This is a genomic window from Patescibacteria group bacterium (genome assembly GCA_038065255.1).
Taxonomy (GTDB): domain Bacteria; phylum Patescibacteriota; class Patescibacteriia; order JACQRZ01; family JACQRZ01; genus JBBTRI01.
Genome location: JBBTRI010000001.1, coordinates 30,879 through 88,549, shown reverse-complemented (window position 1 = coordinate 88,549; position 57,671 = coordinate 30,879). Strand labels below are relative to the sequence as shown.

The 57,671-nt window shown below is 45.3% G+C and carries 61 protein-coding genes; 8 read left to right on the top strand and 53 right to left on the bottom strand.

All coding sequences use genetic code 11. From position 1 onward, the window contains the following. Positions 1–85 precede the first annotated feature (85 nt). From AAB400_00490 to AAB400_00455, 8 genes are all read right to left on the bottom strand, one after another. A complete protein-coding gene (locus AAB400_00490) occupies positions 86–682 on the bottom strand; it encodes a hypothetical protein (protein MEK7648380.1) in 597 nt (198 codons plus the stop codon). Positions 683–791: 109 nt separating this feature from the next. After that, positions 792–1,412, bottom strand: a complete 621-nt coding sequence (locus tag AAB400_00485; protein ID MEK7648379.1) for an alpha/beta hydrolase — start codon at positions 1,410–1,412, stop codon at positions 792–794. Positions 1,413–1,533: 121 nt separating this feature from the next. Further along, complete coding sequence (locus AAB400_00480) at positions 1,534–1,998, bottom strand: inorganic diphosphatase (GenBank protein ID MEK7648378.1); 465 nt, start codon at positions 1,996–1,998, stop codon at positions 1,534–1,536. Positions 1,999–2,139: 141 nt separating this feature from the next. Further along, positions 2,140–2,574, bottom strand: coding sequence for an NUDIX hydrolase (locus tag AAB400_00475; GenBank protein MEK7648377.1), 435 nt, complete (start codon positions 2,572–2,574; stop codon positions 2,140–2,142). Between the two features lie 32 nt (positions 2,575–2,606). Continuing rightward, complete coding sequence (locus tag AAB400_00470; GenBank protein MEK7648376.1) at positions 2,607–3,131, bottom strand: hypothetical protein; 525 nt, start codon at positions 3,129–3,131, stop codon at positions 2,607–2,609. A gap of 208 nt (positions 3,132–3,339) precedes the next feature. Further along, positions 3,340–3,798, bottom strand: a complete 459-nt coding sequence (locus AAB400_00465) for a hypothetical protein (protein ID MEK7648375.1) — start codon at positions 3,796–3,798, stop codon at positions 3,340–3,342. Positions 3,799–4,240: 442 nt separating this feature from the next. Continuing rightward, positions 4,241–4,855 carry an RsmD family RNA methyltransferase gene (locus AAB400_00460; protein ID MEK7648374.1) on the bottom strand — a complete coding sequence of 205 codons (615 nt, stop codon included), beginning with the start codon at positions 4,853–4,855 and terminating at the stop codon, positions 4,241–4,243. Positions 4,856–5,006: 151 nt separating this feature from the next. Further along, on the bottom strand, positions 5,007–5,417 hold the full coding sequence (locus tag AAB400_00455) for a nuclear transport factor 2 family protein (GenBank protein MEK7648373.1): 411 nt from the start codon (positions 5,415–5,417) through the stop codon (positions 5,007–5,009). A gap of 188 nt (positions 5,418–5,605) precedes the next feature. On the opposite strand from AAB400_00455, the gene fmt reads away from it, so the two are divergent. Further along, on the top strand, positions 5,606–6,550 hold the full coding sequence (gene fmt, locus AAB400_00450) for a methionyl-tRNA formyltransferase (GenBank protein MEK7648372.1): 945 nt from the start codon (positions 5,606–5,608) through the stop codon (positions 6,548–6,550). A 5-nt stretch (positions 6,551–6,555) separates the two neighbouring features. On the opposite strand, the gene AAB400_00445 is transcribed toward fmt, so the two are convergent. Both AAB400_00445 and AAB400_00440 read right to left on the bottom strand, forming a co-directional pair. Beyond that, the gene (locus AAB400_00445) at positions 6,556–8,874 is read right to left on the bottom strand and encodes a glycosyltransferase (protein MEK7648371.1); all 2,319 of its coding nucleotides are present in this window, start codon (positions 8,872–8,874) and stop codon (positions 6,556–6,558) included. Between the two features lie 116 nt (positions 8,875–8,990). Continuing rightward, positions 8,991–9,179: a hypothetical protein gene (locus tag AAB400_00440; protein ID MEK7648370.1), complete on the bottom strand. Its 189-nt coding sequence runs from the start codon at positions 9,177–9,179 to the stop codon at positions 8,991–8,993. A gap of 124 nt (positions 9,180–9,303) precedes the next feature. On the opposite strand from AAB400_00440, the gene truB reads away from it, so the two are divergent. After that, positions 9,304–9,966: a tRNA pseudouridine(55) synthase TruB gene (gene truB, locus AAB400_00435; protein MEK7648369.1), complete on the top strand. Its 663-nt coding sequence runs from the start codon at positions 9,304–9,306 to the stop codon at positions 9,964–9,966. On the opposite strand, the gene AAB400_00430 is transcribed toward truB, so the two are convergent. From AAB400_00430 to infA, 12 genes are read right to left on the bottom strand one after another with little or no spacing between them, the layout of a single operon-like run. Further along, on the bottom strand, positions 9,961–10,671 hold the full coding sequence (locus tag AAB400_00430) for a glycosyltransferase family 2 protein (protein MEK7648368.1): 711 nt from the start codon (positions 10,669–10,671) through the stop codon (positions 9,961–9,963). The two genes, truB and AAB400_00430, sit on opposite strands and share 6 nt — an antisense overlap. Beyond that, entirely contained in the window at positions 10,668–11,774 is a 1,107-nt protein-coding gene (locus AAB400_00425) for a glycosyltransferase family 4 protein (protein ID MEK7648367.1), read from the bottom strand. The genes AAB400_00430 and AAB400_00425 overlap by 4 nt, the downstream gene beginning before the upstream one ends. Then, positions 11,771–13,246: a flippase gene (locus AAB400_00420; GenBank protein ID MEK7648366.1), complete on the bottom strand. Its 1,476-nt coding sequence runs from the start codon at positions 13,244–13,246 to the stop codon at positions 11,771–11,773. Before AAB400_00420 ends, AAB400_00425 begins: the two co-directional genes overlap by 4 nt. A gap of 48 nt (positions 13,247–13,294) precedes the next feature. Then, positions 13,295–13,777, bottom strand: a complete 483-nt coding sequence (gene rpsI / locus AAB400_00415) for a 30S ribosomal protein S9 (GenBank protein MEK7648365.1) — start codon at positions 13,775–13,777, stop codon at positions 13,295–13,297. A 9-nt stretch (positions 13,778–13,786) separates the two neighbouring features. Further along, positions 13,787–14,170 (bottom strand): 50S ribosomal protein L13, encoded by a 384-nt coding sequence (gene rplM, locus AAB400_00410; protein ID MEK7648364.1) that lies wholly within the window; start codon positions 14,168–14,170, stop codon positions 13,787–13,789. Between the two features lie 4 nt (positions 14,171–14,174). Beyond that, entirely contained in the window at positions 14,175–14,525 is a 351-nt protein-coding gene (rplQ, locus tag AAB400_00405; GenBank protein MEK7648363.1) for a 50S ribosomal protein L17, read from the bottom strand. A gap of 9 nt (positions 14,526–14,534) precedes the next feature. After that, on the bottom strand, positions 14,535–15,374 hold the full coding sequence (rpoA, locus tag AAB400_00400) for a DNA-directed RNA polymerase subunit alpha (protein ID MEK7648362.1): 840 nt from the start codon (positions 15,372–15,374) through the stop codon (positions 14,535–14,537). Positions 15,375–15,398: 24 nt separating this feature from the next. Beyond that, positions 15,399–16,031 (bottom strand): 30S ribosomal protein S4, encoded by a 633-nt coding sequence (rpsD, locus tag AAB400_00395; protein ID MEK7648361.1) that lies wholly within the window; start codon positions 16,029–16,031, stop codon positions 15,399–15,401. Positions 16,032–16,049: 18 nt separating this feature from the next. Next, positions 16,050–16,517 carry a 30S ribosomal protein S11 gene (rpsK, locus tag AAB400_00390; protein MEK7648360.1) on the bottom strand — a complete coding sequence of 156 codons (468 nt, stop codon included), beginning with the start codon at positions 16,515–16,517 and terminating at the stop codon, positions 16,050–16,052. 8 nt (positions 16,518–16,525) lie between these two features. Further along, the gene (gene rpsM, locus AAB400_00385; protein ID MEK7648359.1) at positions 16,526–16,915 is read right to left on the bottom strand and encodes a 30S ribosomal protein S13; all 390 of its coding nucleotides are present in this window, start codon (positions 16,913–16,915) and stop codon (positions 16,526–16,528) included. A gap of 3 nt (positions 16,916–16,918) precedes the next feature. Continuing rightward, positions 16,919–17,032, bottom strand: coding sequence for a 50S ribosomal protein L36 (gene rpmJ / locus AAB400_00380; protein MEK7648358.1), 114 nt, complete (start codon positions 17,030–17,032; stop codon positions 16,919–16,921). A 7-nt stretch (positions 17,033–17,039) separates the two neighbouring features. After that, complete coding sequence (gene infA / locus AAB400_00375; GenBank protein MEK7648357.1) at positions 17,040–17,270, bottom strand: translation initiation factor IF-1; 231 nt, start codon at positions 17,268–17,270, stop codon at positions 17,040–17,042. A 177-nt stretch (positions 17,271–17,447) separates the two neighbouring features. Here infA and rsmI point away from each other — a divergent pair, with 177 nt between their 5' ends. Further along, the gene (gene rsmI, locus AAB400_00370) at positions 17,448–18,167 is read left to right on the top strand and encodes a 16S rRNA (cytidine(1402)-2'-O)-methyltransferase (protein MEK7648356.1); all 720 of its coding nucleotides are present in this window, start codon (positions 17,448–17,450) and stop codon (positions 18,165–18,167) included. On the opposite strand, the gene AAB400_00365 is transcribed toward rsmI, so the two are convergent. The 15 genes from AAB400_00365 to AAB400_00295 form a co-directional block, all read right to left on the bottom strand. Then, complete coding sequence (locus tag AAB400_00365; protein MEK7648355.1) at positions 18,106–19,860, bottom strand: alanine--tRNA ligase-related protein; 1,755 nt, start codon at positions 19,858–19,860, stop codon at positions 18,106–18,108. The genes rsmI and AAB400_00365 overlap by 62 nt on opposite strands. Continuing rightward, the gene (locus tag AAB400_00360) at positions 19,857–20,072 is read right to left on the bottom strand and encodes a type II toxin-antitoxin system HicA family toxin (GenBank protein MEK7648354.1); all 216 of its coding nucleotides are present in this window, start codon (positions 20,070–20,072) and stop codon (positions 19,857–19,859) included. The genes AAB400_00365 and AAB400_00360 overlap by 4 nt, the downstream gene beginning before the upstream one ends. Positions 20,073–20,092: 20 nt before the next feature. Next, complete coding sequence (locus AAB400_00355; protein ID MEK7648353.1) at positions 20,093–20,344, bottom strand: type II toxin-antitoxin system HicB family antitoxin; 252 nt, start codon at positions 20,342–20,344, stop codon at positions 20,093–20,095. Positions 20,345–20,382: 38 nt separating this feature from the next. Then, complete coding sequence (locus tag AAB400_00350; protein MEK7648352.1) at positions 20,383–20,817, bottom strand: HIT domain-containing protein; 435 nt, start codon at positions 20,815–20,817, stop codon at positions 20,383–20,385. 121 nt (positions 20,818–20,938) lie between these two features. Continuing rightward, a complete protein-coding gene (mnmA, locus tag AAB400_00345) occupies positions 20,939–22,054 on the bottom strand; it encodes a tRNA 2-thiouridine(34) synthase MnmA (GenBank protein ID MEK7648351.1) in 1,116 nt (371 codons plus the stop codon). A 290-nt stretch (positions 22,055–22,344) separates the two neighbouring features. Beyond that, complete coding sequence (locus AAB400_00340; protein ID MEK7648350.1) at positions 22,345–22,932, bottom strand: thymidine kinase; 588 nt, start codon at positions 22,930–22,932, stop codon at positions 22,345–22,347. Between the two features lie 22 nt (positions 22,933–22,954). Next, complete coding sequence (locus AAB400_00335) at positions 22,955–24,523, bottom strand: hypothetical protein (GenBank protein ID MEK7648349.1); 1,569 nt, start codon at positions 24,521–24,523, stop codon at positions 22,955–22,957. A 19-nt stretch (positions 24,524–24,542) separates the two neighbouring features. Further along, positions 24,543–26,120, bottom strand: coding sequence for a DUF87 domain-containing protein (locus tag AAB400_00330; GenBank protein MEK7648348.1), 1,578 nt, complete (start codon positions 26,118–26,120; stop codon positions 24,543–24,545). Continuing rightward, on the bottom strand, positions 26,117–27,514 hold the full coding sequence (locus AAB400_00325; protein MEK7648347.1) for a hypothetical protein: 1,398 nt from the start codon (positions 27,512–27,514) through the stop codon (positions 26,117–26,119). Before AAB400_00325 ends, AAB400_00330 begins: the two co-directional genes overlap by 4 nt. Positions 27,515–27,603: 89 nt before the next feature. Further along, complete coding sequence (gene secF / locus AAB400_00320) at positions 27,604–28,506, bottom strand: protein translocase subunit SecF (GenBank protein MEK7648346.1); 903 nt, start codon at positions 28,504–28,506, stop codon at positions 27,604–27,606. Further along, positions 28,503–30,590 (bottom strand): protein translocase subunit SecD, encoded by a 2,088-nt coding sequence (gene secD, locus AAB400_00315; GenBank protein ID MEK7648345.1) that lies wholly within the window; start codon positions 30,588–30,590, stop codon positions 28,503–28,505. The genes secF and secD overlap by 4 nt, the downstream gene beginning before the upstream one ends. Positions 30,591–30,708: 118 nt before the next feature. Next, on the bottom strand, positions 30,709–31,839 hold the full coding sequence (locus AAB400_00310) for a glycosyltransferase family 4 protein (protein MEK7648344.1): 1,131 nt from the start codon (positions 31,837–31,839) through the stop codon (positions 30,709–30,711). A gap of 186 nt (positions 31,840–32,025) precedes the next feature. Next, positions 32,026–33,312: a glycosyltransferase family 4 protein gene (locus tag AAB400_00305; protein MEK7648343.1), complete on the bottom strand. Its 1,287-nt coding sequence runs from the start codon at positions 33,310–33,312 to the stop codon at positions 32,026–32,028. Further along, positions 33,309–34,835, bottom strand: a complete 1,527-nt coding sequence (locus AAB400_00300) for an O-antigen ligase family protein (GenBank protein MEK7648342.1) — start codon at positions 34,833–34,835, stop codon at positions 33,309–33,311. Before AAB400_00300 ends, AAB400_00305 begins: the two co-directional genes overlap by 4 nt. Then, entirely contained in the window at positions 34,783–35,409 is a 627-nt protein-coding gene (locus tag AAB400_00295; protein MEK7648341.1) for a hypothetical protein, read from the bottom strand. Before AAB400_00295 ends, AAB400_00300 begins: the two co-directional genes overlap by 53 nt. A 1,402-nt stretch (positions 35,410–36,811) precedes the next feature. Between AAB400_00295 and AAB400_00290 the strand changes: the two genes are divergently transcribed. The 4 genes from AAB400_00290 (at position 36,812) to AAB400_00275 (ending at position 39,370) form a co-directional block, all read left to right on the top strand. Then, positions 36,812–37,918: a hypothetical protein gene (locus AAB400_00290; protein ID MEK7648340.1), complete on the top strand. Its 1,107-nt coding sequence runs from the start codon at positions 36,812–36,814 to the stop codon at positions 37,916–37,918. Positions 37,919–37,995: 77 nt separating this feature from the next. Then, positions 37,996–38,610: a hypothetical protein gene (locus tag AAB400_00285; protein ID MEK7648339.1), complete on the top strand. Its 615-nt coding sequence runs from the start codon at positions 37,996–37,998 to the stop codon at positions 38,608–38,610. A 221-nt stretch (positions 38,611–38,831) separates the two neighbouring features. Beyond that, positions 38,832–38,993: a hypothetical protein gene (locus tag AAB400_00280; protein ID MEK7648338.1), complete on the top strand. Its 162-nt coding sequence runs from the start codon at positions 38,832–38,834 to the stop codon at positions 38,991–38,993. After that, complete coding sequence (locus tag AAB400_00275) at positions 38,984–39,370, top strand: PIN domain-containing protein (protein MEK7648337.1); 387 nt, start codon at positions 38,984–38,986, stop codon at positions 39,368–39,370. The genes AAB400_00280 and AAB400_00275 overlap by 10 nt, the downstream gene beginning before the upstream one ends. Here the strand turns inward: AAB400_00275 and AAB400_00270 are convergent. The 16 genes from AAB400_00270 to AAB400_00195 all read right to left on the bottom strand — a co-directional run bounded on the left by AAB400_00270 (position 39,367) and on the right by AAB400_00195 (position 56,550). Beyond that, entirely contained in the window at positions 39,367–40,182 is an 816-nt protein-coding gene (locus tag AAB400_00270; GenBank protein ID MEK7648336.1) for a hypothetical protein, read from the bottom strand. The two genes, AAB400_00275 and AAB400_00270, sit on opposite strands and share 4 nt — an antisense overlap. 210 nt (positions 40,183–40,392) lie before the next feature. Then, complete coding sequence (locus AAB400_00265) at positions 40,393–41,367, bottom strand: gluconeogenesis factor YvcK family protein (protein MEK7648335.1); 975 nt, start codon at positions 41,365–41,367, stop codon at positions 40,393–40,395. 24 nt (positions 41,368–41,391) lie between these two features. After that, a complete protein-coding gene (locus tag AAB400_00260) occupies positions 41,392–41,799 on the bottom strand; it encodes an NUDIX hydrolase (protein MEK7648334.1) in 408 nt (135 codons plus the stop codon). 29 nt (positions 41,800–41,828) lie between these two features. After that, the gene (gene secA / locus AAB400_00255) at positions 41,829–44,567 is read right to left on the bottom strand and encodes a preprotein translocase subunit SecA (protein ID MEK7648333.1); all 2,739 of its coding nucleotides are present in this window, start codon (positions 44,565–44,567) and stop codon (positions 41,829–41,831) included. A 10-nt stretch (positions 44,568–44,577) separates the two neighbouring features. Continuing rightward, positions 44,578–45,477, bottom strand: coding sequence for an agmatinase (gene speB / locus AAB400_00250; protein MEK7648332.1), 900 nt, complete (start codon positions 45,475–45,477; stop codon positions 44,578–44,580). Positions 45,478–45,479: 2 nt separating this feature from the next. Continuing rightward, entirely contained in the window at positions 45,480–46,574 is a 1,095-nt protein-coding gene (locus tag AAB400_00245) for a deoxyhypusine synthase family protein (protein ID MEK7648331.1), read from the bottom strand. 64 nt (positions 46,575–46,638) lie between these two features. Beyond that, positions 46,639–48,063: a diaminopimelate decarboxylase gene (lysA, locus tag AAB400_00240; GenBank protein ID MEK7648330.1), complete on the bottom strand. Its 1,425-nt coding sequence runs from the start codon at positions 48,061–48,063 to the stop codon at positions 46,639–46,641. 3 nt (positions 48,064–48,066) lie between these two features. Further along, positions 48,067–48,390, bottom strand: a complete 324-nt coding sequence (locus tag AAB400_00235) for an HPF/RaiA family ribosome-associated protein (protein ID MEK7648329.1) — start codon at positions 48,388–48,390, stop codon at positions 48,067–48,069. A 20-nt stretch (positions 48,391–48,410) separates the two neighbouring features. After that, the gene (murB, locus tag AAB400_00230) at positions 48,411–49,334 is read right to left on the bottom strand and encodes a UDP-N-acetylmuramate dehydrogenase (protein MEK7648328.1); all 924 of its coding nucleotides are present in this window, start codon (positions 49,332–49,334) and stop codon (positions 48,411–48,413) included. A 3-nt stretch (positions 49,335–49,337) separates the two neighbouring features. Further along, positions 49,338–50,696 (bottom strand): UDP-N-acetylmuramate--L-alanine ligase, encoded by a 1,359-nt coding sequence (gene murC, locus AAB400_00225; protein ID MEK7648327.1) that lies wholly within the window; start codon positions 50,694–50,696, stop codon positions 49,338–49,340. Beyond that, the gene (locus AAB400_00220; GenBank protein ID MEK7648326.1) at positions 50,687–51,325 is read right to left on the bottom strand and encodes a glycosyltransferase family 2 protein; all 639 of its coding nucleotides are present in this window, start codon (positions 51,323–51,325) and stop codon (positions 50,687–50,689) included. The genes murC and AAB400_00220 overlap by 10 nt, the downstream gene beginning before the upstream one ends. 7 nt (positions 51,326–51,332) lie before the next feature. Further along, positions 51,333–52,430 carry a UDP-N-acetylglucosamine--N-acetylmuramyl-(pentapeptide) pyrophosphoryl-undecaprenol N-acetylglucosamine transferase gene (locus tag AAB400_00215; protein MEK7648325.1) on the bottom strand — a complete coding sequence of 366 codons (1,098 nt, stop codon included), beginning with the start codon at positions 52,428–52,430 and terminating at the stop codon, positions 51,333–51,335. Then, positions 52,427–53,557: a putative lipid II flippase FtsW gene (ftsW, locus tag AAB400_00210; GenBank protein ID MEK7648324.1), complete on the bottom strand. Its 1,131-nt coding sequence runs from the start codon at positions 53,555–53,557 to the stop codon at positions 52,427–52,429. The genes AAB400_00215 and ftsW overlap by 4 nt, the downstream gene beginning before the upstream one ends. 23 nt (positions 53,558–53,580) lie before the next feature. Further along, positions 53,581–55,083, bottom strand: a complete 1,503-nt coding sequence (gene murD, locus AAB400_00205) for a UDP-N-acetylmuramoyl-L-alanine--D-glutamate ligase (GenBank protein MEK7648323.1) — start codon at positions 55,081–55,083, stop codon at positions 53,581–53,583. Positions 55,084–55,092: 9 nt separating this feature from the next. Further along, positions 55,093–56,142 (bottom strand): phospho-N-acetylmuramoyl-pentapeptide-transferase, encoded by a 1,050-nt coding sequence (gene mraY / locus AAB400_00200; GenBank protein ID MEK7648322.1) that lies wholly within the window; start codon positions 56,140–56,142, stop codon positions 55,093–55,095. 3 nt (positions 56,143–56,145) lie between these two features. Then, positions 56,146–56,550: a hypothetical protein gene (locus AAB400_00195; protein MEK7648321.1), complete on the bottom strand. Its 405-nt coding sequence runs from the start codon at positions 56,548–56,550 to the stop codon at positions 56,146–56,148. Between the two features lie 213 nt (positions 56,551–56,763). Here AAB400_00195 and AAB400_00190 point away from each other — a divergent pair. After that, the coding region (locus tag AAB400_00190; GenBank protein ID MEK7648320.1) for a hypothetical protein at positions 56,764–57,671 on the top strand (908 nt) is incomplete at its 3' end.

Below are 57,671 nucleotides of genomic sequence, written 5' to 3'. Positions count from 1 at the left end.
AACAAACACAAAACGCAGCTAGAAGCACTGAGGACCGAGCTCGAGTGGAACGTCTCGAGAGCTGGGGCGAAGAGTATCATTTTAATTAATTTTTCATTCGGACACTCACAAGGCCTTCCTTGCCGTCACTCCATAGATAGCCTGTGTACTTTTCAAGTTCTGGTGGTTCGACTTTCAACGAAATTTCTGACTTGCTGAAAAGGACTATCGTTTTATATTGCTTCTCACTGATTTGTTTTTTAGCAGAACTCTTATCAATGTCGCCAGAAAGGATGATTTTTTGCAGTTTCAGACAAGAATCAATAACTGTATCACTGAATACTTCCATGTTTTTGATAACAACGACGCGTTCGTTTAGATCATCAAGCATTTCCATAGCGGATAAAAAGAGTTTTTCATTTCCACTTTCTAGAATGATTGCATGGGCGTTTGAATTAAGTTGACCTTCATCGGTGATAAAAGCAGTTTTTGATTCCTCTCCTTTAATTTGTTGCAAAAAATTATCCTTAGCCATTGGATACGCTGTAAGAAATAGTATCTTTGACCCTCGTAAAAACAAATCAGCGACCATCACTACCGAGAAATGAGAGCCGCCAGCCTTTGGTGCATAGTGAATCAGGCAAGGAAGGCCGTCCTCGCCAATGTGATAATCTTCGTTGTTTAGTAGAATTGTGTCTGCCATATAGAAAATAGATTAAAATGATATTGCACCTAACGTCCGCGTGGATGCGGTTCCATGGCCGACGGAGGGATTTTTTCGGCCAAAAATTAAATTCAGATTTGAGGAAATTTTATTCGTCGTGGCTTGCAAGTAATTCTTTTAATAATAGGGGAAACGTGGGAATGAGAAAAGAGAAATGACCATAACCTTCAACCAGTACGACCTTAGCATTGAGTTGTTCTTTATACATTTGTACGTGTACCGATTTTACAATAGAATCCGCTGTATCATAAAAAATAGTAACACCATTCTTAATCTGCTTTTTTACAGAATCGCCGATCTCAAAATCGTAAAATTCATGACTCGTTGAAGACAGATCAACACCCCCTTCGGAATATCTTGCTGGCGCAATTAATATTAATTTTTTAATCTGCTTTTTTTCTTCAATAATATATCTTGTTACAGCCGCACCTCCTGCGCTGAGTCCAACAAGTGTAGTATTCTCATCAACTCCAATTTCGTCAATCACCTTTTTCCATTCGTTGTATGGTGCTTCCCAAACTTTTGTCACTTGTGGAGTGTATGCTTCATAATTTTTCTTTTCTAACTCTTTTTTCGTCCAGCCCATCCAATTACCCTCGTTACTTGGATTGCATAATGGAATATCAATAATAGGCGTACCGTCAATCTTTTCCGAAAATTTTCCATACATCAGAATAACTTTGTTTTTGCTGACTTTGTTTTCTATCATAGTCTTTCGATTTACTTCAAGAATAAATTCCACCCAAATTCCACCCAAAAAATCACCCCGTCGGCCACGGAACCGCCTATTACCTTATTATCGGATGTTGAAAATTTTTATCCCGTCTTGGTTAAACATCTTTACAGCTTTCAATATATTTCAATGCTTGTTCCTTGTCGAGAAAATTCCCTACCCGATTTTTGTTTGGACGAATGTGGTCAAAAACATGGAGCACGAAATCCGTGAGGCTATCTTTTACTTTATCACTGACAATATTTTGACCGCTATCTTCTAAAATCATGAGGACGTTGTGATCTACTTCTTCTACATCGCCCTTAGACTTATCCCACGACTTTTCCATCTGCTCCATCAACCCGACAGGTTCACATTCCACGATTTGACCAGCTTTCAACTCCTTGTCAGTGATAATAAAGGCGTCCACGTTATCATCATCGCCGCTTGTTGTGTCAAGAATGAATCCGTAAGAGTAGGGATATTTTCTCGATACCGTTACAGTCTTTTTGTACTCCAAAGTTTTCTCGTTGTAGAGATTTTTTTGGTCTGAACCAGCTTCATTTTCAATAAAAACTTTCATAATTTTGAGAGGGATAAGAGGTGTTGATTACTTGAACCTGCTATACACTGTTAGGCGATCGTCGAGAAGCGAGGATTGGATAACAGCGACGGTAGGCGCGGACATTAGTCGACGAGCGAAGCGATGTCGATTAACGCACCCTTAGATGATGTTCTTTTTTGTCTCGTGGTTAGCAGGATCGTACTCTTTTATAAACTCCCTAACAATTGGGTAAAGAGTTTCCTTCAATGCTTCTTCTTTGGTGAAAAACCTTATCTCCACACACTCATCCGAGGGCGTAAATTTTAAATCCTTCACTTCTGTTTCATAAAGCACATTTGATTTCCACTGTTCATTGGTGCGGGGTGCTGTTACAAAATATGATGGTTGTCTATTAATGTGCGTTACATCAATACTCATCTCCTCTTTTAGTTCCCTCACCAAACAATCATAAGGTTTTTCACCAAAATCAAGGCCACCACCCGGCAATTCCCACAATCCATTATTTTCAAGTAGAAGCAGAAATCTTTTCTCATCGTCTAAAATAAGGGCCTTGATGCTTGTTCTATAAAAATTGTTAGGAATATCGCTAGTCATAATAGGCGTCATCATTAATTCAAAAGAAAAATTTATTCAAGAAATAACTTACTATATTCAAACTTCTTCAAATTATCTTCAATATCTTCATAAGACTTACCACAAATCATTCCACCGGCTATAAAAACTTCCTGAGTTACATCTACAAGGCAAAAATCTGGAATTTGAAAATCTTCCTTTTCTTTTAAGGTTGCAAATTCAAAATCAACAACTACAAGCCCTACTAACTCATCTTGAAAAACATCAAATTCTGCAATTCGACCATTATGATCATAAAAATATCTAATTTTTCTAACTTTTTTACCTTTAAGTTGTTGATTCAAAGAATTAAATTCAATTTCAGTAAGAATTATTGTTTGTTCCTCTTGATGTGAAGCATCTCCGTCATTCACAGGCTCTTTTTTGGTTAATTCAAACTTATTACCATTTTTCCTGACTCTTAATTTTGGATGTTCGCTATTTTCAGGTAAATATACATCAATAATTTCCTTGAATTTGCAACTTCTCAAATTTTCAGGAAGTTTTTTTGCCAAGTAGGTTTTTTCTAGTTCGATCATACTATTGCTGTTATTTATGATAAGAAATTAAATATTTATAATGGTTTCGCTGTTAGGCGGGACAAAGTTAATTTCATATAACTTGTTGTATCGGGTGTAAATTATTTTTTCACTTTTAGTTTTTTTAGCTCAATCATGGGGGTGAATTCATCAATCAATATTGCATAGGGGTAGGGATGAACGCCCTGTAGCCATATCGCTGCTCTGATTATTTCATGAAAATATCAATATATTTTCGATAGACAAAAGTGCGGTCGTAAGTTTCTTTGGCGTCCTTCAGTTCAAGAATATCAAGGTTCATAAATCTGTCGATAAGTTTTTGGGCTCCGACGCGAGAAAATTTTGTCCACTCCATTATTGTTTTACTTGAGACAATCGGCTGAGCATACAATTTTCGCAATACCAAAACACCGCTTTCCGATTCTCTTTTTGCCAGCGCTTGAATTTTTGCCATATCGTCTTCTCGCAGTTTTGTAATTTGTTTTGAAATAGATATTGAATCGTTGGCTGTTTCAATAATACCGTCAAGAAAAAAATCAACCCATGATTCAACCTCGCCAAAATGATAATCATGTAGTTTTTGGTAGTAAATTTTTTTGTGTTTTTTAAAATATGACGATAAAAATAACACTGGCCGCTCAAGCATTTCGCGGTGGCACAAAAGCATGGTAATTAGCAGTCGTCCTGTTCTGCCGTTGCCGTCAAGAAATGGGTGAATCGTTTCAAATTGGGCGTGGGTAAGTGCGATATGGATTAGGGGAAGAGTTAATTTTTCATTGTGTAAGAATTTTTCCAGGTTTTTGTTTTATATTTAGGCCAATTTCAATTTTCATAGATAGTTTGCTAGTTTTTTATCATATAAACTATCTTACACATTAGTTTATATGTTTTCAAGGGATGGAAACTAATTGCATGGTTTGGGTGAGGAAATTAGCGATATCTTATTGAAATTTAAAAATTTATCGCTATTTTCTGAACTGTATGACGGTGTTATTCAAAATCGCTCCGCGCTTTTGAATAACGTCAGGGATATAGGAAGTTTTTATGGAGCGTAGCGGAACCAGATATCGTTAGTTGTACGATGTTTGTAATATTTTATACCGTCCAGTTCATTTGAAATAGACTGTTTTTGTAACTAGCTTTTCACCAGAGTAATCGTCAATTTCTTCAAATTCATGTTTAAGTTGTTTAAGTTCCTTCGGATCAAAATTTCTTGGAATTCTCATTACTACCTGAGGAAAATGCTTAAAAGCTAGCTCAAGTATGTCATGCCCATTTGGAGAAAAATTATCCAATTTGAATTTTTTCAGACCTATGTAATCTGGGCCACCCCACGGCGGGTCAAGATAAACTACATCTGCTTCAATTTTTGGTGCCTCATCAAAATAATCACCATGAATAAACTCTATTTTATTGCTGACACCATATACGCGAGCATTGTTTTCAGCCATTTTAATACGATTCTCATCTAGTTCAATCATATAAACTTTTTTACAATATTGAGCAAACGCGATTGCGTTTCCACCAACACAACCAAGAGCATCAAGGACGATTTTTCCTTTCAACCTCTTGGCATGATCAATCGCGTGTTGTTCTGGAGTGATAGAAAACAATGCTTGTTCATCAACTTGGATGCCTTCGTCAAACTTAGAAAATAATTGGTACCTTTTGTCCCAGTACTTTTGAAATTTTTCTCCAAATGGGCACGTGTTAGAGTTTTTCATAGTAAAAATGAGGGATGAAAATATTACAAATTTCGTACAACGTTCGCGTGTATGCGATGTGGCGCAATGATACAATTTTTCTCATCATTACGCCATATGGTCGAGACATCAGCCGAGCCGCATACACGCTATTGTACGATGTGCGGCTTTCTTATTTGTTTACGGGCGTTCCTTGATGAAATTTTAACTTCCATCCTTTTGGAGTTTTGACCCAGATAGAGCTTCTGTTACCGACCTCTACTTCTCCATTATACTCGACTTCGCTGGTGTAAGTAACCTGAATGACATCTTGAACGACGGGGCGTAATTCAAAATTTTTAAAAGGTAACCTTGCTTTGATTTCATCACCACGCGCCCCGAGTGTATCTTCCCGTTGGTATATGCGCCCCGATCGCCCGAATTCAAAAAAATCCGGAGCAAGTACACTTTCCATATATGCTCTATCAAACCGTGTTTCAGCTATCCACATTGAATCTTCAAGCTGCCTTAGTTTTTCACGGTCTTCCTTGCTGATTTCTATTTCTCTTTCGTGATTCATAGCTAACTCTATTTTTGAATTCATACGTCATTCAGGTTATGTTGAGTAAAATGATTTTAAGAAAGCCACATTTCAGATAACTCGTTGATATATACTGTGTTTTGCAATATGATACGTAACGCAGTATGATATCCCTTAGTATAGTATGTCCAATTATTATGGCAAACCTTACACCTCACAAATCCTGCATTAAAAAACATCAAGAGCCCATTATGAACACATCTCGCATTATTTTCATGGGAACGCCTGAATATGCCGTCCCCTATCTTGAAGGGCTTATCTCAGCCGGATTCAATCCTTGCACTGTTATTTCCCAACCAGACCGTCCTAGTGGCCGCAAACAGACCATCGAACCTACACCAATAAAGAAATGTGCGCTTGCCCACGGTATTCCAGTATTGCAGCCGGAACATATTCGCGACACTCAATGGACTAATGCTATTCGCGATCTTAGCTCGGATATGATTATCGTTGTTGCATTCGGACAGATTATTCCAAAATCTATTCTCGATATCCCGCACAAAGGCTGCATCAATATCCATCCATCACTCCTTCCAAAATATCGTGGAGCCTCTCCACTGCAGACGGCTTTATTGAATGGCGATTCAGAAACCGGTGTAACGATTATGCACTTAGATGAAAAAATGGATCATGGACCGATCATAGCGCAAGAAAAAATACAGCTTGAAATGCGCGAAACGATTATCTCATTACGAAAAAAAACAACTGAAGTGGGGATACAATTACTTATAGATTCCCTCTCAAAAATAGAAAGCAATGCGGTAAAATATACCGAACAAGACCACGCACAAGCAACATATACGAAATTACTAAATCTTGATGATGGTAGTATAGATTTCTCTGCTGAATCAGCAGAGATAATTGACCGAAAAATCCGCGCACTCAATCCAGAGCCTGGCACATGGACGGTTATCCAAGGAAAAAGATTAAAAATTTTAGAAGCGCTATTGGTTTTAGGCGACAAAAATGATGAACTACTACCACCTACAACATTCTTTACTAAATCCGAGAACGGAAAGAAGTATTTATATGCACGTTGCACTCCCGGCATTCTTCAGCTCGACACAGTACAACTTGAAGGAAAGAAATCAATGAGCGGCGCTGAATTTGCCAATGGACATAGAAGTTTACTCTAGAATCACTATGTCGAAATGATTGCTCTTCTCTGAATCACATCAAAATAAAGCGAGTATGCGATGATATACCCAATACCCAAAGGGTGATTCAGATAGGGCGAAAACATATGAGTTATCAATAGCGCGACAAGTCCGCACCATAGCCCGATACTTAGCGCACGTGTTTGACCGTCTGGTGTCGAGACGATATACTGCCATCCCCTCTTAAGAAGGGTACCCAAAAACAGAAGATATACTGCAAATCCTATGAATCCAAACTTAATAAGCATATCCAAATACCCCCATTCATACGCATATGTTGTAAACGCTCCGCTTGGATTGGTTTCAAGTACGCGCGGATCTTTTGAGTAATAGGTAACGGCTTTTCCGAAACCATATCCCAAAAGCGGTTCTGCGCGAATTGTGTCGATAAGCACGGGCAACAAATTCCATCTACTTGCAGCTGCTGCTTCTTCCCCCAAATCACTCACGCGCTTAGCTAGGATATCAAATTCAAATCCTCCTTCTGTTGAAGGAATTGGTATACGCGAAACAACAACAAGCACAATAAGCGATGCGCAGGTAAGAGCGGCAAACAAGAGTGCTGTTCGAACCAACACCTTCCATGAATAATAACGAACAATGAAATACACAATAAAAGGAATTACCAAAATGACTGCAAGCCAATAGCTTCGTGAAAGACTCACGATAATCGAAGTAATGGCGCCTACGGCTAGTAGCAGTATACTTGTTCGTGAAAGAATCTTACGGGAATGAAGAAGGCTTCCGCATATCATAATGAGTATGCAAAAAAGGATGAGATCATAGATCTGGCTTTGAAGAAAGATGCGCGAAACACTGAAATCGAACTGGGTGATTTCCGCTAAGCCCGTTGTTCGCGCCCAACGGTATACTGAATAGATCACATCAAAGCCGAATCCCTTATGCCCCATGATGTAAAAGAGCGCAAGAATTGTTGCAATGCGCGTCGCACTTGCAGCAATAAACACTTTTGCAAATAATAAAAATTGTGTTCTGGACTGAACGGTATCCCAACAAATAGGAACAAGGAGAAAGAATATCCAAGCATTTGCATCTGCATAGATTGCACCAAGCGAAGTGCCGCGCGCTATTCCGGTAATGATTGCAACAATGCTCACAATGCCAATAATCCCATACCATGGGGCATAGGATGAACGTAAGAATGAAAAAGTATTTTTTCTTTTCTGTAGTATGCCAGACGCAACATATACAACCCATGCAAGGAATAGCGCGCAGAATATGCCCATACGAACACTGATAGCGCCATCCCCAATGCCAAGCGAAAACAAGTGCCCTTTTGAACCAATTGCCAGCTCTGCCACCACTAGTGCCAAACCGTATTCAAGCTTCTGAACAGAAAGTGCAAATGTCAGCAAGACCACAAACAAAAAACCAAACACATTCAATGGTTCAAAAAAATAGCCGGCAATCGAAATAAGCTCGAGCGCAATGATTGACCAGAAGAGCTTCATTCTAGAGATCGCTAAAAGGGCAACGTACAATCTCATGCAGCAAACCGCCACTATGCTTTTCCACGCAAAATACTTCCATAGATACTGCGAGCAACTTGTAAATGTATTAATTTGATTTTGTACAATATTCTGTTTTTTAAAACTCTGTCCTTTATGGTGAATAACAGTTGGTAGGGGTGTATACCAGACTTCCCAACCTCTGTCGTGAGCACGCTTACAGAGATCCACTTCTTCAAACCAGATAAAAAATCGCTCATCCAAGAGTCCAATCTCATCCAAACAGGATTTTCGTATCATGAATGCAGCACCCATTGGCTGATCGACATACTGTTCACTGTCGTAATTGAAATCTGCGGCTAGGTACTGTCGAAGTATTGGAATATTCGGCAGCACATGGTGAACTTTAAAAAAAATCAGCAATTGCGATAAAATTATTGGGAATCGCCTGATTGATTTCTGGAGAGATCCGTCCGGATTGAGTATGCGGCACCCTGCAATTCCCGCCCGCTTATGATCATCTAAAAAGGAAATGAATTGATCAAGAGTATGCTCAATAACATGGCAATCGGGATTGAGAAGAAGAATGTACTCTCCCTTCGCCTGCCGGATAGCCTGATTACACGCAACAGCAAATCCGCGATTATCCGGATTTGCAATAAGACTAATGTTTGAAAAATCCTTTTGTACCATCTCGGCGCTTCCGTCCGACGAACTATTATCAACAACAAAAACTTCAAATGGAAAAGACGGCGCATGGCACAATACCGACTCAAGGCATTCTTTGAGTAGTTCCCGCACATTCCAACTAACAATGACAATGGAGAGTTTCATAACCTCTCCATTATACTAATTAAAGCCTGTTTTGCAATGCCTATGGCCTTTCTTGTCCCTGAAATCTTCCCTGATAGTGCGCTTCTCCTTCGCATCGCTGGAAAATAAAACGTTGGTTAGTCCCTCCATTTTTTATGTTCCTTACTTTGCGCTTCGGGTATTTCACCTATCATGCCAAGCGGGGCAGAAGGCGAGATCGATGCCATCATATATTCGAGCTCTTCAAGCGTAAGAATTCCAACGTTTCCTTGCAGTGGTTGACCATCAGCTCCTTCAAGATTAAACTGTGGATATTCAAGCCCCATAGATAGTTGGGTAATAATGTATGATTAGATCGAAGCAAGTATAGCACAATTTTGATGTTTTGTCAATACCTATTAGCCTAACTATTATATTTGATTATAAAATAAAGGAATTATTATTATTATTGTGACTAACGACACTAGACAAAATGAGCTATTACTCATCAACAAGCCTTCCGGGCCAACATCGCACGACATCGTTGATAGAGTCAGAAAACAAACGGGAATTAAGCGTGTTGGACATGCGGGCACACTTGACCCGTTTGCAACAGGACTTTTGATTATTCTTGTCGGGCGAGAGCAGACAAAGCGGCAATCTGAGTTCTTGACCATGGATAAAACATACGAAGCTGTTATAAAAATTGGTGGAACAAGTACAACCGATGATTGCACCGGTGAGATAACATCTAATCCGCCGGAATCACCAATTACGCCAACATTAATTCAGAAAACACTCCAATCCTTTATCGGAACATTTGATCAGATGCCGCCGAATTTTAGCGCAAAAAAAATCAAAGGAAAAAAGGCATACGAACTCGCGAGAGAAGGAATACAACCCGACCTCAAGCCGAAACAAATAACAATCTATTCAATCGAATTTATTTCATATTCGTGGCCACTTCTGACAATTAGATGTTCAGTCTCGAGCGGCACCTATATTCGCGCATTAGCCCGCGATATCGGCAAAGCACTTGGAGGCGGAGCGTATTGCGAAAAGCTCATGCGCACCTCAATCGGCCCCTATAACCTTTCTGATGCGTCACTGCTTGATGAGCTCAATTCATTATAATTGATGCTTCTGTTTAATTGCCTCCATTCCACGTTCATATTTTTCAATAGATGCGATATGGATACCCAGTCGACGCCATGGAATTTTGTACATACACGAGGGTAGCCACTTACTTAAACCAACGCGCACCTCTCGCTTAAGATTTTCACCTGTTGAATACAATACCTCCGGAATATAAATTCCCGTATAGCCCAGCTCTAACATTGTAAGCCATACATCCCAGTCCTGAAATTTTTTTATCGCAGTATCAAATCCTGGGTGGTGCTCACGTCGCACAAGAGATGCCATATTGATATAATTCATCTTTTTTAACAACTCAACATCGTAAGGATAGCTTTTGAATAGTTTCCATTCCCACTTAAATGAAGAGTACGCAAATGAACATTCCGGATGCTCTTGCAATGCTTGAAACATTTTTTCCAAGCAATCCGGGCGCATGATAACATCGGCGTCGCACACAATAATGTATTCTCCGCGGGAAGCGGCAATACCTTCATTTCGCGTTATTTGTTTATCAACATTTTTTTCGTGTTTGATGTAGGTAACTCTGTCGAGATAGGGCTTGATCGCTTCATCCGTGGTATCAGTGGATCCATCGTTGATATAAATAACTTCGATATCCTTGTACGTTTGACTAAAAATACTCTCAAGCGTTCGAGGCAGTACCTTTCCTTCATTGAGTGCGGGAATAATAATTGAGATCATACATACGTAAGAATATTTTTTAATTTTTGTGCCTGGATCTCCCATCGAAATTCCCTTTGTACGCGCTCACGCCCTTGCTTGCCAAGCCGATTGCACAGTTCAGGGTCGCGAGTGAGAAGCAAAACGGCATCAGCTATTTCACTGCTGTTTTTTTCTGAAACCAAGAGACCTGTTTCTCCATCAATAATAGCATCGGAAATGCCACCGCTACGACTGCCTATGACGGCCTTTCCAAAACTATTTGCTTCAATGTAGGCCATACCAAACCCCTCGACATCGCCAAGTTCTTCATAGGGCGCCATAACAAATATATCGCATTCCCGGTAATACTTCTTTCTCATCTCATCAGAAACAATACCGACAAAATCTACATGCTGCTCCAGTGATAACTCGCGAACAAGCTTCATGAGATCACGGCGCATGTGCCCACCCCCCACAATACTATAGATACATGTTGGAAATGATTCAATGAGTTTTGGCAACGCCCGTATGACATACTCATGCCCTTTTCGTTTCACGAGACGCGCAACTGTCAGGAGTATCGGGAAGTGATCAGATGTTTTTGGAGTATCGTTTTTCTCTTCAAAAGTAACCGAACAAGGATATAGCAGCGAGATGCGTTTTTGTTCAATTCCATATGTTTGTACCTGCTGGAACGTGTAGGTGCTGTTTACCAGAATGACTTGCGCATGCCTAAGAAGAGATGCGGCCAATGCTTTTTTTCTTCGCGACCGCCCTGCCATCCCCAAATCCATCCCATGAAGGGATATACAGTACGGGATCCCCGTACAGAACGATGCGATACGCACTGCACTTCCTACTGGCAGTATTTGCCCTGCAATAATACATCGAATGTTTTCTTTTTTTGCAATATCAATAATAGTAAAAACAAGTTTAAGCCATTTAGGAAACCAGAATCTCGAAAGAAATGGCTTGCGGTATACAATATATGCACCGGGACGTTCTCTAACACCACTCGGAAGTTCCGGAGCAAGAATCACCCAATTAGAAGGCGGCATTTCATCAGAAAGGCCCATCCAATATTGTGCAATGCCTCCCACTGACGGATAAAAATCCATAGTAACAAGAAGTGTTTTTTTCATACATCGGTAGGTGCTGATACCCCAAGATCTCCCTTCCTCATTAATGAATTGGCAACAAGCATGACGTCTGCTTTTGTTACAATACGCAATGCAAAACAGAAGAGAATATATGTAGCACAACCGACAATGAGCACTATGGCAAAGGGAAGAGCATTTCCAATACTCAATAGCACCAGTGCCATCCCTCCGGTTGCAAGAACTATTTTGAGCGTTGAGCGGATCAGATAAGGCATTTCCGGCTTCCAGTAGGCCTGCGACCATGCAAGACTGGCAAGAAAAATAAAACAAGAAACTACTAGAGCTGTTAACGCCGCACCCACAACGCCAAACAGTGTTATAAGTGAAATATTCCCCACAATACTCAGAGTAGCGGCAATGCCGTAGAGGATCGTATTTTTTTGCTGTTGATTCGTTGCTGCAAAAAGCGCTCCAAAAGGAAAACAGAGAAATCCAAATACCATGGAAATACTTAACACCTGCATAACGCCGATGGTTGGAAGATAATGGTTATTGTAAAAAACAGATACGATATGTGGAGCCAAGATCACCATACCTGCAGCAATGGGCACCACGATGAGTATGAGGACATATAGCGTTTTTGCAAGCATTGATGAAATTCTGTGCGGTGATGAAAGCGCAAACGAGCTTAATGTCGGATACAGGCTTGCTGAGAGTGATGACGGGATAAGGTTGAGAGCAAGAATCATTTTATTTGCAGCCATAAACCAACCGACAGCCTCTTCTCCTGCAATCGACGCAAGGAGTGTTGCGTCCGTATAGGTATATATTCGTGAAAAAATAGCAGCTCCGGCAAATGGAAGCGATAATAGTACCATTTCTTTGAGTGTGTGCCAATCATACAGCGGCACAAACGATATATGGAGCTTATGCGATAGCACCCACAAGGCATACAAAAAATTTCCAACACTTCCGGCAAGAACAGCATACACAAGGTATTCGAGAGGTAGGTGTAATCCTATTGCACTCCCGCCTAGCCCAACCATTATTCCTATTGCGAGCACTCCTCCAATAGCTTCATTGGTTAAGTTATGGAATCCGCGGATAACCGACCATGTTGCAACAGAACACGTATCGATTACTGCGGCAATACCGGCGATGGAAATAAGATAGATGAGCTCAGATGGATAATTGAGCGCGTGAGAAAGTGCGATCATGCTTCCATACACCACAATTCCAAGAATAATGCGAGAAAAAAACATTTGGCGCACCATTTTCTCAACACCCCTTCCATCGCGTGCTGACTGCCGCGTCAGCATGGCAGATGTTCCGACATCAACAAATACGCCGAATAATGTGGTAAATGCCAATGCGGCGCTATATCTTCCCTGCTCGGCTGGACCAAATACATTTGCGACAATGACAAAATACACGAGGGTCATTGCTTTTTGCGCTGCAATCGAAAGCAAGAACATCGCGGTGTTTTTGGTCATTGTTTGTTTCTGAAGCGACATACCTCCATTATACCAAAAGAGCCTCTGAATGCGAGGCTCTTTTTTGCTTTATCGTTTTGAGAATTGGGGTGCGCGGCGAGCACGTTTGAGTCCGGGCTTTTTCCGCTCCTTAATACGAGGATCCCGCGTAAGGAAGCCGAGACTTCGAAGTGTTTTACGAAAATCTTCGTTCATGAGCAACAATGCTCTGGCAATACCGTGCCGTACGGCATCTGCTTGACCTCGAAATCCTCCGCCTAGAACTTTTACCGATATATCAAGTGAATCTTTTGTATTTGTTTGAATAAGGGGCGCTTGAACTGTTTGCAACATAACAAATGAAGGAAAATAGAGTTCAACGGGCTTCTGATTTACAACAAATTGTCCTGTTCCTTCCGTGATTCTCACGCGTGCAATGGCTTCCTTCCGCCTGCCCACCGCTCGATACTGAACAGATGAGGAAGCCACTGGCGCAACAGGTTCTTTTTTTACTCGAGAAACTTTCGGAGCAGCAGCTTTTTTAATCGATGATTTTGGTTTTGCTTCTACCATAGAGGTTCATTAGGATTGGATAGTGAGACGATTTATCATGCCCTTCCGCAAACGTGTGGGAGGAAGCATTTGATACACAACACGGCGCAGAACATCGGAAGGGTCTTTTTCCATCATGTGACCGAGCTGTTTAACTTTCATGCCTCCCGGATATCCGGAATAGTGATAATATTTTTTTTGCTCCAGTTTTAAACCTGTGATTTTTACCTGTTTAGCATTTGTCACAACAACAAAATCGCCGCCGTCAATATGGGGCTGATAGCTCACTTTGTGTTTGCCGCGCAGCAATGTTGCAATGCGTGTGGCTAACCGCCCAAGCACTTGGCCGCTTGCATCAAAAGTGTGCGTTTTTCTCTCTTTGAGAGTTGGTTTTTTTGTTACGCTTTTTTTCATAGATTTAGACAAGTTCGATGCGCGCAACATGGGCAGCATCCCCCTGGCGTTGGCCTATTTTTATTATGCGGGTATATCCGCCCGGGCGCTCCTTGTAGCGGGGACCGATATCCTCCAATAATTTCTTAACCGCATTTTCAACAGTTAAATACTTCATGAGATAGCGCCTGGCAGCTAATGTGCCGACTCTACTATGCGTAATCAACCGTTCAACAAACGGCCTTAGTGCTTTTGCCTTGGCCTCGGTTGTCTGAATCTTTTCATACAGAATCAGCTGCGATGCCAGGATGCGCAACAGCGCTTTGCGAGCTGACGCTTTTCGATCGAGTGTTTTTTTGGTGCTTCGGTGACGCATACTCATGAGTTAGAGACCTTTGCGGGGACGGCCTCTTTTTTTTGGTTCTTTAATTTCTTCTTCAGAACTAACAACTTCCTCATCTGCATGATTCTCGGAAAGATCAGAAAATTCAGGCTGTTCTTCGACATTCTCACCACCTTCTTCTGATGCCGCTTCTTCTTGTTTGCCAAGTAAGAATTGAAATTGTTCAACAAGTACGGAAGCAGCTTGCTTCACGGCATCTTCGGCACTGATACTGCCATCTGTTTCGATCGCAAGGACTATTTTATTATAGGTCGTCATCTGACCCACACGGACATTTTCCACACGCACTCCGACATTTCGAATGGGCGTAAAAATCGCATCAACGGTAATAGTGCCAATGTCTTCCTTTTCTTTTTCACGCGCTTCAGTCGGCAAATAACCGCGGCCCTTGCGCACGAACAAATCCATTTCAAGCTGAGCGTTTTTATTTGTTAGTGAACAGATAGCGTCGCCGGGATTCGCAATTTCTACGTCTTGCGTTGGTTCAATATCTGCGGCAGTCACTTGTTTTTCGCCTTTTGCTTTAAGCGTTAGCTTTACTGTTTCATCGGTATGCACCTTAAAACGCAATTGTTTCAGATTGAGGATAAGATCTACAACATCCTCCTTAACATACGGTAATGTTGAAAATTCGTGCGTTACACCCTTAATTTTAACGGCAACAATAGCGCCCCCTTCAAGCGATGAAAGAAGAACGCGGCGCATTGCAATACCAAGTGTAATGCCATACCCCGGATAGAGCGGTTCAATGGTAAGAATAGTCTCGTTGGGTTTACTCCCGGGAGTATATTCAAGCTTGGTTGGTAAAGGAATAAGCTCCATAAAGAAAAAATAATGAGCGAGTAATTAACGTGAATAATATTCTGTAATAAGACGGACATCGTAGAGTGGGTTCACTTCAGTAAGTGTCGGCATACCGACAACTTTTCCCTCAAGAGACTTCTTCTCCGAATGGATCCACCCTGGCACTTGCACTTTTTCGAGCACAGGCATCACCTCTTGGAACATTTTGCCCGGTTGAGATGCCTGTCTGACACCGATCGATTGTCCTGCTTTTACGCGATAAGATGGAATGGTGACTTTCTTACCATCTACGATAATGTGGCCGTGATTCACAAGTTGGCGCGCTTTTTGATGCGAGCTCGCCCATCCCAAGCGATACACAACATTATCCAAGCGCGTTTCTAACAGCTGCATAAAAATTTCTCCGGAATTGCCCAATGAACGGCTTGCGCGATTAAAATAATTGCTCATTTGCTTTTCGGTAATGCCATAGTAGAATCGTGCCTTTTGCTTTTCTCGGAGCTGAATGCCGTATGGCGTTAAGCGGGATTTTCCCTTCTTTTTGGTGCTAATCATGCCTGGGGCATAATTTCGCTTTACAATAGCGCACTTGGGGGTATAGCAACGATCACCCTTCAAGTAGAGCTTTGTTCCTGCTCGGCGACATAATCTGCATTTATCAAGTATGCGTGACATATATTCTTGTAGTGCCTACTAGACTCTTCGTACGCGAGGAGCGCGGCATCCATTATGAGGAATAGGAGTTACATCTTTGAGTGCAATAACATTGATACCGTTGGCATTCAATGCACGAACGGCCGCTTCTCTGCCAGAGCCGACACCTTTTACAAATACTGAAGCATCAGTGAGTCCATAGGGTTTTACGCGTTCCATAACCTGCTTAACAATCACGCTTGCAGCATAGGGTGTGGCCTTTTTGGGCCCTCGGAAACCACAACCGCCCGCTGAAGCCCAGCCAAGCACATTGCCATGCGCATCGGTCACAGTGACTATCGTATTATTGAATGTTGCTTTGATATGCACAGCTCCAACAGGAATAGAACGGTATACCTTCTTTTTGCTTTTCTTTTTTACACCGGAACCTTCTTTTTTTTCAACCTTTTCTATCGGCGCAGATTCAACGCCAAGATCTCCGAATAGTTGTGATGTTTGATCAGACATAGGCTCAATTATGTTTTGGTTGCGATACGTTTACCCGACATCATAGTCACTCGCTTATTGCCGCGAACGGTTCGGGAATTTGTTTTTGTCCTCTGGCCGTGAACAGGCAATTTTTTACTATGCCTGCTGCCGCGATAATCGCCGATTTCTTTGTGGTGTTTGATATTTGTCTGGACTTCTCTCCGCAAATCGCCTTCAACACGGAAATGTTTCTCGATATATTCTCGCAATTTGTTGCATTCGCTTTCGGTGAGGTCTTTGGTGCGTTTTTGTCCATCTACACCAACAGTCTGAAGCACCTTGCGTGCGGATGTCAAGCCTATGCCGTACAAATACGGCAATGCATACTCTATTTTTTTCTGCTGAGGCAGGACATAGCCTGCAATACGTAATGCCATATATTAGCCTTGGCGCTGTTTATGTTTTGGATTTTCACAAATCACCATCACACGCTTGTTTCTACGGATGGTTTTGCATTTCAAACAAATTTTTTTTACTGATGATCGGACCTTCATAGGGGGCTTAAAAGCGAAAAATAACACGTCCCTTCGTTAAGTCGTAGGGCGTCATCTGTACTTTAACTCTGTCACTCGGAAGCAACCGTATGCGATGCATGCGCATCTTACCAGACAAATGAGCCAATATTTCATGGCCATTGTCAAGGCGTACGCGGAAGCTTGCGGCAGGCAATAGTTCGATTACCTCGCCTTCAGCTTCGATAAACGCCTTGCTCTCGGCAGTTGTTTCGCTCATGAACAGTCCTGTCTAAAAATAAAGAAAAAATCGCTCTCCACTAGCCAAAAGAGTGATATGGTTTTCGCCATCTACTTACCTGCTCCACTCTACCCTCTTTTTCCAATAGTGTCAATAGTATCAAAGAATATGCTCCCTGTAAAGGTTTTACATACCCGTTTAATGCGCTATGATTATATGCATATGAAAATATATAGTATTGCAAGCCCCATCGGAAACCTTGAGGATATAACATTTCGAGCCATATCAATCCTCAAAACGGCCAATTTCATCCTCTGTGAAGACACGCGAACGACAAGTAAACTTTTGCGTCATTATGGCATACTCACTCCAACTCTTTCTTATCACCAGCATAGTAAAACCGCTGTTATTGATAAGATTATCCACATGGTGCAGAGCGGGTCGGTGCTTGCGCTATTGACAGATGCGGGCACCCCAGGAGTATCTGATCCCGGCAACGAGCTCATAGCAACCCTTATCAGCCACTGCGGACCCGGCTTGGAAATCATTCCCATTCCCGGCGCATCCGCTGTGAGCACCCTTGCATCGGTTGCAGGTATTCCCATGAATTCATTTTTGTTCATGGGATTTCCGCCACACAAAAAGAAACGGAAATCATTTTTTGAAAAAATGGCACGAAGTGAAGAACCGGTCGTGCTCTTTGAATCACCGCATCGCATTATCAAAACTCTTCTGTCGATTGAAGCCGTACTTCCCACCTCCTATACAATCGTTGGCCGAGAGCTCACAAAAATTCATGAAACAATCTACCGCGGAATAATCTCTGATGTCAGAAAAAAGCTTGAACAGGAAGGCCCTCGAGGAGAATTCACTGTTATTGTACATCAACAACAGCCCGGATGCGCCGCACACCGGCACTGCACGCCTCTTCTTTGACAATGGTTATATGTCCAATTTCTCCCGTTTGTGCCACATGGGGCCCGCCACAGAACTCCTTTGAAAACGCTTGTTCAAGTGTGGGGCCGACATAGTACACCTTCACGCGATCCGGATATTTTTCTTTAAAAAAATGCAGTGCGCCTGTCGCCCTTGCTTGGTCTATGGGTAATTCAACAAACTGTACGGATAAATCTTGGCGCACGGCATCATTCACAATACTCTCAATACGCTCTAGTTCTTGCGGTGTGAGCTTTCGTCCAAAGGTGAAATCAAAGCGAGTCCGCTCAACGGTAATATCGGACCCTTGCTGATGGACATCGGAACCTAATACATCGCGCAATGCCTTGTGTAGGAGGTGGGTAGCCGTGTGAAGACGGGTAACAATGTGCAGTTCACGCTCATCCGACGCTTTCAATTCACCGGTATCAAGAAGAAGGCCGTGCCCCCCAAACTTCTTTTCAAGCCCTGCCCGAGAAATCTCTTGGTGTTTCTTGAATGCCGCATCAAAACAATCTCGAGTAAGGTGGGCCGCCTTAGGACCGCCGATTTCTTTGATAATTTCATACGGCAAGCCATAGCTTTCATAGAGTTTAAATGCTGTAACAGCATCTATTATTTCTAGCTTGTTCAATTCTTTAAGGCCTGACTTTAATGTTTTGAGAAACTTTTCTTTTTCCTTGGAAAATTCTTCTTGTACGATTGCTTTTGCAAGTTCTCCGTACCACGGAGCATAGAGATCAACAACCTTCAACAGAACATGGAGGGCGTTAAAAAGAGCTTCGCGAGATTGATGCTCGTGCACTATAACTCTGCGCATCAAGCGGCGTAAGATATATCCACGCTCCTTATTGGACGGACGAACTCCATCGCACAAGAGAAAAACAACCGCACGGCAATGATCAGCGGCAATCCGCCGCGTTCTCTCATCAAGACTGCTCGGTATAAGCTCCATAAGCGGCGCAAATAAATCTGTCTCAAAAATAGTCTGTGTTTGTTGGGAAATCATGGCAAGACGCTCAAGGCCCATCCCGGTATCAATGCCTGGCGTTTCGAGCTGCGATAGTTGCGCTGTGCCGGAAGCAAGCTCCTCCCGAGAACCGCTGCACAAGAACTGATTGAATACGATATTCCATATTTCAATATCCTTCCCTTGGGCATTGGTGCAGTAGACTTCCGTTGTCGGCCCACAGGGACCCGAAGATCCTGTCGGACCCCAAAATACATCATCCATTCCCTCTTCCCGGATGTCTGCAACGCCAAGTTCCTGCCAAAGCGCCCGAGATTCCTCGTCTTTGGGCACATGTGCGCTTCCCTCAAAGATGGTTACATATGAAATTGTTAATCTCATCACGTTTGTTATAAACTCATGCGCAAAAACAATTGCCTCTTTTTTGAAATACCCGCCGAACGAAAAATTACCGAGCATTTCGAAAAACGTGAGATGGGACTCATCCCCCACTTCGTCGATATCTGATGTGCGGAAGCTTTTTTGAATCGAAACGGTATTCAGCGAGCCGAAATCAGCTTGCGCATCCGCTTCGCCGGTATAATACTTTTTAAACTGCTGCATGCCGGCTGTCGTCAAAAGCACCGATGGGTCATCCGGTATCAATGACGAAGAAGGCACAATTGTATGCCCACTCTCGTTAAAAAATTCTGTGAATGCTTTTCGTATTTCGTTTGAAGTCATAACACATTTAAAAATTCTTCCTGTGAAAATCCTGATTGCTTAATGATTGCCATCAATAATGGCCGTTTCAAATCGCCAGAGTGATGGGGAACTGAAGTAATTTTTCCAGTCTTTTGATGACGTAAGATTACATGACTGCCAGACTGATGGCGCACAACAAATCCAAGCCTTTCAAGCGCTCGGATACATTCAAGAGGTTTGACTTGCGGCATGCGGTACGACACACGCGTAGCTATTCAAATGTCTTTGGCGAAACAACACTCACATGCGCAGCAACGTATTCTTTTTCAATCGGAATTTCATCCCCGTCTTCTGCAAGTATGCGTAAATATCCATTGATTGCATCTGCTATATTTGCCCTTGCTTCTTCAAATGTATTACCCTGACTTACACACCCGGGAAGAGCGGGAACAGTTACAACATATCCTCCTTCTTCAGTGGGTTGAAAATAGGCTGTATAGCGTAACGATGTATCGTAATTCATATAGATAAGTGTTTCAAAAAAATTCTTATTCGTCAAATTCACGCGCCCCGCTTCTTATCCCGAAACAGTATCAGAAAATGTTCTCGCTCTTTTTCACTCAATTCAGTAAAATGTTCATCATCTTTTTGTGATTGGAGATAGAGTTCGTCTTGAAATTCTCTTGGAAGCAGGTGGGCATGTACGTGATTTACTTTCAGTAGTGATTCCGGTAAAAAAGGTTTGCAGTGCTGACGCATGTCGCATCCCGATGCCACATAGCCAAGAATATAATCTTGAAACTCAAGTGCTGTATCAAAAAAATTTGTTCGCTCTTCTTGGTTAAGCTCCGATGGCTTTTCAACGTGGCGGCGAGGAATAATCAGAAGATGTCCAGGCACAAGACGAGGATTACTCAGCAGCACAAAACAATGTTCGCGATACGCAACAATATGTTCTGTTTCATCATTGATGATTGTGCAAAACCGACACGACATATTACATTAATGACTAGAAGCCTTTTTCACAATACAACTTCTGCTGTTGAGTGCAGTTCGAAGCGATTGTGAAGCGTGGAGAAAGGCGTATGAGCCTATACGCCGTCGAGCACTGGAACAATCAACGAAGAAATGTGTCAACGGCAGGAGTTGTTGTTATAATTCCTCCGCCCAGCATAGCACTCCCCCTATAAAACACAATTGCCTGTCCGGAAGTCACGGCGCGCTGTTTGGAAAAGAATACTATATGCAATGTACCCCTTTTACTACCGATCTGCACTCTGCATCGTTGCAATGGCTGACGGTAGCGAATGCGTGCAAGCACAATGCATGGCAGCTTCGGCGCTGCGCCAATCCAATGAATAGCCTTGCATATCAACTCTTTTTTATACAGCGCGGAGTCATTCTGGTGTCCCACATATACGACATTTTGTTTAATATCTTTCCCAACAACATAATAGGCATCTGCTCCACCGCCGAATCCAAGCCCATGCCGCTGCCCTATCGTATAATACTCTGCTCCATCGTGTGTCCCCACCTGTTGGCCATCACATGTAAGAAGCGCCCCTTTCTTAGTACGGACGGCATCTTTGAGAAAATCCTTCATTGCCACCTTACCTACAAAACAAATGCCCTGACTGTCTTTACGATCCCAATTTGGCAGCTTTGCTTTTTTGGCGAGGTCACGCACTTCAGACTTGAGAAGATTTCCAAGAGGAAACAGACTTCGATTCAACTGCTGTTGCATGAGTCCATAGAGAAAATACGATTGATCTTTATTTCGGTCTTTTGCGATATGAAGCTGGAAACCTTCTCGTGTGCTCTTTTTTATAACGTAGTGGCCGGTAGCAATAGTGGCTGCTCCTTCTTTTCGAGCACGCTTCAAAAAAGCTCCAAACTTTACATGCGTATTACACATGATATCCGGATTTGGCGTTATGCCCTTTTTGTAGCCGTCAAACAAATACTGAACGACATGGTCAAAATATTCTTTTCGAAAATCCCACGCTTCAAAGGGGATACTCAAGTGCTCTGCAACCGCCTGAGCTGAAAGCCGATCGTCTTCTTGGGCACAGGATAGCAATGCAGAACTTTTTGGCACTATATCTACATAATCAAACTCACGCATAAATACGGCACGCACGTTAAATCCCTGTTGTTTTAGTAAAAGCGCTGCTACGGCAGAATCAACTCCGCCCGACAGAGCGACGAAAACTTTTTTTCCTTTATGCGGCATAAAAAAAGCCCTAGATTCGGGCTGGTATAAGACGGTAGATTATATGCTGTCCGTTAATTTCTTCAGGACCATTTAGATACTGTATTTCATTCACATAGGCTATATAAGCAAAGGGGCCTTCCTTATTTTCCTCCACTCGGACAGCTCCGGGTATCTGCGTATGAATGTGCGAACAATCAGGGATGTACGGTGCGCAAGGTTCATTATAACCCCAATCACGATAACCATATCCGGTATCTGCGTACATTATCATTTACCTAGCATTAGAATAGCGCGAAAAACATATTTTGTCAATACTGCTCGGCAATTAACCGCAGCTGCTCTCTGCCGGGAACTTCGTGGCATTTGCGGCAGCGTGCCTGGTATTCCTCATCTCCCACAACAAGCTGTTCACTCCCATACTGCGCCGGTTTTCCATCAACAAGCCGCTGGGATTGCGTTGCACGCTCTCCACATAGCATACACACAGCATCAAGCTTATCTACTCGGTCTGCAATCGCCATGAGCTGCGGTACAATACCGAATGGCTCACCGCGAAAATCCATATCAAGACCTGTAATAATTACCGAAATGCTATTTTGGCGAAGCGCTTCAATGACACCAATAAGCGATTTGTCATAGAAATGTGCTTCATCGATGCCGACAATATCCATTTCTTCTGAACGTGCAAGTATATATGATGGTTCATGAGTACGAATTGCTGTCAACGATGCACCATTCCTGCTAACCAATTCTTCGCTTCTGTTCCATCGCTCATCTATGGTATGTTTGAATACAAGCACTTTTTTGCGGGAGATCATGCAGCGTTTCAAGCGCCTAATCAGCTCTTCGCTTTTCCCGGAAAACATGCAGCCTGCAATCACTTCTATTGTTCCCATATGTACCAAAAAGTCGGAGCTATCAATCTATTTCTTCTTTTTTCTCTTTCAAAAAAGAAAACCATTCTTCCGTAATTTCCACCAGTGCTTGGAATGGCAACTCAATAAGTACGTCAAAGAGAAAGATAAAAATATTAATCCTGGAAATGTTGAACGACAACCAGTGCCCGACTTGAATAATCGGCAAAAAGAATGAATCGAAAAAAAGCGCAATAAAGCTTGGCTTTGATTTAATAATAATAAAGTCACGAACCGAGCGCCTTAGACTGACGCCGAAAAATGTGATAAGACAGACAAAGAGCACAAAAATTACCCCGCTCACAGCATTGAATTGCAGTTTTCGAAGCACCCAAATAATAGCGCCGAATGAAACGGCAAACAGCGCAAGGTGGAGTATAGTAAAAATAACAGTAAGCGTACGTGAGCGTTTTTTTTCACGATATCGCTGTGGAGTAAATACCGCCATGGGCGCATTCACATCGATCATTTCTTTTATTGCAGTCACAATCATTGCCGTATTATCTTTTTTAGGAAATTTTACAGAAAGCGTAATAGCAAGTAAGAGTGCCGGTGGAAAGACAACATTCACGATCAATGGCAGTGAATTGACATGACCAAGCGTCAGAATGTCGTAAGGCAACTCGATAGCAAACCCCAAAACCATTTTTGTAAGAAAAATATAGACGAATGCGCGGATAGTACGGGATACCAAGCGTTTTTTCTGCATCTGGTAGAGTGATTCACAGAGGCGTGTTATCTCCGCTTCCAATTGGGTATCTTGTTCAAGTACTGCATTCCCATGCTTTTTGATAATGGTGTGTAAAATAAAAAACGGGATACGGAATCTTCGAAATGCTTGGGTCAGTCTGCGGTTCAACGGATGCTTAATAAGCGCTTCAATGCTTGCGCGCGTGCGTTCATAGCTTTCCGTCAATAGGTCACTGTGGTTTTTCGCATATGCCGTCCATTCCGGAAATGTGTGTTTCAAAACAAAAAATCGCAGGCGTAGTGCATCGGGCCTGAGCAATACGCGATACGTTGCAATATACACTTGCTGTCTGCGCAGTTTATCATCCTCCACGCCGCTTTCCACGCTATCGACAAGCTGTTCATACATCAAATGCACAAGCGCTTCTTCCTTTGTGAGCGGAGCGAGCAGTTCATCAATGGCGCATGCAGACATTCCCAGTAACCACTCCTCATCAGCATCGGAAAGTTTATGGTTTTGCCGCAGTGTTTCCGCAACGCCAACAAACGTGTCAAGAATTTCCGCTACTTTTACAACAGCTGATGTAGGTATGGTGTTATTGGAAAAATAGCGTGATCTGATAAGTTCTTTAACAAGCGCATCTGCTATATCTGAACGAGATTCTTGAAAAATAAGGCGGCGGCTTAAAATGCGCTTAATGGCATTTTGCCGAAGCAAATGCTCATCTTGATAATCAATAATGTTTCTAATTTTTTCATAATAAAATGCGAGCGCACTACTCGCTTCGCTCACGCTCATCATCGGCTCATCTGCCGGCACAACCGTCTTTTTTTCCATCATGATGCGGATGTACCGTTGAAGTTTTTCATTTTTTTCATGCATAGACAGCAGTGTTGGGCTGTTACTGCGCTTTTTTTGGCCCTGTAAACGACGTTGGTTTTTTTGCAGCTAAATCTGTCAAAGAAATTGGTGGCTGACTTGGAGCTGGTTGTATTTTTCTTGGACTAGGAGGATGCGTCATTCCTTGGGGAGCGCGCGGACGATCTTGAAATTGGTCATCTCTGCGATCGTCTCTACGATCGTCTCTACGCGGAGGACGCGAACGCATCGGCGGTCTGTCACGTCTATCTGAACCGCGGTCAAAACGATCCCGCGATGTCATCCGTTCTCCTTGCTGTTCTTCGCGTTTGCGATCTTCTTCCTGCATACTCTCTGTCCACCGTGTGATTTTTTCTTCCACAAGCTCGCGTTTCTTTGCATAGCGTTCGCGCGAAACACGAATGACCTTTTCCTCGTTGCCTGTAATATCTTCTTTGGGAAACGGCGGCAATCCGTTTGATGAAAATGGATCGGATACCAATCCATCGATCATAAGTTTGATATAGAAGGCATGCTTGGGTAAATTCACCAAATCTTCTTCAATAAAACGCGGCGTGAATTCTTTCACTAAAAATTCCGCATCTCCGGCACCGACACGGAATGTAATAATAGTTCCGACGTTGCCAAACACGGCAGCACGAACAGTTTCGTCAAGTTGCTCAATATATTGGTGCGCCATAATCAAGCTCAAGTGGTATTTTCGCGCCTCAGATAAAATATTCGCAAAACTTTCCGTAGCATAGTTTTGAAATTCATCAACATAGAGGAAAAAATCGCGGCGGTCTTCTTCGGGCACATCTACGCGCTCCATGGCTGAAAGCTGAATTTTGGTAATCAGCATACCCCCTAGCAGGCGGCTGTTGTCCTCGCCGATTCTTCCCTTGGAAAGATTGAGGATCAAAATCTTTCCTTCATCCATAATGTCGCGAATATTGATAGTCGACTTCACCTGACCCACAATATTGCGAATAATAGAAGCAGATAAAAACTGCCCTACCTTATTTTGAATAGGAGCAATGGCTTCTGTCGCAAATTTTTCGTTATACTTTGCAAATTCGCTCACCCAAAATGCCTTGACGATAGGGTCTTTTATCTTTTCAATAACTTTAAGCCGATAGGGCTTATCCGCCAACATGCGATTCACGCCAAGCATGGTGCTTCCCGGATAATCCAAGAGAGCGAGAAGGGTATTGTTAAGAATATATTCCATACGAGGGCTCCACACATCTGGCCAGATTTTTTTGAATACCCCCATGAGCCCGGATGCGACCAAATGCTTATGCCGCTCGTCAACAGTTTCCAAAATATTAAACGCGACCGGATAGTCCATATCCCCGGGATTGATATACACAACATCGTTAACGCGGTTTGAAGGAATGTACCGAAGGATCGTTTCAGCAAGCTCCCCATGAGGATCAACAACGCCAACTCCCCTGCCCATGCGAATATCTTCTATGATCATATTCTCGAGCGTGGTTGATTTGCCCATGCCGGTTTTACCGATAATATACATGTGGCGCCGGCGATCGTCGGTTTTAATACCGAACCGCCGATTGTGGTTTCTGAAATTTGCAATGCCAACCGGTGTAATGTCTGTCATAGAAAAGGAATATTATCTGGCGTGTCTTCTGTTTCTTCCAGCGAAGGAAGTGGTGCGCGCGATGGTGCAGTGGCAACCTCATGAAGTGGAAGTGATTTGGGCGGTTCACCCCTCCGACTTGCTGTTTTACTCAACAACGGCGCGGCAATGTCTATCATAGGGAAGTGCCAGAGCGTTGCAAGCTCCTCAGCATTAAGAATATAGGGGGGATGCCCTCCGACAGCCGAACGATTCCTATACGCGCGCATAAGCTTGTTCTGCCGCCTCGCTATGCGCTGGGGAACAAAGAAATAATTTGCGGATACTTTTGAACAATCGTCCATGGTGAAGGTATTCAAATCAAGAATACTAAATTGCTTGAATGCGCCCAAAAGACCTGCCATCGCACGCTGTTTCATGTATATCTGCCGCGGCGCCAGATATACCAAGCGGATTTTCACAAAAAAACCTGGCTTTGCTAATTTCATCTGAATTTGCTCCAAAACATTTTTTTCTCCCGGAGAAAGAAATTGCATAAGACTCGGATAGTTCTGCCCTCCCGCGGCTTTGCCACCCTCACCCGGACCACTGCCGGCAAAACCGAATAATTCTTTTGTAAACTCATGTGCAAGATTCACTACCCATCCAAACAGACCCTTGGTAAGCGTATCAATGGCGCTGCTCTTGTGGGAAACTTTTTGCCCAATAAGCCTTTTCACCTCATCAAGGCCGTTTTTGTGCCATGTATTATCTGTTGCAACGAGGGCGATTTGGATCCATGCCTGCTCACCCTGTTTAAGCGTTGAAAGGTATTCGAATAAAGTTGCAAGTGGATCTTTGAATGTTCCTGAAAGCTTATCTTCAAAACTGATATACGTCTTGATGGGATACATATAGGGCCTGGTAAGAACAAGCTCCGATCCCCACATTTCATAATTTTCATCAGGCCAATACTGAGGAACATCGAGCACATAGTCGGTCGTCTCAGTGATTTCAGCATCGGGATACTGGGCAAAAATAGAAGCTTCAAGTAATGGCCGGTATTTAGCCGCAATACGGACATAGAACTGGACAAATCCCCCGCGACTAATGAGTTCGCACGAAAAACGGTCTTGTAATTTCCCTTTCCAAAATCGATCGATAAGCGTTCCTTTGCCGCTGAAAAGCCCTGTCATGTGAAGAAAGAAATTTTCAATCGCTTTCGGAGGCTGTTCTGTCTGCTTGGGAACATTGATGGCCAAAAAAACATAATCAATAGCCCCAAGATAGGCTCCGCGCCTGTCTTTCAGCCACATTTTCCACAAGCCATTGACGGAAATGAGAAGGATAATAAACCAACCGCCCCCGCTTAACATCCACCACATTGCGGAAAACGGATTAGAAAAATTTGGAATCAAGTCGAGCAAAAATTCCATATAGGTATAGTATAGCACTTTTTACTCACAATTTCAATGCCACACATGAGGCATTATCGCGGAGGGATTAGATGCTATCTCTCTACATACTACTTCTTATGTTTTGCTTCCCATTCATTCCATGCCACCAGCATTGGTGATGCAACAAAAATTGATGAATAGGTTCCGATGGCAATACCCAACAGTAACGCGAGGGAAAATGTTTTGATCGTTTCACCGCCAAAAAAGAAAATGGCGAGAAGCACCAGAAGCACTGTTAGCGACGTATTAATAGAGCGAACAATTGTTTCATTGAGAGATTTATTCACAATATCTTCGAATTCCCCGCGGAATTTGGTGAGATTTTCACGAATACGGTCGAATACCACAATCGTATCATGCACCGAAAAACCAAGAACCGTCAGAAATGCCGGGATAAACGAACTGTTCACTTCAATGCCGCCGAAATGTCCCAAGAATGCGAATATGCCAAGAACAAACAGAAGATCATGGAAGAGCGCTATAATAGCACATGTGCCATATTTCCACGAAGCAACAGGAAATGATACTTTTCGGAATACAAACGAGATATACAGCAATATCATCACAAGTGCCAGCACAATGGCAATAATCGATTTCTGTTTGAGCTCGCTTCCTATGATGGGCCCGATCGAATCGAATGACCGTTCAACAAGAGCACTGTCCTCTTTTTTCAATCCAGCTATGATCGCCTGATGTGTCGGCTCGTCAACAGTTTTAAAACGGAAAATAACGCCCCTCTCCCCCGATGGTTTAATCTCCGCATCTTTAATGCCTGCGTGTTCAAGTATGCCGTTCAAATCCTTCAATGGGGGCCGCGATTGGGAATATGCAACTTCCAAAAGGCTTCCGCCGGTGAAATCGATGCCGAACTTCAGCTGCCAAAGCGCCAATGCCACAATGCCAACTACGAGCATGCCTGCCGAAATCGAAAGCCAAAAATACCTTTTGTTGATGATGTTGAATGTTTTCATACGTTCTTTTTTGTATTGTTAAATAGCCATTCGTGGTTACGCAGTTTCCAGCCGGATACCAAACGCAAGAGCATTCGTGTAATGACAATCGCGGTAAACATGCTCAATGCAATACCCAATGCAAGCGTCAACGCAAAACCTTTGATAAGACTTGCGGAAAACCAGAAGAGGATAAAGCACGTAATCAATGACGACATATTGCTGTCGCGAATAGATGTCCATGCACGCCTAAACCCATCACGAATACTTCCATCGAGATTCTTTCCCCAGTGAAGCTCTTCCTTCATGCGTTCAAAAATTAAGATATTCGCATCCACAGCCATACCGACCGAAAGGATAAAACCCGCAATACCCGCAAGGCTCAATGTTACCGGCCAGATCTTGAAAAGCGCTAGGGTAAGCATTGCATACATGCAGAGAGCGATCACGGCTATGAGGCCGGGTATGCGATAAAACAGGATCATGAACAGTGCAACAAGCGCAAATCCGATGAGTCCCGCCTGTAAGCTCTTTTGAAGTGATTCGTTTCCCAAACTTGCTCCAATTGTCTGCTGACTGATGAGTGTGACAGGAATCGGCAGCGCGCCCGTATTTAAGCGCTGTGCCAAAAGCTTTGCTTCTTGAAGCGCAAAATTTCCGGTAATCACAGCCTTGCCTTCTTTGATCGGCTGGTTCACTCGCGGAATGCTGATCGGCTGAGCATCCAAGAAAATGGCAATTTCCTTACCAACATTTGCCGCTGTAAGATCGCCGAACAATTTCTTTCCTTCATCGTCAAATTCCAAACCCACTTCGGGAGCCTGTGTTTGCGGGTCAAAGTCAACATATGCCCGTTTCAACTGCTTACCGGTAAGTTCTGTCGCCAGCCACTCGTCGGGCTTTTTCTGGAAATCTGCAGCTGATTTTGTTTTCAACAGCACCCGCGCAACATTATACTGCTTTACTGTCCGCTCATCCTGTTTATAAATCAGATGATACCCAAATGCAGTTTCGATACTATCTGAAATTGCGCCTTTGGCGAGCGGAAACGCTCCGTCCTCAAATGGTTTGACCATAACGCCCCTGCCAAACCACCCCAAATCACCGCCACGTTCCGGTGCTCCCGGTTCGGTGGAATATTTTTTTGCAAATTCAACAAAATTTTCTTTGGTAAGCTGTTTTTTCAAATCTTCTAGTTGTTTTCGCGCGTCATCCTTTGACGTTTCCTTGCTGCAGCTCTGTGCACCCTTATAGCATATCAATAAATGGTTTGCTTTTATTTCGCCATTATCCCGCGCCCCTAAGACCTTCACAATACTGAGGCCATCCGGTCCTGTGAGAATATCGGGGAGCAGCTCGCCTGTTTTTCCTTTTGCGGCCATATCATAGAGGGCATTTCCTTGGGAATCCGGCGAGAGCCATCCCACCTCTCCGCCCTTTTCTTTTGTAAGTTCATCATCGGAAAAGCTTTTTGCGAGCTCTCCGAATTGCGCTCCTTCCTTTGCCTGTTTCAAAACACTTTCTGCTTTTGCGCGCCTATCGGCATTGAATGTATCGATCTCTTTCTGTTGTTCGGGGGTCAATGACATAATAACCTGCTGATCTTTTGCCGGATTAGCTGTTTTGAATTCCAAAAGCGGCGTATCGCCGATCATCTTGATTGCCTGCGAAATATCACTTACCCCCGCAAGCTCCACAATAATACGATAATCGTTGCCTACTTTTACTGTTTGTACAACCGGCTCTGCAACGCCAAACATATTCACGCGCCGCTCAATAACATCTCGCGCGCCTTCAAGCGCGGAAGTCTGGTCCTTTGCAGCTGTTTTTGCCAGATCAGCCTGATACACAAGATGGGTTCCTCCGCGAAGGTCAAGTCCAAGCCTAAAGCGTTCCGCGGGCCAGACGGGAATATGAATCTCAGGGAGTGAAATACCTTTAAGAGGCTCAACCGTACGGAGTCGCGCTTCGAGTGCGCCTTTATTGGCATTATAAAATTCAATGCTATTGTAGGCTGTTGCAATAAGTGTAAGGAGAAATACTCCTGCGATAATCCAACGGAGCTTTGCGCGCGGAGAGAGGCGCATTTTTGATGATTGCTTCATATGGTAAGTAACCTAATGTATACAAGAAAAAAGCGGCGCATACGCTATCCATGCCGCAACGAATGGTAGTATAAGAAAGTCTCCAGAAAAATGCAAATGCCTTTTCGCCAGCGCCATGCTAGCATTCTTTGAATTGCCGGTAGAGAGCAAGCGTTTGCGAAAAAACCGTTTCAGAATTATAGAATCGTTCAATAACGCTTTTGTATGTTTGCGCAGAGGCAATCGGCGCACCCTCCGATACCAACAATGCGTTCAGTTTGAAAATAAAGTCTTTGATATTATTTGCGGCAAACGTTGTGCCGACTGCATGAAGGATTTCAACATTTTCTGCAATATCAGATACGAGCACGGGGCATCCATAGCTCATTGCCTCTAAGATAGCATAAGATAAACCTTCGCTCTGGGAAGCATGCACAAAGAGACGTGCATTACAGTAAAGCTGGGCTAGTGGTTCGCCCGTTTGCTCTCCAAGAAACAAGATATTCGGATCTCCTGCAGATAATGCTTTTAATTCTGCTTCATAGTCATCGGTGTGGCATGCGGAACCAACAATGGCAAGTTTCGGCAATACACTACCGCGCCGCTGCATGACTTGGTATCCCTTTATGACAAAATGAATATTTTTGTGCCGCACAAGGCGCGAGACAAGAAGGATATAGTTGTTTTTGGAAAGTCCAAATTGCCGCACATGCGTATCGCTTTTCTCGTGCGAGGGAAGCACAACGGCATTGGGAAGGTACACTGCATCCCTACCGTATGTTTTTTTGATATATGTCTGAATTGTTTGAGATACGGCAATCGTGCGATGCGGCAATGTGCAGCAAACCACTTCACCTAGCCGAAAAACACAGCGGGCCAACCAACCCCACTTTTGGTGAAAATAATCCTGGCAGTGAAATGTTGCGATAACGCGTGAGCGCGGAGCAAGCAGTCGAGGGATCCACGCAAACAGAGACGGGCCGATACCATGGTAGTGGATGATATCAGCATGCATGAAGAGTGCATGAATGGATGCAAAAAATGTTTGAATGACAGTTTCAAAATGCTTACTGCAAATAGTAGGAACGGTAATACAGTGAACACCTTCATAATATTTTTGTGTTCCCCTGTCACCCACATAAGAAGACCGGCAATACGCAATTACCTCGTGCCCTTCGCGCACCAAGCGCAGAGCCAAATCTTCCACATGGCGCTCAATACCTCCGCTGCGGGCAGGAAGGCCCTTTTGTCCGATCATGACTATTCTCATAGTGAACCATACCTAACCACAAAAGAAGCTACTTGTCAAGGCTGCCTAAGGCTTCCCGAATTCTAAACTCTTCGCTCCAGGTGTTCATCTGTCGGGGCCGCAATTTCCCTGCTAGAAAATTGCTTAGATTCCTCGCCGTCGCTCGTCAAAAACCTGCCAGACGAACACCTGGGCGGAGTTTCGTAATCAGAGAATCTTGTCCGTTTTCAACTCTTGCACGGCTTCGCGGTATACATTCATGAGTGAGTCGTAATATACTTGAGGTAAACAGATATTTTCATAGTGCTGTATGCCTTTGTTGATAAGATCTTCCATGAGCGCCGTATTGCCGAGCAACTCGGTAATCCTTCCGGCAAGTGCAATAGGATCGCCTCCTGGAACTAAAAGTTTTTCTGATACTGCGCCAAGCAATTCTCTCAATGCTCCAATATCGGATCCTATCGGTAGCGTGTGTGCAAACAAGCTTTCCGGCACAACGTAACAGAACGGCTCATGCCATCGGGATGGCACAAGTACGAAGCGTGCGGACGCCATCAACCGCCGTACTTCCTCCCGGGGCTGGAAACCTGCAAAATGCACTCGATCGGAAACTCCGCTCGTTGCCGCATGGCGTTCCAATGATTCACGAGCAGAGCCATCGCCAACAATAACAAGCGGCAAACTAAGGTACTTCAGCGCAGCTAGTGCAACATCAAATCCCTTTTCTTCGGATAGGCGGCCAACACAGAGAAGGAAATCCTTTTTTTGAATGTGATCACTACTATCGTCGGCACTCTTTACAAAATGATTAAGCGTGTAGATTTTGGTTTCTGAATATCCCCCCTGTATGAGTTTTTCGGCAACAATAGATGAGGGCGCAATCCACTTCTGAATCATTTTTGTATTCATACCAAGTGCTCGATGAATAGTCATTTCAATCGCACATGCCATGCCGGCAAGAATTGATCCCTTCACAGAGCGGTTCCATGCATCATGAAAATAATTTCCTTTCAAGCATCCCTCGTCGATAGCGGCACGGGCAAAAAGTTTATAGTTGGGGCACACCAGTTTGTAATCGTGAACTGTTTGCACTACCGGTATATTTAGCTCCCTGCATACATCGAGAATGGATGGAGAAATGTGGTGGTAGATATTGTGGATATGGACAATATCCGGACGCTCTTGGATTGCTAGTGCACGAAATTTTCTCTTTGCTTCAAGCGAGTAGAGCATCCTACAGAAGAGATGTATTTTTTGAATAATTCCTTTAGCACTGTTGAAATCGCACCTGCTCACAAAAAAATGTGTATAGCGATCCGTGAGTTGTTTGATAAGCGGAATGTGTTCGCACATCTGTGCTTCGTCACTATTCATGCGCATGCCAAACGGAATCACGGTATGCCCATGGGATACCAACATCTCAACAAGGTCAAAGACGTGCGTTGTTGATCCGTCACGAGGGAACCAATATTTATGTGCGATGAGAATTTTCATACGAGAATTTTCATGTCTTCTGCAGCAAGTATTCCTCCGAATATCCAGATATAGGGCGCCAGTGTCCGCACTTCAAAATAGGTTGCAAAAAATCCTTGAAAAGCAAATGCCGCCAATGCTCCACAGTATCCAAGAGCAAGCCCGCGCATAAGGGGCGACTGGCTTGATCGGTGCACCCGCAATGCAGTTCGTGCCAATACTATGAGTATAAGTGCGTATGCCGCCACGCCTAGATATCCCGTTTCACCGAGGAGTGAAAGCCAATTATTGTCGATATATCCTTCCGTGCCATTGATGCCGTAAGGCAGGTTCAACTCTGCATATTTTTCCGTATTATGCAGCGCTGCAGCTGCGCCCCCGCCAAACATGCCGGGGCCAACACCCAGAAGCGGCGCATGCTCAAGTACGTTTACGGGAACATGGAGTAAAAAATACGTGCGCCCCAATGCATAGTACTCCCCCAAGATACGCTGAATAGAAACACTTTCAAAAAGACGTTCAGTAAGCGTCTGGTTCGGCAGATCAATGCGATAGTGCTGTGCTATCCCCAAGGATGCATACATTGCAACGGCAAGTAGTAGCACGGCCATATAGCCTGCGGCAATGCGCCAATTCCGCTTGATCCCTATGCCGCATACCGCAAACCCGATTGCAAAACCAAACCATGCTGCGCGCGAATAGGTAAGAACAAGTGCAACACATCCTGCGCCAAGCACCCACCACCAAAAACGTGAGGGTTTCCGGTTGGTATTCTCAAAGAGAAATCCAACAACAAGAAGAAGTACAAACGATAAAAATATTCCCAATTGGTCGTAACGCCCCATGGTGGCAAACACCCGCTGCCCTTCCTGCCAAAAACCGCTGGTACCCATGGTGAGTGTGATTGATTCTATAAACTTTTGTCCCGTCGGCATGAGAAACCCATCAAGACTGCCACCGGTAAGTGCCTGCACACTACCCAGCACACTTTCAAACAATGCTATTCCTGCAATGCCGATCATACTTCCCTGCGTCCATTTCTCATGGGGAGCTAGCAACACGACAGCGACATACAGTAGCATATAGCGAAATATCTGCCGCAGACCCATAGCGCTATCGAACAGTGTATTGTGATTGGCAACCGCACTCGCCACTGCAATACCAGCGAAAGTTGCAAGCGGCAACGCAAGTGGACCCAATGAGAGCCTTTTCCCCTGAACACATTTTTGGATCACTGTTACGCCGGCAACAATATAGATCAGCGCCTCGCTTGCGTAGCGTGCAGCAATATAGAGTTCATCCCCCACCCACTTGAGCACAAAAGGTTCGAATGGCAGCACAGCGGCAATCGCCCACACAACCCACAGTGGCCGATACCAAGAACACACTGCGATAGTAATAACGGCTAATACTGCCAACGCCCAAACGGGTGAAAGCAAAATCTCGACGATAACAAACGAGACAAGGCCGGCAAGGCTCGCCAGCAATGCCTTATCCAATCCCGAATATGCGCTGTTTGTGTGTGTGATAGTGCCAGAAGACATAGATCAATCCTGCGCTGATTCCTGCAAGCATACTGCCAAGAACAACAAATGGTATGTTTGGCCGCACGGGATAGCGCGATTCCAGCGGCGCATCGACAAGTTTAATTTCAAAATCAGCACCCACGTACTGCCATCCTTCGGCAATCAATACATCCGCTACGCTTTCCGCCAACAGACGAGCTTGAATTGGTTGCAGGTGGTAGGCTGTAATCTTGAACAGACCTGTGCCGCGGTTGATACTGACGGCAACTGATCGATGCCATTTTTTGCGTTTTTTAATTTCATCAGACCCAAATTGCGCGCGGTCGGGACCGGCGCTTTTGGAAAACACTTTATCAAAAAACGTAGACGTATAGACTATTTGGGAAAGGTTATCGGCAATGCGGTCTATGGAGCGCAGCGCCGTATAGGGATCCGCTGTGCTGATATTTTTGGGTACGATAAGTAAACTCAATGTCGAGCTGTATTCGAGAGGGCGCAAAAAACTTCCTACCAACCCCAATACGGCGCCAATAAGCGCAAAACCAAGGATAGTTTTCCAATGGTTAAAAAAGTATGATGCCTTTGAATGCATATGAGGATTATGTCTATGAAACGTCGGCTTAGCCGACAAGGCTTTATCCTGACATGTTTTTGAAAAAAAATCAAGAGCACATGTGGGTAAAATAAAAAAAGTGGCCCTATGCATTTGCAAAGGGCCGGGGGTTGGCACACCATGTGCCGTTGTGTGGCGACAGTCCCTAGAGACCGCCTGTCCCCGAGGGGCTCGCGGTCGGCGTGGGAACCGGGGTCGGTGCCGCCGTGGGAGCCGTGGTGGGAACCGGGGTCGGTGCCGCAGTGGGAGCCGTGGTGGGAACCGGGGTCGGGCTTGTGGTAGCCTCCACAGTGAAGTCCGACGTTGCGACGATTGTGAGGTCGCCGTTCGGACCAGTTACTGTGAAATAACCAGTCACCTTTCCCGGAGTCCACACGGGCTCCACCTCGAAAAAGATCATTCGAGGGGGATTCCCACTGTACTCCTGCGTAACGGCCTTCCATCGGCCATCTGCAAGGATCCTGCCGGTGAGGGTGAATTTCCCCGCTTGCGGGATCCACTCTCTCACATCGAGAGTTGCGACACCAGGACTGAACGAGCCAGCCTTGACTGTCGAGGACGCGAAGCTGACGCTCAGCTTCTTGTCGCCCGACATGGGAAGGGGCAGGAGGCCTGGTGCCGGAACCGAAGTTGGCGTCGCAGTCGGCATCCCTACGGGAGTCGAAGCCGACGCCACCGGAGCCGGCGGCAGGAGCGGGACGGAGGCCGACGTCGATCCCGACGCCGGGGGGGACGTGGCTGGGGGGGTCGCTCCTCCCGGCATGCCTGGGGGCAGGCCGGTTGGGACGGTCGAGCACGCGGCTACGACCATCGACAGAGCGATCCCCGCCAACCCCGTCGGGTTGGTGCGGATCATGAGGGTATCCTTTCTCGATCGCGCGATTGAGGAACTCTTGCTCGAGCTTTTCAGGGCAGGAGCGATTGAAGCTTATGATATCATACTTTTTTTGATTTGTCAATACCCCTGAGTACAAAATGTATTCAAAAAATCGTTATAACCACCGCTCCTATCTTGACATTTTCCTATTTTTGTGCTATACTTCTGCTAAGTCATTATGTCTTTTGAATAGGCTGTTTTTAGCGCCTTTCATCGGCAATGACACCGAAATTTGACAATTAGAAGCAGGACTACCGCATTTGGAGAAAATTACTCTAGAGAGCTAATGAAATCTTTATGGCGGTATTCATTTTTTGGAACCTACGGACCGCGACGGCGGGAGTAAGAAGGATTTTTCAGCAGAAAAATACCTGTTTCAAAAAAATGAGTACTGACATAAAAAGATTTCATTATTCTTCGAATGCGTGAGTCCTGCTGAAAAGTGAAAAAACGCAAAGTATCCCAACGCCGCACGCATAAGGAGGTAACTACATGCGCGGCCTCATGGCAATTGCCCTTTCGGGCATCCTCGCCGTGCTCCTCCAGAGCGCGGCATCGGCAACCACTCTCCGGGACATCGGGATGGGGCAGAGCCTCCGGGAGCGGCTAATCACCGCACCCGCGCTCGCCAACATCACGACAATCCCGCCGGGAATGGCGAGACTCGTCCCCAGCAAGGACGGCGTCCCGACATACCGGATCCTGCTCGGCCCGAATGGCTACACGGACATCAACGCGGTCATCGGCGGCAAGGTGACTGGCCTGCGGGTGGGCAACTACCCGTTCGGCTGGAAGCCCGCTAACGGCAATACGACCCACGTCGTCGCCGCAGCCAGCGGCGCCAGCAACGGCAACAATACCACCATGGTGGCATCGAGCGGCGGCAGCCAGCCGTCGAGCGACAGTGGCAACACCCACCCCAGCTACGGCAACGTGAGTGGTTTCTGCTGCAACGTCGAGTTGCAGTTGGGACAGGATCTCACGACGTGGAATCCGCTCAACAGCCAGTTGGGCGGCAGCACCAGCGCCGGCAGCGCCGACCTCAAGGGGGGTGTCCGGATCGACGACAAGTGGACCCTCATGGGAGGGCTCCACACCGGCTACAGCCGCGACAACTCATGGGGCTGGCGCGACAAAGTCGCCAGCGATTCCGTGGTGGCGGGTCCCCTCGTGGGCTTGCGCTTCCAGGTCGACCCCAGCAACCAGCTGGAGGCCGGAGTCTCGTACGACTTTCTCCTCCAGGGCGACAGCTCGCTGGCCACCAATCCCGTGAACATCTACACCAGTTGGAACGGCGATCACGGACGGTGGTATCACCGCGCCAAGATAGCGTCGTCGTTGCCCAACTCCTCCAACGGCGCGCGGTTCGAACTCGGTATTCGGCCACTCAGCCAGCTGCCGCAACTCAACGTCCACGTGGTCGGGCAGGGCCGGCAGCTCTTCCCGGCCGGCGCGACAGCCTTCGATCCGACCAAGCACCTCAAGGCGCAGGCGGGGGTGGGCCTCGGTTTCGACGTGACGGACTCCGTCACGGCCGGACTCGAGATCCTCGCTCCCAGCAAGCCCGGCGACAACGTGTCGCTCGGGTTGACTACCAGCATCCACTTCTAGCGACCCACTTCGACGAGTCCCCGCGCACGCTCACTGCACGACTCGCTAAGAGGCGTGCGCGGGGTGAAAGGATAGCAATGAAACGGTTCGTCCTTGCCGCCATCCTGCTCCTCGGAGCGGTGGCGGCATTGGCTGGCATCGGGTGCCAGCCAATGTACCCATACTACCCGAATCCCTACCCGACCAGACCGGGGTGGTGCCAACCGGGGTACGAGTGTACCCCAAATGCCGCCAACCCGGGAGTATACCCACCGTCCCAGACCAACCCGAACACCGGCTGGCACCCATCTTCGGACGGGTACCACTGGATCTGGAGGGACAAAGGCGGCCTCCACATCCAGTTCTCGGCCAACACGTTCATCATGATAAAGGACGCAAAATCCGGGGGCGGCCAGCAGGAAGTCTCAATTAACAATTGGGACAAGAAGCTGAAAAGCGACAGAGTGGGCTGGGGGATCGGCGACGGTCCCGTCCTCATCCGCGAGGAAGCCTACGCCACGCGTTTCGGTGTCCTAGCACCGGACTCCATGGTCGAAGGCGAGCGGTTCAACATCGCCTTCTCGTCGCCCAACTTGATCCTCTGGCTGAACAGCCGGATGACCAAGACCGGTCCGGGCATCCGTCGGCAGGGCAATGCCGATGGGTCGGAGGCGTTTGTCGTAGACTCGACGAAAACGTCGATCGACCTCTAGGCCGCATCAACGCAGAGCAGCCCGACTGCCAGCCAGGCAAGAGCTCGAAGTCACAACATCGTACCTTAACCGCCAGATCTCATGGCACCCGCGAAACACGCGGCAACCACCTCGGAACACTCCAGTTCCGAGGTCTTTTTTTATTTCCACAAAAAGCGTATTGACCGGCAGAATACTCTGTCGTAGAATAACTAGGACATACCATATCTATCTATCTATCTATGAATGTATCACCAAGAGTTAACACTATCGAAGCACGCGTTTCTCTCCGACAAAAAACTCCCAATGCAGCACATGCCTTGAAACTTCTTTCAGGAATGTGGAGTAAAAAAAAACGTGCGCCGAAAGATATTGAGCGTATCCGAAAACAACTATGGCGCTAGCGTATTCTGCTTTTCAAGAGTGTTTTCTCTTGGATAGCAACTATGTTATCGGCATACTTAATGGGACTATTCCAGTGCCGCATTCCGATACCACCTCTATCGCTATTTCAGTTGTTACTGTCATGGAACTCTACGCACTTGCCGGAATGTCAGACTCTGAACAAAGGCGCATTGACACGGCTCTTAAACACCTTGACATTTTTCCAATCACAATGGCAATCGCAATACGAGCAGGCATTCTTTCCCGTACCCGCCGGCGCGGCAAAGCCGATTTGCTTATTGCAGCAACAGCATTAGAATATAGCGCAACACTCGTTACAAAAAATATCAAAGATTTTACATCACTCCCTCATCTTAAAGTTGTATCTACAATCTAACTCCGTCCACCTGATGAACGGGTCTGTTCCAATGCAAGCTTATTGACCGCATCAAGCGTTTTTGCACCCGCTGCGCTCTCTATGCTTTTGAGAACAACTTCTTGGATTTGAACATGGCTTGCTTTTAATTGTTCATGGAGGCTTGTAATGAGTTTTTTACATTCTTCGTTTGTCGCTTGAAGCGTCTCAATTTTCCCTTCAAGAACAGTTTTTAGCGCATCAGCTTCTTTTGAAGCAATGAGGAGTACTATTTCTTTATCTTTTGCCGCTGCTGCGGCAACCTGCTCCTCTGTATGCTTTTTTTCTTTTATAAGAGTCGCGGGAAATTCTTGCACCTGTGTGTGCAATGCAACAAGCTCATCTTCCTTTGCAGCAAATTCTTTCTGACGCTGATCAAAATCCGCTTGTTTTGTTTCAAGTTCGCTTTCTAATTTTCGCTTCTCTGCTTCATAGGCTTCTTTATCTTTCCGTTTTTGGAAACTGAATGAAAATGCATATTCTTCTTCATCGCGTTTTCTTTTCTGTTCTGTTTCGACCCTTTCCCGATCTGCATTCCGCTTTGTATCTTCACGAGCCTGGAGCATGGCAATGAGTGCACCTGCCGATTCTTCAATTTCATACAGCTCCTTTAATTTTGTTTTCTGTGCTGTAAGCATTTCATCACATTCTTTGAGTTCTTTGAATTTTTCTAAGAGATTTTTTTCAACCTCTGACAGGGTCATGGTAAGACCTGTCCTTAGTGTCGCGACATGTGCGCGAATATCGGCCTCTCCGGTATATTTGCTCGCTACGGCGAACACATCTCCTTGCACGGGTTGTACTTTCGCGTTAGTAGTATTCGCTTCACTGTATTTTTTTAATAACGCCTTTTACCCATCCATAAGCTCCTGGCGGGTTGCTTTTGCGACATTTGTAATAAAATTCGTATCTTCCATACTATACTATGACTATGAATAATAATGAATCACTCAGCAGTATCTTTATTGAATTAATAAAAAATGTCAATACTTCAGGGTCATACATCACAACTTAGATCTGCCTAAAAGTTTACTTATTAAAAAGGTTACCACGCTTGCGAGGCGCGCTGAATCATGGCGAGCGATTGACACATCACTCCATAGGCGCGCTGTACAGAGGCGTGGGTCTGCATGATCGCTTTCGGTCGGAAGAATGGGATATTTTTGTTCGGCCCCGTATGCAGCTGCAACTTCGCGGGTAGGCGCTGTATTATTTGCAATAATGGCAGATACTTTTCTGCCGACCATTCCTTCAATAATTCTTGCCAATTCCATAATCGAGCTGTCCTTCATACATTTTCCTTCAGCAAGCAAATTCGCAATACAAATAATCGGAGCGCGCGATTCTTGCACAGCATCGCGTATTCCAGCGGGCAAAAAATTTGACAGTACGCTCGAATAAAAGCTCCCGGGACCAACACAAATAGCATCGGCTTTCGCAATGGCAGCAAGCGCCTCGCATGAAGCCTGGACAGGCGGGTCGAGAAAAAGTTCCGCGATTTCCTTTCCCTCAAACAATCCTTGATCAACATTCGTTTCTTTTTTTGAAATACTGCTGTCGGTGTAGCGCGCGCACAGCGTACTTGGCGAAAGCGTTACCGGAATGACGCGCCCGCGCACGGAAAGAATTTGTGCTAAAGCATCAACGGCTTCCAAATAATTGCCGTAGACTTTCTCAAACGCATACAACAATAGGTTGCCCCCCGTGTGCCCGGGCTCGTGGTGGTTTTGTATCCTCTTCAGCAACAACTTACGTGCATACACTTCATCTTCGGACAATGCCAAAAGACAGCGTAAGATATCTCCGGGCGGCAGAATGCCATACTGATCGCGCAATATACCAGAACTCCCGCCCGAGTCGAACATGTCGACAATGGCGGTGATATCCAGTAAGGGATTATGTTTCAAGCCAGAAAGAAGCGAGGGCATCCCCGTTCCCCCGCCAAAGCACACTACGCGAATAGAATCATGAATGCGCATAGAAAATAAGTTTTATGGCTCACATTACCGAATGATCCCGCTATCCAGTAGCTCTTTAACATACACATCAACATCATCAAGCTGAATCAGTTCATTCCAAGAATACCATTGATACCTGTCATTTTCGGTTGTATCCAATGCCACTTCACCTTCTGCATTCCCACTATAGGTTAATCTCACAGTGTGGCGGTCATTATTCTTGAGTATATCTTGAGCAGCAATGAGTTTTGGATTTCCGATGATTTCCAATCCTGTTTCTTCCCGTACTTCACGCCGCAGATTATCCATCAGAGGCGTACCCGCAACAATCCTTCCTCCGACACAATCCCATCGGCCGTTCACTTCGGGATATTTCTCCAATGACCGACGAAGGAGAAGGTACTTCCCTTCCTTATTTTTCAGAAGAATTTTAACTCCGACTTGAAGTTCCATAATGAATGTGGACTTATTTTCTTGCATACCTACGCGCCATGACACTTCTTGTACTTCTTGCCGCTGCCGCAGGGGCAGGGATCATTGCGGCCAACTTTGCTGTTTTGAGATTGCTGCTGCGCTCCACTGTCGCCTGTTTTCTGCGGTGCTGAATACTGCAGGTTTTTGGGCAGTGGCTTCTGCTGCACCGATGAGGTCGGAGAAGCCGGAGTAGCGCCGATTTTATAAATAGTATACACAACTTCGCGGTTGATAAGATTCATCAATTCGCTAAATAGCCTGAATGATTCTTTTTTGTATTCTACCAGCGGATCGCGCTGCCCATAGCCGCGAAGGCTGATACCCGCCCTCAAGTGTTCGATTGCTTCCAAGTGTTCCATCCATAGCGTATCCACCGCATGAATGAGAATATCCTTTTCAATCGAGCGAAACAAAAGCGCTCCATCTACCTGCGGCTGCATGTGCTCGAGCGTCTGTTGTACTGCGTGTTCGAGCGCTTGGTACCGCTCCTTGGCAATGCCATACAAATACTCAATGATCCGCGTACGAGATTCTGTATACGTCAGTTTATCGCCAGTCTGGTAGGTGCGCTTAATCGTTTCTGTAGCATCTGGTGGAAGCGGGACTATCGTATTCACAACAGCTGCGATTTCATCAAGATTCACATCCCCTCCCGCATCAACATTCGTATGAAATGCAACAATATGCTCTAGTTCTTCTTCAATCATTGCTAAGATCATGCTTTTGAGTGATTTTTCTGATTGTATTTTTTTCACTTCCCGATCGAATACATCCAAAACTTCGCGGCGCTTTTTGTAAATAATATCTCGCTGTTTATTGATAACGTCATCATATTCCACCAAGTGCTTACGGATATCAAAATTGTGCCCTTCAACTTTGCGCTGCGATTCTTCGATTGCTCCGCTGACAACTTTGTTTTCAATCGGCATATCCTCAGGAATACCAAGCGTGTCCATCATTTTTTTCATGCGTTCTGAACCAAAAATGCGCATGAGGTCATCCTCCATGGAAATGTAGAATTGTGTCGAACCAGGATCGCCCTGACGCCCAGAACGCCCGCGCAATTGATTATCGATCCGACGCGATTCATGCCGCTCTGTTCCCAGTACATGCAAACCTCCCGCTTGGCGTACGTTTGCGACTTCGTCGTCGTCCGGCGGCGTTCCTCCGAGAATAATATCAACCCCGCGCCCTGCCATATTGGTTGCGATTGTCACAGCGCCTGCGCGGCCGGCCTGAGCAATAATTTCCGCTTCCCGCTCATGGTTCTTTGCATTGAGAATGGTATGGGGAATGCCTTCGCGTTCAAGAAGCGCACTGAGCATTTCATTTTTTTCAATAGAAATAGTGCCCACCAAAACCGGTTGCCCCTTGGCGTGGCGTTCTTTGATTTCCGCCACGACAGCTGAAAACTTTCCCCGTTCGTTTTTGTAAATGCGATCGGATAAATCTTTGCGGATCATATCCCGATGCGTAGGAATGGTTACCACTTCGAGTTTATAGATTTTCGCAAACTCTTCCGCTTCGGTTGCTGCTGTACCGGTCATGCCTGCAAGTTTACCGTACAGCCGAAAAAGATTTTGAAACGTAACGGTTGCGTAGGTCTTGCTCTCTCGCTGCACCCGCATGCCTTCTTTTGCTTCGATCGCCTGATGCAATCCTTCCGAGTAGCGCCTCCCATGCATGAGGCGCCCGGTAAACTCATCAACAATAATCACCTCTCCTTCCTTTACAACATAATCCTTATCTTTTTTAAAAAGCGCTCTTGCCTTGAGCGCTTGTTCCAAGTGCCGCACTGCGGAAAGATTTTGGAGCGTGTAAATATTGCCCATACCGAGTATGGTTTCAATATTTTTCATTCCTTCTTCCGTGAATGTTGCGGCGCGCATTTTTTCATCGACTGTATAGTCTTCCGTTTCCTTGAGGCGGGAGATAACGCGCGCATAGGTGTTGTACATTTCGGTCGATTCCTCGGCTGGGCCGGAGATAATCAAAGGTGTGCGCGCTTCATCTATCAGAATACTGTCAACTTCATCGATAATCGCATAGTTGAGCTCACGCTGTGCCATACTCGAAAGATCCCCAACCAGATTATCTCTTAGGTAGTCAAAGCCGAATTCATTATTTGTGCCATAGGTAATATCTGCACTATACGCTTCTTTCCGAGAAACGGGGCGCAAGTGTGCGGCATCAACACGAAATGTCTGCGTGGAGTCTTCCCCATCAACTTCGCTCTCTTCAGGTTGGTAGTCCGGATCATAGAGAAACGCGCTTTCATGCTGGATGGAAGCAACAGATAAGCCAAGCGCATGGTAGACCCTTCCCATCCAAGCGGCATCACGTCGCGCAAGATAATCATTCACTGTTACAACATGGACGCCCCTACCCTCAAGAGCATTCAGAAATACTGCCAGTGTTGCAGTGAGTGTTTTGCCTTCACCGGTGCGCATTTCTGCAATGTATCCCCTATGGAGCATGATGCCACCCATCAACTGCACATCATAATGCCGCTGTCCGAGTACGCGTTTTGATGCCTCGCGGCAGAGTGCAAAGCTATCGGGTAGCACCGAATCAAGGTCTTCTCCATTCTCAAGCCGTTTGCGCAATAAAGCTGTCTGTTCTTTTAATTGCTCATCTGACTGTGCCGCATACTGCTCTTCGAGTCCGTTGATACGATCAATGATTGGACGAAGTTTTTCTATAATTTTTTTATTTGGATCGCCGAATATGTTAGCAAGAAATGACATAGGATGGGGGTTATAAATATCCTTTCGCTTTTGAAATATAACCGATCAATTTGTATATTAATTTTGCGACAAGAAAATCCGGCGCATGAAATCCCGGTATGGGGGCAAGCTCAACAATATCCAATCCGATAACATTTTTTTTAGTGCAGACCTCGCGCAACACTCGCAGTGCAGTGTACCAATCGATCCCTCCGGGTTCTGGCGTACCGGTGGACGGCATAATAGAGGGATCAAACCCATCCACATCTATGGTGATATACACATCGTGAGCAAGAGCATCAACCATCTCAGATATATTCCACAACGCCATGTCCTTTGCAAAGAATATTTTTACTCTGTCGGTATTGTCCTGAATGAATGAGAACTCACTGCCATCCTCAGGGTCATTGCTTACATTGCGGATTCCCACTTGAACAAGCGTGCGTACTGCAGGAAATGCCAGTACTCGGCGCAGCGCAGAAGCATGACTGTGAGGGTCGCCATGATACGAGTCGCGCAGATCGCTATGTGCATCAATATGAAACACGCTGAAGGATGTATCTTTTTGGACAAAAGCTGCCAGCACTCCCGGGGTAAGCGAATGATCACCGCCAAGAATGATTGGGATCTTTTGCGCATTCAGAATTTCAAGGGTAATCTCTTGAGCATAGGCAAGCGCTTCTTTTGTTTGAGAAAACGGTTGTGGAAATGCGCACGTTGCAATCCCTGCGCGGTACGGTTCGTTCTGTTCTTCAACATCAAAAAGTTCAACTTGTTGACTTGCATGAAGGAGTGCCTCGGGACCCTTAGAAGCACCCGAGCCATAACTCACTGACGCTTCAATCGGCACGGCAGCCGCAACAAAATGAGCTTTTTCGAGCGATGCGTATTCGCCTGGAGGAGAAAAAAGTTGTTCGTGTGATAATTCCATGACTAGTGGACTTCCTTATCAAGGCGTTCTGTTACTCCTTTGAGAATCAAGGGCCAGACGGTTGTTGCGTCTGCAAGTACTTCGACAAACATACCACCCTCTTGGGGTGGCACAAATTTACCCCAGGACACTCCTTCAGAGTACGTGCAACCGGAAAGCCCTCCCCAGTGAACCGGCTCTGGGCAAATTCTTAAGCCATACATAAAGCGCATAGCGGGATATTTATTGCCCTCACTATCTCCCTGCTGCCGATGATTTATAATTTCCAAATAGCACGCAACTTGCTGTGCCCAATTCCGTGGCACGCCACCACCTATCGTAAAAATGCCCGTTCGCTTCTGTTTGGCAATCAATTCGGTATAATGCTCAAGATCAAGGTATGGATCGAAAGCTATGGTTTTTTTTCCTTTCTTACGTCGTATGCGATTGTAGAGAGCAAAATCAAGACCCAATTCCGAGTCAGTAAATGCAGGTATGTAAATGGGGACATTCTTCTCGTATGCGCTTTTGACGATCGCGCGACCCGGCACATTGTCGCAGAGATATTTTCCTATTGCACGGACTATCGACGAGCTGCATACAACGTCATCCTCATTAATACCTTGGAACACCTTATCCACGATATCTTCAAGATCATCAAGATTTTTTTCAAGTTCAATCGTATCGGTTACGCGATTAAAGCCTTTGTCGAAAAATTCCTTATCATCCATGATGGCGGGATCAAATTTAAAATGGCTCATACCAACACCTTCAACAAGGCCATGTGTCATGAGTGCGCCGGTGCTGACAATTGCATTCAACATCCCCCGATCAATCATTTCTGCAATGAGGAGTCCCTGCTTTGCAACCGTCATTGCTCCGGAAAATGTTCCAACAACAAAGCAATCGGGATCTTTCGCCATTTTTGTGAGCAAATCAGCCGCTTCTCCCACTTGCCTTCCTCCAAAGGAAGTAAGTGACATGCTTTTGAGCAAATCGTCAAACGAGTGGATCGTGGAAATGTCCAAACTCACAAGAGGAGTAAGTCCCTTTGCATGTTCAGCGGAATGCCGATCGATTGGAGTATGTTCTGTATTCTGGTGAGGCGTAGATTCCATAGTATAATGCGCTAGTGTTTCGGTATCGATGTATCTTACGTTCTTTGGGTGCCCTGTCAAGATATCAGGGACATGTATTCACGGGCGGCACAGACGGTGGAATATCCACTTTTTTCTTTCGCTTATGCCCTCCCCACACTTTGTTCATATTAACGCGTAAAAGATTGTAGTAATGTTTCAATTCGTTCGGATCAGCTACTTTAAGCACATCGAGCTCCGGGGCAAACATATCTGAATACCTATCGCGCCGGCGAATAAGCTTTGTTGTTCCGTTTTCTTTGATCATAACAATCGGAGCGCGTTTCAATGAATTGAAATTAGACGCCATCGTATTACTATAGGCTCCGCAATCCATAATAGCCAGCAAATCCCCCGCTTCGAGGCGAGGTAGGTATACTGAATTTGAAAGCAGATCGATGCTGTCGCAGGTGCACCCTGAAATGCGATAATTGTACTGCCTGCGTCTGCGCATTTTTGTTGCAGGCAACATATCGTAGTGTGCCTCATAAATAAGAGGATCCGGCAAAAAAGCGTATGTTGAACCGTCGACAATCACTGTTCGCAGATTGCCTGTTCGCTTAGAACTGATAACCTTCACCAACCCAATACCGGCATTAGCCACACAAAACTTTCCAGGTTCAAAAATCAATTTTGGCAGAGGAAGATTAATTTTATTCGCGAGATACATGATATATGCGGATAAGCGCGCACCCATGTCGCGCGGATGAAACACCTCTTCATCGCCAGTTGCAATCGGAAATCCTCCTCCCAAATCCAAGAATTTTATCCTGTGGTTGTACTCCGTGATAAGATACTCGGCAATCTTAAACATTTTCTTTGCTGCGATAAAATATACTTTGGGATTTGAAATGTACGATCCGTGAAAATGAAGCCCTACGACATCGAGATGGCGCAGCTTCATGGCAATATCCACCGATTTTTTGAACCATGCATAGGGTATGCCATACTGAAGCTTACGCGTCGTATAGGATCCCAAATCGATAATTGGATTGAAACGTAAAAAAACCGGGATTTTTTTTCGTAGTTTCTTGCCTGCTTGTTCGATAACCCCAAGCTCTTCAATCGAATCGGCAGTAATCGCCTGCACGCCAACACGAGCGGCAAATAAAATATCTTGTTCCGTTTTGTAGAGATTGGTAAATGTTATTTCACGAGGCTCAAAATCCGCCAGGAGCGCCAAAATAATTTCTCCTACCGAGCTCGCATCAAGCTCGATATCTTCCTGGTTTGCAATACGCATGATTTCGAGATTAGAATTGCATTTCGTTGCATATTGCACGCGCAATCGTGGATACGGAAATGCTTTTTTGAATTCACGAAAACGTTCGCGAATCGTACGCTCAACGATAATATACATCGGAGTACAGTATTTCTTGGCAAGTTCATGGACTGAAATGCCTTCGATATAGAGCGTGCCGTTTTTTCGATCAGAAAGATAATCCCACCGATCTCTGATGTAGTGGCTCATAGGCTACGTTTCGCTTCCTCCGCGGCGCGGATGCGCTTTTAAACGTTCAAGCTGGCGTGAAAGCGCAACAAGCACTTCATCAAGTGCGCGTACAAATGTTTCACTGTCAGATTCGCCATGAATGAGTGCTGAATCACCGGTGGCTAATGAAAGTGTTGCCCGCATATGGATGACCTCTCCCTTGCGATGGTGTCGGTCGCGTTTGATTTCAAGATTCAGCAAAACGGCATCTCGAAAGCGCTTTGCAAATGCTGAGCATTTCGCATCGATATGCTTGTTGTTTTGGTCGGTGAGCACTATATCCACTACTCGAGTTGTAATTTCCATACAATACCCTGTTATGATTTTTAGTTACCTATATATTGTATCTCTTCACACAAATGAATGCCATATTTTTCAAATACCTTTTTCTTTGCAAGGTCTATCAATTGTATCACGTCCTGACAGCATGCTCCACCGGTGTTGATAAAAAAATTCGCATGTTTTTCTGAAATCATAACGTTATTTCCACAATACCCCTTGAGCCCGACGTGTTCAATAAGGTATCCGGAAGCCACACTTCCTTTTCGCACATATTCTTCGGGGATGTGTGATGTATCAGGAAATGAGGTAAGCGGGGTATTTTTGAACATACTACCTATACAGCGTGCGCCGAGTGGCTGCGTTTTCTTTTTAATCGCAAGGCACTCTTCTACTCTCTGAAGGGTTGCAGCTGGATTGCTTTGGGTAAGGTGATATGTAGCTTGACTAATGAGCCATTCAGGATGTTGGGCGCATGCACTTCTGCGATAGGCGAAACCGAGCTCTTGATGCATAAGCGTCTTCACTTCTCCGCTCTGCAGATCGATTATTTCTGCTGAATCAAGTACATCCCCTGTCTCACCGCCAAACGCACCGGCATTCCCCCGCACAGCGCCTCCTACCGTTCCCGGTACACCAAATGCCCATTCCAACCCACTCAACCCGACTTTGGCAGTTTCATGCACAAGCATGGCAAGCACAACACCAGCGACTGCAACTACTCCTGTGCCATCAATGGAATAGGTGCGATCTTCATTTTTAATAACAATCCCATCAAAACCCCTGTCGCTAATCAGCACATTGCTTCCGCCACCAAGAATAGTGTATGGCATGCCCTCTTTGCGAACAAACGTTGCCGCTTCAAGTAAATCCTTGCGTGTGCGTACGCGTATAAATAATTTCGCGGGACCCCCAATAGCAAACGATGTGTGTCTGGCCAAGGGTTCTTGTTGTGTGAGCTCCATTGCCATAGATTAATTTTTCAAAAATCTCTCAGCGACTTTCCACACATCTTCACTTGCTCCCATACACACAAGCACATCGCTCGCGTGTGCGCGTAAATCAAGTATCTCAAGCGTGTGATCAATCGAACCCGTATATTCCGCATTGTGAGAGTGGGTATTGATGGCTTCTGCTAAGTCGCGCGCATGAACTGCGCCTTCCTTTTCGCGTGCTCCATAAATATCGAGTACCAACACACGATCAACACTCTCGAAGCTCTTTGCAAATGAATCAAAAAACGTTTCCGTTCGGGAAAACGTATGAGATCCAAACACGCACCATAATTTTTGATTTGGAAACTGTTCACGCAGAGCAGAAAGTGTTACGCGAACTTCTGTTGGATGGTGTCCATAATCAACATATACCTTCGTTATTCCTTTGGTACCCCTATACTCAAGTCGTCGGGCTGTTCCTCTGAACATTCCGAGTGCTTGAATAATTTTTTCAGTACTGCCGACACCAAGCACATCACAGAGAGCAAAAACACCAAGCGCATTCAATGCATTGTGCCTACCAATAAGAGAAAGAGTGCAGTCGCCGATATACTCCGAATGGCGGAAAATACTAAACACACTCTTCTCTCCTTCGTTTCGATAGTTACCTAGGCGATAATCCGCCTCGACATTCTCACCATAGGTTGTAGGGGGCACATGCGCAGATAGTACAACATCTCTCACGCCATTATCATCGGTACATGCAACAATGTGCTGAATGCTTTTGTGAGCAAGGAATGCTCTAAACGCATCGGCATACTCGTGTTCCGAGTGAAAGAAATCCGGATGATCCCATTCGACTGACGTGAGAAGGACTGCTTTGGGGTCGTAGTAGCGCAGTTTATTCTGATACTCATCTGTTTCCAAGACGAAATACTGTGATGATCCTGTCAAAACATTTGTATCAAATTGAGGAACAAGGCTTCCGATAAGAGCAACCGGATCTGCTCCACAAAATTGCAACACATATGCCATCATGGCACTCGATGTTGTTTTTCCATGCGTGCCGCACACAGAGATGCCAAACATCGGATTAAAAAGCTCTCCAACGGCTTGGGGATAGCTCACCTGGTGAATTCTCAATTCACGGCTCCGTTCGCGCTCCGGATGATCTTCCGGATACCCGGTAGAATAGATGACTTCGTCAAGATGATCGGAAATATTCTCAGCATTAAACGGCTCAACGGCAATGTCTGATTTTTGAAGTACAAGATCTGACGGCATGGCATCAAGCATATCGGAGCCGCATACATCAAAGCCACGCACTTTCAATAGTTGTGCGAGTCCGCTTGTTCCCCATCCCTTAATGCCGATAATATGAATTTTTTTTATTTCCATAGCGTTTCAATCTCAGCGCGAATGATCTGCCAAAACATGCGTATGCGCGCCCTGAACCCTTTCCAAAAACCGTATTTTCGCTCCTTAACAACCTGCCTCAAGCCTTGTAAGACACTATAGCGTACTGCAATATGATGTTTTCTGCAATAGGCATTCATTGCTGTTTCAATGCCGAAATCCCGTACAGAATTTCCCGAAAGCTTCAAGAAGTCAACGCGACGAATCGCCCTCTCGCCTCCCAATACCGGCGCGATATGCGGCAATAGCCATGTCAGAAACCGCCCCCTATCCCGCAGACCCACAGTCATGCCGACTTCGCCATTTTTTACAGGCTCGATGAGCGCATCCGCATGCTGCGGAATAAAATGCATGAGATCTGCATCTGCAAAGAAGAGAATATCTGCATCAGTTGCATTGGCCCCTGCAAACATTGCAATGCCTTTCCCGCAATTGTTCTGGTGGGTGATCACGCGAGCTCCGGCGGATTGTGCCACGCGAGCTGTTCTATCGGTCGAGCCATCATCAATAACAATAATTTCATTCACTAAGCGTGACTGCCGAAGAGGCCTGATAACATTAGCTATGTTCTGCTCTTCATTGAGTGCGGGAATGATTGCTGCCACCTTCATACGTCTTTTAGAGTGAAAGAAGAATATCTACGCTTCTTTGGCGCGCCCCACCCTCAAGTGCTTGGGACATGCGCAGTGAGTATTCCTCGCGCATAAGCGTATCGTGAAATAGTTTTTTCATCTTTTCACCAAACATTTTTTTTGTGAGTGAATCTTGGGAACAATAGAGTGCAGCGTTTCGTTTTTCAAAATACAGTGCATTCTGCTCCTGATGGGAATGAGGAATGGGAATAATAATGCATGGCTTTCCAAGTGCGGAAAGCTCAGCCAGCGACCCCATGCCTGCGCGTGTCACAACAACATCGGCAAGCGCTAACGCAATAATAAGACGATCGGTAAGAAATTCATAGTGATGGTAGTGCGACAGCGTGGCATACCCATCCGGCGCTTTGCCCTTTCCGATTATATGAATAATATGGCATACTCCTTCGAGATCAGAAACCGATTCCATAATGAGCGCATTAATAAACTGTGAGCCTGTACCGCCGCCCATCACGACAGCGACGGGCAGATCATCATGGATGCCAAATGACTCCCGCGCACTGCGGCGCTCGGATTCGTGCTCCATTTTCTGCTTCCAATCTTGTACCAACAGACGCACCGGGATGCCAATCGTATGCGTTTTACGCGAAGGAAAAAATCGCTCTTCTTCCTTGCATGCAACAAGGATTGCTTGAGCGCAGAATGATGTTAAGAGGTTTGAAAGGCTTGGCACGATATCTAGCTGCAGAATCATTGCTCGTTTTCTCAGGAGCCATCCCGCCCACAGCACCGGCACACTCACAAAGCTTCCGGCGCCAATAATGACATCGGGGCGAAAACGCAAGATGGCGATGAGTGACTGAATAATACCGATACACAATAAAAAAGGATCAATCAGATTTCTTACATCGAAGTACTGGCGCAACTTTCCGGTATAGATTGAGTGGAATGGGATATCTGATGCGCAGACAATATCCTTTTCAACCCCTTTCTTTGTTCCAATCCATAACACGTCGGGCTGCCCGACTGCATCGCGTTCCATTCTCGAACGAAGCTCTTCAATGATTGCTATGAGCGGCGTCACAGAACCGAGTGTACCGCCGCCAGCGCAGAGTATTCTCATACATGCCCACCCTTTGATTGACGAGAAACATTCACGACAATCCCCATCGCAGTCATAAGTACAAGCAATGATGATCCCCCATAGCTCACAAATGGCAATGGGATACCGGTAAGCGGTAGGAGGGAGAGCATGGCAGCGATATTTATGAATGTTTGAAATACTACCCATGACATAATACCCACGCACAAATATCGCCCAAAATCATCCGGCGCTTCAGATGCTATGCGATACCCCTGCAATGCAAATAGGGTAAAAAGAATAACAATAGCAGCAGATAAGATAAACCCGAGTTCTTCGGCAATAATTGCAAAAATTGAATCGCCTGTCGCTTCGGGTAAGTATGCGTATTTCTGCCGCGAATGACCAAACCCCCTTCCAAGCAAACCGCCCGATCCAATAGCAAGCAATGCTTGGTTGATATGATAGCCAATTCCTTGGGGATCGAGTTCAGGGTGAAGAAATGTCATGAAACGCTGCAGTCGGTATGATGCAGTATTGATGAGAATGAAAAATAATATCCCCGCACCCGATGCGGCCAGAACAATATGTCCCAGATGGGCTCCGGCAATAAAATACATACTGAATGCTATCGCAACAATCACCGCCATTGTCCCAATGTCCGGTTCAAGAATAATCAACAGAGCAATGCATCCAAGAAGCGCCATAAACGGCATGAAGCCGTAGGAAAAATCTTTAATATTTTTTTCTCCCTTACTCGAAAGCCATGTTGCGAGATACAATAAAAATGTCAGTTTTACCGCTTCTGAAGGTTGAAAAAGAATCGGCCCCAGATGTACCCAGCGCGTTGCACCTCCATAGGAAAAACTCAACCCGGGAACAAACACAAGGACGAGAAGAACAATAGAAACAAGAATGAGCAAAAATGCCGCCCGTTTCCAGATATGATAATCTATTCGCGATGCAAGAAAGAACAATACAAGCCCGGGAAGGGCGCCAAAAAGTATCTGATGGGAAATATAGTAAAAACCGCTGCCGAATTTCTGGAATGACACCACTGATGATGCAGATGAAAGCATGACGAGCCCCAAAAACAAAATCCCAAAAAAATAGGAAATAAAAAGATAATCCGGCCTACCGGATGACTTTGCCGTTAAACCCTTCAACATACTGCCCATGGATGTCCGCCGTTTCATGCATGTTCGTTTTTAAGTATGGTTACACATTCTTCAAACTGTCCGCCACGATCAAATTCGTTAATAAAAAGCCCGAAACTTGCGCTCGCAGGCGATAAGAGAAGTATATCACCTTCCCGTGAGCGCTGCCATGCTTTACCAACCGCTTCTTTCATGGATGCTGCATATTCAATACTGCACGGGGCATGGGCCAGGACAAGCGCTTCAACAAGACGGGGTGTTGCCGTTCCCGTAAAGAGAACAGCATGGGAAACGCTCTCGCTGATTACCGGCGCAAGGGAAGAAAAATCAAGACCTTTATCTGATCCGCCGGCAATAAGAATAAGCGCATTATGAGGCATAGTCGCAAGCGTCTGCAATGCAACGATGGTTCCTTCAGGCGATGTTGCGGCTGTATCGTTATAGAAATGCCTCCCTCCAACGTCGCCGATATATTCAAGTCTGCTTGGAATACCCTTGAAATTCTGTACAGCATCGCGAATAGCATCTGCCCTAACACCGGCAACCCATGCCGCACAGCTTGCCGCAAGAACATTTTCGATCATATGCTCGCCAATCGGGATGATGTCGCTTATGAAAAATAACTCATGCTCGCCATCTGCATCCCGCATCCAAATCGCATCCTCGCTAGGTTTGCGAACCGATGGAGAACAATAGGTGCCTCGTTCGATGTTTTGATTTTTCCGAGAAAACCAGTAGCGTGTGCCTTCATGCTGTTCGCCACCGCATTGCCGCGTTTGAGAATTATCGAAGTTGAAGATGGCACTGTCAGAACTTTTTTGAAAACGATAGATCGTTTTTTTTGCATCAATATATTCATCCATGTCCCGATACCTATTGAGATGGTCAGGAAAAATGTTTGTCATAACGGCAATATGCGGACTCAGCTCATGTTCAGCCAAGCCCTCAAGCTGCCAGCTCGAAAGCTCCATAACAGCCATTGGACGCTCGCTGCTCTGTGAAGCTGAATCAAGCAGTGCATCTATCACTTCAAATCCACCTTGGCTGCCGCTTGGCAACGCAACGCTTGTCACCTGCGCCTTAGGAATGTTTCGCCGTACCATTTCGAAAAGCAGGGATGTCGTAGTAGATTTCCCGCGCGTGCCCGTAACGCCGATTTTTGGAATTGGCGGCGTCAAAAGAAAAAACAAGCTTGTTTCATTTTCTATCGGAACATTCGCACTTCGCGCAATATCCAAATAGGGCGACGAACGCGGTACTGCAGGGTTCTGAACAACGATATCTGCTGAGCAAAAATCGCTCTCGCGATGGCGACCGAGTATATATTCTACTGAGATGAAACGCTTGTCTGAATGTTTCAGTCGATAGGCCCTGCAAAAGGCATCGAGCTTTTCTAGTGTTGGCAAAAGTCCTTCGCGGTTTTTCAGATCCGTAACAATGACTTCTGCACCATGGGCAAAAAACCATTTTGCAACCGGCAAGCCTCCGCCATGCAGGCCCAGGCCCATAACGACGATTTTCTTGCCTGCAATATCCATATATTTTACTTAATAGATTCCCCTATCAAGAAGCGTGATAACAATACCAGCCACTGCCGTGATTCCTGAAATCACCCAGAACCGCATAACAATTGTCGGCTCTTTCCAGCCCTTCGCCTCAAGATGGTGGTGAATCGGAGAAGAAAGGAATACTTTTTTTCCGAATATTTTTTTGGAAAACATCTGGATAATCACCGATCCCGATTCGATCACAAAGAGTAATCCGATGATCGGCAAAAGCAGCGCGGAATTGGTCAGCATGGCAACAATGCCAAGTGTTACACCCAAAGACATCGCACCCGTATCCCCCATCATAAATTTTGCAGGATAGATGTTGAACCACAGGAATGCCAAGAGCGCGCCGATAATGACTGCACAAAATGTTGCAAGGTCGTAACGGCCCTGAATAAATGCGATTGCGCCATATGCACCAAATGCCGATAGAAGCGTGCCTCCGGCAAGGCCATCGAGTCCATCGATTTCGTTCACGGAAAAACTTGTTGCAACAATGATAAAAATAAAAAATGGAATATACCACCATCCGATACTAAAGTCGCCAACAAAGGGGACATGGAGCACATCCCAGCCAAGTTTTGAATAAAACCACCATGCTCCCACAATAGCAATACTCGTACAGAGAAGCAGTTGGTAGCGCATGGAAAGCCCTCCTCCCTTAGGACCAAGTTTGCGCACGGTATAATAGTCATCAACAATCCCCACAAGAGCAGATGCAACAAGAGCTCCGAGCGGCAAAAATACCTGTGATCGAGTTAAGAAATTCATTTTTTGAAAAAAGTCTATGGGAATGAACAGCGAGAGGTAATAGGCGACCAATGCAATAATTAGTGTTGTTCCCCAGATAAGAATCCCACCCATTGTCAGCATACCCTCTTTGCCTTCATGCATTTTTGCAAAAATAGGCGCATGAATTTTGTCGCGGTTCTTTTTTTCAATTCCGTATTTTCGCAGCACTACATACAGCAATGGCAACCACGCCCATGCAATGACGAATGACAGCGTAGCAAATGCCATGACTTTGAATACTTCGAAATTCACCATATCTCAAAACAGGTTTGCTTTTATAATAAGAAGAAGACTCCATATGAGCACGCCCTGAATGCATGCAGCACTACTGGAAAGCGCATAAACGGAGAATTTCTCATGATGGTAGGTGTGCTTTCCAATAATCATATTTCCCGCAAGTACCGCCAATCCAAGGAAGGGGATGGCAAGAATATAATACCATGGCCCTACAAAATCAGGGCCAATACCCACCTTATAATGAAGTGCAATAAATTCCTTATCCGGCTGGTAAAGCGTATGGAGATTAGCCACAAAAACTCCCCACAGTACGACATGAAGAATGGCTGCAGTACCATAGAAATACAAGAGCAACCGATCGCGACAGAGCAGGTTTCTATCGATCTGATCCCATATGTGACTCACAAGTATATTTCTCATCATCATAAGAAAAATGTCTCAGTAGCATACACCATTAAATCGAATTCTGCAATATCATAGACTCTCAACTGATCGGATTGTTTTGAATGCATATGTTAAGCATCTTCTTGACACATACTATGTCTTTGGTAGGATAGATTTTATGTCCTTTCCATATTCTCTTCATTCTTTGGTTACTATTCAATCATTCCTTGCTATGGCTTACCGAAGGTGCTCTCCATGACGATGCAAACACTCGTTAACTACTGGATGCATCAGCGCACCGACCGCATGGTGATCACCAATGGCTCACAAAGCAAGACTGCTTTTGCGCTTGGAAGCTTCGAGATGTTCCGCGAAATTGGACTCATCGCTTCTGCGCCCCTCTTCAAAGAAGTTGAGTTGGGTGTGATGCTTGCGTTGCTGCTGCCAAAAAATACCGGCTATGATCGTGTACAGTTTGCCAGCACAACGATGGGCTCTGACATTGACCATAAAATCATCGATGTACTGTCCGCCGTCCACCAATTTAACACGGCGTACTATGCTCAGGCCAATGTGTTTGGCGGTGATTACGAGCACATCCCTATGCTCCCGCCCATTCACGACCCTGACAAAGATCTGATCAATCAACCGACTGGTGTGAGTGCGGAATTCCTCGCTCGGCAACTCGCCAATGGAGCGCATATTCATCTCGATCGCAATGATTCGCGCATTGGAACGATTACCGCGAACCCGCTACTGGCGGAAACGACTGAACAGCTCAATGACAAGAATTTCATGTATCGCTTAATGGACGAACATGATGTTTCGTTCAAACGCCCATTGGCAGTACTTATTGACGATATCCCGCTTGATGCTCTGGATATTCTTCTGACCTTTGATGACGCCGTTATCCTTGGCGAGTTTTCCGTTTTGATGGAGATTAGAGCGATCAAACACGAAGGAACGTTTAAGCCATTTATCAATTATTTCGTTAAGGTGGCAGGCGGTGCTGGCGGCAACAGTGCTGAAGCAAGCATTTGTCGGGTACATCCTATTGCCGAGAATGGCGCGCACTTCCGCAAGATGCTCGAAAACATCAAGCGCCGCAAAGAAACAGGCGTGAAAAGCTGCGGATTGCAGCTGCAAGAACCGATAGCCGCAAA

Excerpts from the sequence above, each read along its gene's own strand:
- AAB400_00485 (MEK7648379.1), bottom strand. The coding sequence starts at position 1,412 with ATGATAGAAAACAAAGTCAGCAAAAACAAAGTTATTCTGATGTATGGA.
- AAB400_00235 (MEK7648329.1), bottom strand. The coding sequence starts at position 48,390 with ATGGAAATTACAACTCGAGTAGTGGATATAGTGCTCACCGACCAAAAC.
- AAB400_00440 (MEK7648370.1), bottom strand. The coding sequence starts at position 9,179 with ATGGGGCTTGAATATCCACAGTTTAATCTTGAAGGAGCTGATGGTCAA.
- AAB400_00220 (MEK7648326.1), bottom strand. The coding sequence starts at position 51,325 with ATGAAGGTGGCAGCAATCATTCCCGCACTCAATGAAGAGCAGAACATA.
- speB (MEK7648332.1), bottom strand. The coding sequence starts at position 45,477 with ATGGAATTATCACACGAACAACTTTTTTCTCCTCCAGGCGAATACGCA.
- rpsD (MEK7648361.1), bottom strand. The coding sequence starts at position 16,031 with ATGTCACGCATACTTGATAAATGCAGATTATGTCGCCGAGCAGGAACA.
- mraY (MEK7648322.1), bottom strand. The coding sequence starts at position 56,142 with ATGGTGAATTTCGAAGTATTCAAAGTCATGGCATTTGCTACGCTGTCA.
- infA (MEK7648357.1), bottom strand. The coding sequence starts at position 17,270 with ATGAGCGAAACAACTGCCGAGAGCAAGGCGTTTATCGAAGCTGAAGGC.
- rplQ (MEK7648363.1), bottom strand. The coding sequence starts at position 14,525 with ATGCGTCACCGAAGCACCAAAAAAACACTCGATCGAAAAGCGTCAGCT.
- AAB400_00280 (MEK7648338.1), top strand. The coding sequence starts at position 38,832 with ATGAATGTATCACCAAGAGTTAACACTATCGAAGCACGCGTTTCTCTC.
- secA (MEK7648333.1), bottom strand. The coding sequence starts at position 44,567 with ATGTCATTTCTTGCTAACATATTCGGCGATCCAAATAAAAAAATTATA.
- rpsK (MEK7648360.1), bottom strand. The coding sequence starts at position 16,517 with ATGTCTGATCAAACATCACAACTATTCGGAGATCTTGGCGTTGAATCT.
- secD (MEK7648345.1), bottom strand. The coding sequence starts at position 30,590 with ATGAAGCAATCATCAAAAATGCGCCTCTCTCCGCGCGCAAAGCTCCGT.
- mnmA (MEK7648351.1), bottom strand. The coding sequence starts at position 22,054 with ATGCCGCATAAAGGAAAAAAAGTTTTCGTCGCTCTGTCGGGCGGAGTT.
- AAB400_00350 (MEK7648352.1), bottom strand. The coding sequence starts at position 20,817 with ATGTCGTGTCGGTTTTGCACAATCATCAATGATGAAACAGAACATATT.
- AAB400_00245 (MEK7648331.1), bottom strand. The coding sequence starts at position 46,574 with ATGGAATCTACGCCTCACCAGAATACAGAACATACTCCAATCGATCGG.
- AAB400_00260 (MEK7648334.1), bottom strand. The coding sequence starts at position 41,799 with ATGGAACTTCAAGTCGGAGTTAAAATTCTTCTGAAAAATAAGGAAGGG.
- AAB400_00430 (MEK7648368.1), bottom strand. The coding sequence starts at position 10,671 with ATGATCTCAATTATTATTCCCGCACTCAATGAAGGAAAGGTACTGCCT.
- rpmJ (MEK7648358.1), bottom strand. The coding sequence starts at position 17,032 with ATGAAGGTCCGATCATCAGTAAAAAAAATTTGTTTGAAATGCAAAACC.
- rplM (MEK7648364.1), bottom strand. The coding sequence starts at position 14,170 with ATGAAAAAAAGCGTAACAAAAAAACCAACTCTCAAAGAGAGAAAAACG.
- AAB400_00465 (MEK7648375.1), bottom strand. The coding sequence starts at position 3,798 with ATGCTTTTGTGCCACCGCGAAATGCTTGAGCGGCCAGTGTTATTTTTA.
- rpsI (MEK7648365.1), bottom strand. The coding sequence starts at position 13,777 with ATGGTAGAAGCAAAACCAAAATCATCGATTAAAAAAGCTGCTGCTCCG.
- AAB400_00425 (MEK7648367.1), bottom strand. The coding sequence starts at position 11,774 with ATGAAAAAAACACTTCTTGTTACTATGGATTTTTATCCGTCAGTGGGA.
- AAB400_00325 (MEK7648347.1), bottom strand. The coding sequence starts at position 27,514 with ATGGAATTTTTGCTCGACTTGATTCCAAATTTTTCTAATCCGTTTTCC.
- AAB400_00265 (MEK7648335.1), bottom strand. The coding sequence starts at position 41,367 with ATGCGCATTCATGATTCTATTCGCGTAGTGTGCTTTGGCGGGGGAACG.
- AAB400_00460 (MEK7648374.1), bottom strand. The coding sequence starts at position 4,855 with ATGAAAAACTCTAACACGTGCCCATTTGGAGAAAAATTTCAAAAGTAC.
- AAB400_00340 (MEK7648350.1), bottom strand. The coding sequence starts at position 22,932 with ATGGGAACAATAGAAGTGATTGCAGGCTGCATGTTTTCCGGGAAAAGC.
- AAB400_00355 (MEK7648353.1), bottom strand. The coding sequence starts at position 20,344 with ATGAATTACGATACATCGTTACGCTATACAGCCTATTTTCAACCCACT.
- murC (MEK7648327.1), bottom strand. The coding sequence starts at position 50,696 with ATGGAAATAAAAAAAATTCATATTATCGGCATTAAGGGATGGGGAACA.
- AAB400_00310 (MEK7648344.1), bottom strand. The coding sequence starts at position 31,839 with ATGAGAATAGTCATGATCGGACAAAAGGGCCTTCCTGCCCGCAGCGGA.
- AAB400_00330 (MEK7648348.1), bottom strand. The coding sequence starts at position 26,120 with ATGACAGACATTACACCGGTTGGCATTGCAAATTTCAGAAACCACAAT.
- fmt (MEK7648372.1), top strand. The coding sequence starts at position 5,606 with ATGAACACATCTCGCATTATTTTCATGGGAACGCCTGAATATGCCGTC.
- AAB400_00215 (MEK7648325.1), bottom strand. The coding sequence starts at position 52,430 with ATGAGAATACTCTGCGCTGGCGGCGGTACACTCGGTTCTGTGACGCCG.
- ftsW (MEK7648324.1), bottom strand. The coding sequence starts at position 53,557 with ATGTTGAAGGGTTTAACGGCAAAGTCATCCGGTAGGCCGGATTATCTT.
- murD (MEK7648323.1), bottom strand. The coding sequence starts at position 55,083 with ATGGATATTGCAGGCAAGAAAATCGTCGTTATGGGCCTGGGCCTGCAT.
- AAB400_00365 (MEK7648355.1), bottom strand. The coding sequence starts at position 19,860 with ATGACTTCAAACGAAATACGAAAAGCATTCACAGAATTTTTTAACGAG.
- AAB400_00475 (MEK7648377.1), bottom strand. The coding sequence starts at position 2,574 with ATGACTAGCGATATTCCTAACAATTTTTATAGAACAAGCATCAAGGCC.
- AAB400_00290 (MEK7648340.1), top strand. The coding sequence starts at position 36,812 with ATGGCAATTGCCCTTTCGGGCATCCTCGCCGTGCTCCTCCAGAGCGCG.
- AAB400_00480 (MEK7648378.1), bottom strand. The coding sequence starts at position 1,998 with ATGAAAGTTTTTATTGAAAATGAAGCTGGTTCAGACCAAAAAAATCTC.
- AAB400_00455 (MEK7648373.1), bottom strand. The coding sequence starts at position 5,417 with ATGAATTCAAAAATAGAGTTAGCTATGAATCACGAAAGAGAAATAGAA.
- AAB400_00275 (MEK7648337.1), top strand. The coding sequence starts at position 38,984 with ATGGCGCTAGCGTATTCTGCTTTTCAAGAGTGTTTTCTCTTGGATAGC.
- AAB400_00195 (MEK7648321.1), bottom strand. The coding sequence starts at position 56,550 with ATGATGATGAGAAATATACTTGTGAGTCACATATGGGATCAGATCGAT.
- rsmI (MEK7648356.1), top strand. The coding sequence starts at position 17,448 with ATGCATATGAAAATATATAGTATTGCAAGCCCCATCGGAAACCTTGAG.
- AAB400_00445 (MEK7648371.1), bottom strand. The coding sequence starts at position 8,874 with ATGAAACTCTCCATTGTCATTGTTAGTTGGAATGTGCGGGAACTACTC.
- AAB400_00490 (MEK7648380.1), bottom strand. The coding sequence starts at position 682 with ATGGCAGACACAATTCTACTAAACAACGAAGATTATCACATTGGCGAG.
- AAB400_00285 (MEK7648339.1), top strand. The coding sequence starts at position 37,996 with ATGAAACGGTTCGTCCTTGCCGCCATCCTGCTCCTCGGAGCGGTGGCG.
- AAB400_00305 (MEK7648343.1), bottom strand. The coding sequence starts at position 33,312 with ATGAAAATTCTCATCGCACATAAATATTGGTTCCCTCGTGACGGATCA.
- AAB400_00300 (MEK7648342.1), bottom strand. The coding sequence starts at position 34,835 with ATGTCTTCTGGCACTATCACACACACAAACAGCGCATATTCGGGATTG.
- AAB400_00335 (MEK7648349.1), bottom strand. The coding sequence starts at position 24,523 with ATGCATGAAAAAAATGAAAAACTTCAACGGTACATCCGCATCATGATG.
- secF (MEK7648346.1), bottom strand. The coding sequence starts at position 28,506 with ATGAAAACATTCAACATCATCAACAAAAGGTATTTTTGGCTTTCGATT.
- AAB400_00420 (MEK7648366.1), bottom strand. The coding sequence starts at position 13,246 with ATGTCGCTTCAGAAACAAACAATGACCAAAAACACCGCGATGTTCTTG.
- murB (MEK7648328.1), bottom strand. The coding sequence starts at position 49,334 with ATGGCAATGGAGCTCACACAACAAGAACCCTTGGCCAGACACACATCG.
- AAB400_00295 (MEK7648341.1), bottom strand. The coding sequence starts at position 35,409 with ATGCATTCAAAGGCATCATACTTTTTTAACCATTGGAAAACTATCCTT.
- rpsM (MEK7648359.1), bottom strand. The coding sequence starts at position 16,915 with ATGGCATTACGTATTGCAGGCTATGTCCTGCCTCAGCAGAAAAAAATA.
- AAB400_00470 (MEK7648376.1), bottom strand. The coding sequence starts at position 3,131 with ATGATCGAACTAGAAAAAACCTACTTGGCAAAAAAACTTCCTGAAAAT.
- AAB400_00360 (MEK7648354.1), bottom strand. The coding sequence starts at position 20,072 with ATGCCGCAAGTCAAACCTCTTGAATGTATCCGAGCGCTTGAAAGGCTT.
- lysA (MEK7648330.1), bottom strand. The coding sequence starts at position 48,063 with ATGAGCCACTACATCAGAGATCGGTGGGATTATCTTTCTGATCGAAAA.
- rpoA (MEK7648362.1), bottom strand. The coding sequence starts at position 15,374 with ATGGAGCTTATTCCTTTACCAACCAAGCTTGAATATACTCCCGGGAGT.